The sequence below is a fragment of the Rosenbergiella epipactidis genome (genome assembly GCF_018494055.1).
Lineage (GTDB): Bacteria > Pseudomonadota > Gammaproteobacteria > Enterobacterales > Enterobacteriaceae > Rosenbergiella > Rosenbergiella epipactidis.
The window spans coordinates 1-57,023 of sequence record NZ_JABBFQ010000009.1; the positions used below are offsets into that span (position 1 = coordinate 1).

Annotated in this window: 59 protein-coding genes and 2 pseudogenes (1 of these 61 running past the window's edge); 31 read left to right on the plus strand and 30 right to left on the minus strand. The window is 45.3% G+C overall.

Annotated elements, in window-relative coordinates:
• Positions 1–121 precede the first annotated feature (121 nt).
• Positions 122–679 carry a molybdenum cofactor guanylyltransferase MobA gene (mobA, locus tag HGT71_RS12935; protein WP_214218155.1) on the minus strand — a complete coding sequence of 186 codons (558 nt, stop codon included), beginning with the start codon at positions 677–679 and terminating at the stop codon, positions 122–124.
• A 95-nt stretch (positions 680–774) separates the two neighbouring features.
• Here mobA and HGT71_RS12940 point away from each other — a divergent pair, with 95 nt between their 5' ends.
• From HGT71_RS12940 to HGT71_RS12955, 4 genes are all read left to right on the plus strand, one after another.
• Positions 775–1,761, plus strand: coding sequence for a serine/threonine protein kinase (locus HGT71_RS12940; protein ID WP_214218156.1), 987 nt, complete (start codon positions 775–777; stop codon positions 1,759–1,761).
• Positions 1,762–1,786: 25 nt separating this feature from the next.
• Positions 1,787–2,413 carry a thiol:disulfide interchange protein DsbA gene (dsbA, locus tag HGT71_RS12945; protein WP_099824896.1) on the plus strand — a complete coding sequence of 209 codons (627 nt, stop codon included), beginning with the start codon at positions 1,787–1,789 and terminating at the stop codon, positions 2,411–2,413.
• Positions 2,414–2,747: 334 nt separating this feature from the next.
• Entirely contained in the window at positions 2,748–5,525 is a 2,778-nt protein-coding gene (gene polA, locus HGT71_RS12950) for a DNA polymerase I (RefSeq protein WP_214218157.1), read from the plus strand.
• 16 nt (positions 5,526–5,541) lie between these two features.
• Positions 5,542–6,510 carry a D-cysteine desulfhydrase gene (locus HGT71_RS12955; protein ID WP_214218158.1) on the plus strand — a complete coding sequence of 323 codons (969 nt, stop codon included), beginning with the start codon at positions 5,542–5,544 and terminating at the stop codon, positions 6,508–6,510.
• On the opposite strand, the gene HGT71_RS12960 is transcribed toward HGT71_RS12955, so the two are convergent.
• From HGT71_RS12960 to HGT71_RS12980, 5 genes and pseudogenes are all read right to left on the minus strand, one after another.
• Complete coding sequence (locus HGT71_RS12960; RefSeq protein ID WP_214218159.1) at positions 6,501–7,034, minus strand: lipocalin family protein; 534 nt, start codon at positions 7,032–7,034, stop codon at positions 6,501–6,503. The two genes, HGT71_RS12955 and HGT71_RS12960, sit on opposite strands and share 10 nt — an antisense overlap.
• Before the next feature lie 24 nt (positions 7,035–7,058).
• The gene (locus HGT71_RS12965) at positions 7,059–7,712 is read right to left on the minus strand and encodes a DUF421 domain-containing protein (RefSeq protein WP_214218160.1); all 654 of its coding nucleotides are present in this window, start codon (positions 7,710–7,712) and stop codon (positions 7,059–7,061) included.
• A gap of 118 nt (positions 7,713–7,830) precedes the next feature.
• The gene (locus tag HGT71_RS12970; protein WP_048913052.1) at positions 7,831–8,412 is read right to left on the minus strand and encodes a YceI family protein; all 582 of its coding nucleotides are present in this window, start codon (positions 8,410–8,412) and stop codon (positions 7,831–7,833) included.
• A 165-nt stretch (positions 8,413–8,577) separates the two neighbouring features.
• Positions 8,578–8,952, minus strand: a pseudogene (locus HGT71_RS12975) (TonB-dependent receptor); the annotation flags it as partial.
• Positions 8,953–9,118: 166 nt separating this feature from the next.
• A complete protein-coding gene (locus tag HGT71_RS12980) occupies positions 9,119–9,724 on the minus strand; it encodes a solute carrier family 23 protein (RefSeq protein ID WP_241597659.1) in 606 nt (201 codons plus the stop codon).
• Between the two features lie 293 nt (positions 9,725–10,017).
• On the opposite strand from HGT71_RS12980, the gene HGT71_RS12985 reads away from it, so the two are divergent.
• Entirely contained in the window at positions 10,018–11,157 is a 1,140-nt protein-coding gene (locus HGT71_RS12985; RefSeq protein ID WP_214218162.1) for a porin, read from the plus strand.
• Positions 11,158–11,200: 43 nt separating this feature from the next.
• Here HGT71_RS12985 and tauD read toward each other — a convergent pair whose 3' ends face one another.
• From tauD to HGT71_RS13010, 5 genes are all read right to left on the minus strand, one after another.
• A complete protein-coding gene (gene tauD / locus HGT71_RS12990; RefSeq protein ID WP_214218163.1) occupies positions 11,201–12,037 on the minus strand; it encodes a taurine dioxygenase in 837 nt (278 codons plus the stop codon).
• A complete protein-coding gene (locus tag HGT71_RS12995; RefSeq protein WP_214218164.1) occupies positions 12,027–12,836 on the minus strand; it encodes an ABC transporter permease subunit in 810 nt (269 codons plus the stop codon). Before HGT71_RS12995 ends, tauD begins: the two co-directional genes overlap by 11 nt.
• A complete protein-coding gene (locus HGT71_RS13000) occupies positions 12,833–13,606 on the minus strand; it encodes an ATP-binding cassette domain-containing protein (RefSeq protein WP_214218165.1) in 774 nt (257 codons plus the stop codon). The genes HGT71_RS12995 and HGT71_RS13000 overlap by 4 nt, the downstream gene beginning before the upstream one ends.
• On the minus strand, positions 13,603–14,586 hold the full coding sequence (tauA, locus tag HGT71_RS13005; RefSeq protein WP_214218166.1) for a taurine ABC transporter substrate-binding protein: 984 nt from the start codon (positions 14,584–14,586) through the stop codon (positions 13,603–13,605). The genes HGT71_RS13000 and tauA overlap by 4 nt, the downstream gene beginning before the upstream one ends.
• Before the next feature lie 126 nt (positions 14,587–14,712).
• Positions 14,713–15,087 carry an RcnB family protein gene (locus tag HGT71_RS13010; RefSeq protein WP_214218167.1) on the minus strand — a complete coding sequence of 125 codons (375 nt, stop codon included), beginning with the start codon at positions 15,085–15,087 and terminating at the stop codon, positions 14,713–14,715.
• Positions 15,088–15,349: 262 nt separating this feature from the next.
• On the opposite strand from HGT71_RS13010, the gene HGT71_RS13015 reads away from it, so the two are divergent.
• Positions 15,350–16,108 (plus strand): alpha/beta fold hydrolase, encoded by a 759-nt coding sequence (locus tag HGT71_RS13015; protein ID WP_214218168.1) that lies wholly within the window; start codon positions 15,350–15,352, stop codon positions 16,106–16,108.
• A 1,030-nt stretch (positions 16,109–17,138) separates the two neighbouring features.
• Here the strand turns inward: HGT71_RS13015 and HGT71_RS13020 are convergent.
• From HGT71_RS13020 to HGT71_RS16015, 3 genes and pseudogenes are all read right to left on the minus strand, one after another.
• The gene (locus HGT71_RS13020; RefSeq protein ID WP_214218169.1) at positions 17,139–17,597 is read right to left on the minus strand and encodes a DUF943 family protein; all 459 of its coding nucleotides are present in this window, start codon (positions 17,595–17,597) and stop codon (positions 17,139–17,141) included.
• Between the two features lie 34 nt (positions 17,598–17,631).
• The gene (locus tag HGT71_RS13025; protein ID WP_214218170.1) at positions 17,632–18,087 is read right to left on the minus strand and encodes a DUF943 family protein; all 456 of its coding nucleotides are present in this window, start codon (positions 18,085–18,087) and stop codon (positions 17,632–17,634) included.
• Positions 18,084–18,913, minus strand: a pseudogene (locus HGT71_RS16015) (YPO3983 family protein). The gene HGT71_RS13025 and the pseudogene HGT71_RS16015 overlap by 4 nt, the downstream one beginning before the upstream one ends.
• Before the next feature lie 400 nt (positions 18,914–19,313).
• Here HGT71_RS16015 and HGT71_RS13035 point away from each other — a divergent pair.
• Positions 19,314–19,634 (plus strand): DUF1493 family protein, encoded by a 321-nt coding sequence (locus tag HGT71_RS13035; RefSeq protein ID WP_244986522.1) that lies wholly within the window; start codon positions 19,314–19,316, stop codon positions 19,632–19,634.
• A 705-nt stretch (positions 19,635–20,339) separates the two neighbouring features.
• Here HGT71_RS13035 and HGT71_RS13040 read toward each other — a convergent pair.
• Entirely contained in the window at positions 20,340–23,012 is a 2,673-nt protein-coding gene (locus HGT71_RS13040; RefSeq protein ID WP_214218171.1) for a TrlF family AAA-like ATPase, read from the minus strand.
• A gap of 557 nt (positions 23,013–23,569) precedes the next feature.
• Positions 23,570–24,433 (minus strand): YicC/YloC family endoribonuclease, encoded by an 864-nt coding sequence (locus tag HGT71_RS13045; protein ID WP_214218172.1) that lies wholly within the window; start codon positions 24,431–24,433, stop codon positions 23,570–23,572.
• A 138-nt stretch (positions 24,434–24,571) separates the two neighbouring features.
• Here HGT71_RS13045 and HGT71_RS13050 point away from each other — a divergent pair, with 138 nt between their 5' ends.
• The gene (locus HGT71_RS13050) at positions 24,572–24,988 is read left to right on the plus strand and encodes a DUF3574 domain-containing protein (protein ID WP_214218173.1); all 417 of its coding nucleotides are present in this window, start codon (positions 24,572–24,574) and stop codon (positions 24,986–24,988) included.
• Positions 24,989–25,020: 32 nt separating this feature from the next.
• Here HGT71_RS13050 and HGT71_RS13055 read toward each other — a convergent pair whose 3' ends face one another.
• Positions 25,021–26,205, minus strand: a complete 1,185-nt coding sequence (locus HGT71_RS13055) for a NupC/NupG family nucleoside CNT transporter (protein WP_214218174.1) — start codon at positions 26,203–26,205, stop codon at positions 25,021–25,023.
• Positions 26,206–26,354: 149 nt separating this feature from the next.
• Here HGT71_RS13055 and rph point away from each other — a divergent pair, with 149 nt between their 5' ends.
• Together rph and pyrE are read left to right on the plus strand one after the other, a co-directional pair.
• Complete coding sequence (gene rph / locus HGT71_RS13060) at positions 26,355–27,071, plus strand: ribonuclease PH (RefSeq protein ID WP_099823133.1); 717 nt, start codon at positions 26,355–26,357, stop codon at positions 27,069–27,071.
• Positions 27,072–27,118: 47 nt separating this feature from the next.
• Positions 27,119–27,760, plus strand: coding sequence for an orotate phosphoribosyltransferase (gene pyrE, locus HGT71_RS13065; protein ID WP_048913026.1), 642 nt, complete (start codon positions 27,119–27,121; stop codon positions 27,758–27,760).
• Positions 27,761–27,798: 38 nt separating this feature from the next.
• On the opposite strand, the gene slmA is transcribed toward pyrE, so the two are convergent.
• From slmA to coaBC, 3 genes are all read right to left on the minus strand, one after another.
• Positions 27,799–28,395 carry a nucleoid occlusion factor SlmA gene (slmA, locus tag HGT71_RS13070; protein WP_099823326.1) on the minus strand — a complete coding sequence of 199 codons (597 nt, stop codon included), beginning with the start codon at positions 28,393–28,395 and terminating at the stop codon, positions 27,799–27,801.
• Positions 28,396–28,476: 81 nt separating this feature from the next.
• A complete protein-coding gene (gene dut, locus HGT71_RS13075; RefSeq protein ID WP_048913025.1) occupies positions 28,477–28,932 on the minus strand; it encodes a dUTP diphosphatase in 456 nt (151 codons plus the stop codon).
• On the minus strand, positions 28,913–30,130 hold the full coding sequence (gene coaBC / locus HGT71_RS13080; RefSeq protein WP_214218175.1) for a bifunctional phosphopantothenoylcysteine decarboxylase/phosphopantothenate--cysteine ligase CoaBC: 1,218 nt from the start codon (positions 30,128–30,130) through the stop codon (positions 28,913–28,915). Before coaBC ends, dut begins: the two co-directional genes overlap by 20 nt.
• Before the next feature lie 237 nt (positions 30,131–30,367).
• On the opposite strand from coaBC, the gene radC reads away from it, so the two are divergent.
• The 4 genes from radC to mutM all read left to right on the plus strand — a co-directional run bounded on the left by radC (position 30,368) and on the right by mutM (position 32,571).
• Positions 30,368–31,021 (plus strand): RadC family protein, encoded by a 654-nt coding sequence (gene radC, locus HGT71_RS13085; protein ID WP_214218176.1) that lies wholly within the window; start codon positions 30,368–30,370, stop codon positions 31,019–31,021.
• A gap of 260 nt (positions 31,022–31,281) precedes the next feature.
• Positions 31,282–31,518, plus strand: a complete 237-nt coding sequence (rpmB, locus tag HGT71_RS13090) for a 50S ribosomal protein L28 (RefSeq protein ID WP_048913021.1) — start codon at positions 31,282–31,284, stop codon at positions 31,516–31,518.
• Positions 31,519–31,529: 11 nt separating this feature from the next.
• On the plus strand, positions 31,530–31,697 hold the full coding sequence (gene rpmG, locus HGT71_RS13095) for a 50S ribosomal protein L33 (protein ID WP_048913020.1): 168 nt from the start codon (positions 31,530–31,532) through the stop codon (positions 31,695–31,697).
• A 64-nt stretch (positions 31,698–31,761) separates the two neighbouring features.
• Positions 31,762–32,571: a bifunctional DNA-formamidopyrimidine glycosylase/DNA-(apurinic or apyrimidinic site) lyase gene (mutM, locus tag HGT71_RS13100; protein ID WP_214218177.1), complete on the plus strand. Its 810-nt coding sequence runs from the start codon at positions 31,762–31,764 to the stop codon at positions 32,569–32,571.
• Here the strand turns inward: mutM and coaD are convergent.
• Both coaD and waaA read right to left on the minus strand, forming a co-directional pair.
• A complete protein-coding gene (gene coaD, locus HGT71_RS13105) occupies positions 32,568–33,053 on the minus strand; it encodes a pantetheine-phosphate adenylyltransferase (RefSeq protein ID WP_214218178.1) in 486 nt (161 codons plus the stop codon). The two genes, mutM and coaD, sit on opposite strands and share 4 nt — an antisense overlap.
• 8 nt (positions 33,054–33,061) lie before the next feature.
• Positions 33,062–34,339, minus strand: a complete 1,278-nt coding sequence (gene waaA, locus HGT71_RS13110) for a lipid IV(A) 3-deoxy-D-manno-octulosonic acid transferase (RefSeq protein WP_214218179.1) — start codon at positions 34,337–34,339, stop codon at positions 33,062–33,064.
• A 351-nt stretch (positions 34,340–34,690) separates the two neighbouring features.
• On the opposite strand from waaA, the gene HGT71_RS13115 reads away from it, so the two are divergent.
• The 6 genes from HGT71_RS13115 (at position 34,691) to rfaL (ending at position 40,588) form a co-directional block, all read left to right on the plus strand.
• Positions 34,691–35,836: a glycosyltransferase family 4 protein gene (locus HGT71_RS13115; protein WP_214218180.1), complete on the plus strand. Its 1,146-nt coding sequence runs from the start codon at positions 34,691–34,693 to the stop codon at positions 35,834–35,836.
• Positions 35,811–36,608, plus strand: coding sequence for a lipopolysaccharide core heptose(I) kinase RfaP (gene rfaP, locus HGT71_RS13120; RefSeq protein ID WP_214218181.1), 798 nt, complete (start codon positions 35,811–35,813; stop codon positions 36,606–36,608). The genes HGT71_RS13115 and rfaP overlap by 26 nt, the downstream gene beginning before the upstream one ends.
• A 16-nt stretch (positions 36,609–36,624) precedes the next feature.
• Complete coding sequence (locus HGT71_RS13125) at positions 36,625–37,668, plus strand: glycosyltransferase (protein ID WP_214218182.1); 1,044 nt, start codon at positions 36,625–36,627, stop codon at positions 37,666–37,668.
• A 10-nt stretch (positions 37,669–37,678) separates the two neighbouring features.
• Entirely contained in the window at positions 37,679–38,395 is a 717-nt protein-coding gene (rfaY, locus tag HGT71_RS13130) for a lipopolysaccharide core heptose(II) kinase RfaY (RefSeq protein ID WP_214218183.1), read from the plus strand.
• Positions 38,396–39,196: a 3-deoxy-D-manno-oct-2-ulosonate III transferase WaaZ gene (gene waaZ / locus HGT71_RS13135; protein ID WP_214218184.1), complete on the plus strand. Its 801-nt coding sequence runs from the start codon at positions 38,396–38,398 to the stop codon at positions 39,194–39,196.
• A gap of 195 nt (positions 39,197–39,391) precedes the next feature.
• Positions 39,392–40,588 carry an O-antigen ligase RfaL gene (gene rfaL, locus HGT71_RS13140; protein ID WP_280528148.1) on the plus strand — a complete coding sequence of 399 codons (1,197 nt, stop codon included), beginning with the start codon at positions 39,392–39,394 and terminating at the stop codon, positions 40,586–40,588.
• A 40-nt stretch (positions 40,589–40,628) separates the two neighbouring features.
• Here the strand turns inward: rfaL and rfaC are convergent, their stop codons facing one another.
• From rfaC to envC, 5 genes are all read right to left on the minus strand, one after another.
• Positions 40,629–41,600 carry a lipopolysaccharide heptosyltransferase RfaC gene (rfaC, locus tag HGT71_RS13145; protein WP_214218186.1) on the minus strand — a complete coding sequence of 324 codons (972 nt, stop codon included), beginning with the start codon at positions 41,598–41,600 and terminating at the stop codon, positions 40,629–40,631.
• A complete protein-coding gene (rfaF, locus tag HGT71_RS13150) occupies positions 41,588–42,649 on the minus strand; it encodes an ADP-heptose--LPS heptosyltransferase RfaF (RefSeq protein WP_214218187.1) in 1,062 nt (353 codons plus the stop codon). The genes rfaC and rfaF overlap by 13 nt, the downstream gene beginning before the upstream one ends.
• Positions 42,650–42,668: 19 nt before the next feature.
• A complete protein-coding gene (gene rfaD / locus HGT71_RS13155; protein ID WP_214218188.1) occupies positions 42,669–43,598 on the minus strand; it encodes an ADP-glyceromanno-heptose 6-epimerase in 930 nt (309 codons plus the stop codon).
• A 109-nt stretch (positions 43,599–43,707) separates the two neighbouring features.
• Positions 43,708–44,589 carry a divergent polysaccharide deacetylase family protein gene (locus HGT71_RS13160; RefSeq protein ID WP_214218189.1) on the minus strand — a complete coding sequence of 294 codons (882 nt, stop codon included), beginning with the start codon at positions 44,587–44,589 and terminating at the stop codon, positions 43,708–43,710.
• A 1-nt stretch (position 44,590) separates the two neighbouring features.
• Positions 44,591–45,892 (minus strand): murein hydrolase activator EnvC, encoded by a 1,302-nt coding sequence (envC, locus tag HGT71_RS13165; protein ID WP_214218190.1) that lies wholly within the window; start codon positions 45,890–45,892, stop codon positions 44,591–44,593.
• 238 nt (positions 45,893–46,130) lie between these two features.
• Between envC and HGT71_RS13170 the strand changes: the two genes are divergently transcribed.
• From HGT71_RS13170 to cysE, 5 genes are read left to right on the plus strand one after another with little or no spacing between them, the layout of a single operon-like run.
• Positions 46,131–46,562, plus strand: a complete 432-nt coding sequence (locus tag HGT71_RS13170; RefSeq protein ID WP_214218191.1) for a rhodanese-like domain-containing protein — start codon at positions 46,131–46,133, stop codon at positions 46,560–46,562.
• A 17-nt stretch (positions 46,563–46,579) separates the two neighbouring features.
• A complete protein-coding gene (gene grxC, locus HGT71_RS13175; protein ID WP_048913006.1) occupies positions 46,580–46,834 on the plus strand; it encodes a glutaredoxin 3 in 255 nt (84 codons plus the stop codon).
• A 36-nt stretch (positions 46,835–46,870) separates the two neighbouring features.
• A complete protein-coding gene (gene secB / locus HGT71_RS13180; RefSeq protein WP_048913005.1) occupies positions 46,871–47,332 on the plus strand; it encodes a protein-export chaperone SecB in 462 nt (153 codons plus the stop codon).
• A gap of 5 nt (positions 47,333–47,337) precedes the next feature.
• Positions 47,338–48,348, plus strand: a complete 1,011-nt coding sequence (gene gpsA, locus HGT71_RS13185) for an NAD(P)H-dependent glycerol-3-phosphate dehydrogenase (protein ID WP_214218192.1) — start codon at positions 47,338–47,340, stop codon at positions 48,346–48,348.
• A gap of 59 nt (positions 48,349–48,407) precedes the next feature.
• Positions 48,408–49,226, plus strand: a complete 819-nt coding sequence (gene cysE, locus HGT71_RS13190; RefSeq protein ID WP_048913003.1) for a serine O-acetyltransferase — start codon at positions 48,408–48,410, stop codon at positions 49,224–49,226.
• Between the two features lie 8 nt (positions 49,227–49,234).
• Here the strand turns inward: cysE and trmL are convergent, their stop codons facing one another.
• The 3 genes from trmL to cpxR are packed head-to-tail and all read right to left on the minus strand — an operon-like array spanning position 49,235 to position 51,815.
• Positions 49,235–49,708: a tRNA (uridine(34)/cytosine(34)/5-carboxymethylaminomethyluridine(34)-2'-O)-methyltransferase TrmL gene (gene trmL / locus HGT71_RS13195; protein WP_048913002.1), complete on the minus strand. Its 474-nt coding sequence runs from the start codon at positions 49,706–49,708 to the stop codon at positions 49,235–49,237.
• Between the two features lie 35 nt (positions 49,709–49,743).
• Positions 49,744–51,120, minus strand: a complete 1,377-nt coding sequence (gene cpxA / locus HGT71_RS13200; RefSeq protein WP_214218193.1) for an envelope stress sensor histidine kinase CpxA — start codon at positions 51,118–51,120, stop codon at positions 49,744–49,746.
• A complete protein-coding gene (gene cpxR / locus HGT71_RS13205; RefSeq protein WP_048913000.1) occupies positions 51,117–51,815 on the minus strand; it encodes an envelope stress response regulator transcription factor CpxR in 699 nt (232 codons plus the stop codon). The genes cpxA and cpxR overlap by 4 nt, the downstream gene beginning before the upstream one ends.
• A gap of 151 nt (positions 51,816–51,966) precedes the next feature.
• On the opposite strand from cpxR, the gene cpxP reads away from it, so the two are divergent.
• The 6 genes from cpxP to phoU form a co-directional block, all read left to right on the plus strand.
• Positions 51,967–52,431: a cell-envelope stress modulator CpxP gene (cpxP, locus tag HGT71_RS13210; protein ID WP_214218194.1), complete on the plus strand. Its 465-nt coding sequence runs from the start codon at positions 51,967–51,969 to the stop codon at positions 52,429–52,431.
• A gap of 273 nt (positions 52,432–52,704) precedes the next feature.
• Positions 52,705–53,748 carry a phosphate ABC transporter substrate-binding protein PstS gene (gene pstS, locus HGT71_RS13215; protein WP_214218195.1) on the plus strand — a complete coding sequence of 348 codons (1,044 nt, stop codon included), beginning with the start codon at positions 52,705–52,707 and terminating at the stop codon, positions 53,746–53,748.
• A gap of 71 nt (positions 53,749–53,819) precedes the next feature.
• Positions 53,820–54,782 carry a phosphate ABC transporter permease PstC gene (gene pstC, locus HGT71_RS13220; protein ID WP_214218196.1) on the plus strand — a complete coding sequence of 321 codons (963 nt, stop codon included), beginning with the start codon at positions 53,820–53,822 and terminating at the stop codon, positions 54,780–54,782.
• Positions 54,779–55,663, plus strand: coding sequence for a phosphate ABC transporter permease PstA (pstA, locus tag HGT71_RS13225; protein ID WP_214218197.1), 885 nt, complete (start codon positions 54,779–54,781; stop codon positions 55,661–55,663). The genes pstC and pstA overlap by 4 nt, the downstream gene beginning before the upstream one ends.
• 26 nt (positions 55,664–55,689) lie before the next feature.
• Entirely contained in the window at positions 55,690–56,463 is a 774-nt protein-coding gene (gene pstB, locus HGT71_RS13230) for a phosphate ABC transporter ATP-binding protein PstB (RefSeq protein ID WP_214218273.1), read from the plus strand.
• A 50-nt stretch (positions 56,464–56,513) separates the two neighbouring features.
• Positions 56,514–57,023, plus strand: partial view of a phosphate signaling complex protein PhoU gene (phoU, locus tag HGT71_RS13235; protein WP_214218198.1) — the 5' portion only. The gene runs 210 nt beyond the window's last position; the window shows 510 of its 720 coding nt (coding positions 1–510); the start codon lies at positions 56,514–56,516; its stop codon lies off the right edge, out of view.

Here is a 57,023-nt window from a genome sequence, read left to right on the forward strand (position 1 = left end):
GTGAAACGCCGTAGCGCCGATGGTAGTGTGGGGTCTCCCCATGCGAGAGTAGGGAACTGCCAGGCATCCAATAAGTCAAAAAGGCCATCCTAACGGATGGCCTTTTTGCATTGGGTCTTTTTTATTTTAACGATGCTTCATCATTAAAATTAGCAAATAACGGAAGTTCTTCATTAAACTCCAATGTCCGTCCGTGGCGAGTAAAAAAATCAGTCACCTTCCGCTTTTCCTCTTGGTAAAGAAAATCGTGCAACATTCCCCTTAAGTCTCGATGAATTAGGCAGAAAAGAGGATGATCTCGACCATTTTGTCGTACCCAAGTGAGGGGCAAGTTATGGCGTAGAGTGAATTCGTAGAGTCGTTGCACATAATCATTGGGAAACAATGGACTGTCACAAGGGGCAACGGCAAGCCATTCTGTTTCTATTGCCTCTAGTCCCACCTCGATACCCGCTAAGGGACCAAGAAGAGTTTGCGCCTTATCTTGAATGACAGGATATCCTCTCTGTTGATAGATCGAAATATGTCGGTTGGCATTAATGGTCAAGTGGCTAACTTGTGGCGCTAAATGCTCGATTACATGGTCAATTAATGCTTTCTCGTGCCACTGCACGAGTCCCTTATCTTTCCCATTCATGCGTCGTCCCGCACCGCCTGCCAAAATAATGCCACTGATCACAGTTAACCCTTATCAATTAATCGCTCAAATAATCAGACTGCCAAGCAGGGTTGATGGTATCCTGCTGTTCAGTTTTTTACATTATTACAGAGATTATGATCCAACCGAGCTTCGATTTCCAAACACTTGATCCCGAAACCGTATTAGACGCGTTATGGAATACGGGGATACGCGTTGACTCGGGGTTAACCCCGCTCAATAGCTATGAAAACCGTGTCTGGCAATTTAGCGATGAAGACCGAAAACGTTATGTGGCTAAATTCTACCGCCCACAGCGTTGGTCGCTTGAGCAGTTACATGAAGAACATCAGTTCACGCAAGAACTCGCCGAGGCTAATCTCGCGGTCGCCGCGCCACTCAGATTTCACGGAACCACTGTACAGCAAACAGAAGGTATTGCGTTTGCCATCTTCCCCAGTTTGGGCGGGCGACAATATGAAATTGATAATTACGACCATCTTGAACAAGCGGCCCAAACGTTAGCGCGTATCCATCACGTTGGCCGGCAATATCAATTCCGTCATCGACCGTCGTTGGGTCTTGATGAGTATTTTCATCAACCCTTGGCTTTACTAAAAGAAACATCACTCATCCCTGCAGCTTTAAAAGCGGATTTCATCACCGCACTCAGCGAATTAGGAACGCAGTTAACTCGTCTGTGGCATACAGACTGGGATGTTTTACGCTTACATGGCGATTGTCATCCCGGTAATATCTTGTGGCGTGATGGACCGCTATTTGTCGATTTGGATGACGCGCGTAATGGTCCGGCCGTACAAGATCTCTGGATGTTAGTCAGCGGTGACCTGAATGAACAACGAGTGCAATGGGATATTCTGCTAGAATGTTATACAGAGCTAACCGAGTTCAACATTAATGAATTGTCACTGATTGAACCTTTACGTGCGATGCGCATGGTTTATTATCTAGCGTGGGTAGTCAGACGTTGGCAAGATCCTGCTTTTCCTAAAGCTTTTCCTTGGTTTGAAGAGGCTGATTTCTGGAGACGACAGATTGCAGAAATTCACGCGCAGACTGTGTTGTTACAATCGCCTCCCTCACTGATGATGCCTCAATTTTGAATGATAATTTGGAGATAAGTAAAAAATGAAAAAAGTATTATTTGCTCTCTTTGGGGCAATGCTTGCCTTTGGTGCTTCTGCAGCAACCTTCACAGAAGGTAAGCAGTACCAGGCGATTGAAAAGCCAGTAAATGGTGCGCCAAAAGTTGTCGAATTTTTCTCATTTTTCTGCCCACACTGCTACGACTTTGAACGGACTTATAAAATCAACCAAGCGGTTGAACAGGGGCTTCCTGCAAATGTGAAATTAACACGTTACCATGTTGATTTCTTAGGCGGCGACTACGGTCCAATCCTGACCCATGCTTGGGCAGTGGCTATGGCACTAGGTGTAGAAGATAAAGTCATGGATCCTATCTTCGATGGCCTGCAGAAGTCTCAAACCATTAAAGATCAACAAAGCTTAAAAGATGTCTTTGTCAAAGCTGCGGGGATTACTCCGGAAGCTTATGACTCGGCATGGAATAGCTTTGCTGTAAAAGCACTAGTTAGCCAGCAAGAAAAAGCCGCGACTGATTTTAATATCAATGGTGTCCCTGCACTGTTCATCAATGGGAAATACCAAATCAACAATGCTGGGCTTGATACGAGTTCACTGCCTAACTTCTCAGCGGATTATGTCAACGTCACGAAGTTTTTGCTGAATAAATAAGCGTATTACCTCTGAATACTCAGGTGTTCAGGGGTTTGCCCTGTTCCGAACAAGAAACTCGATCCTTTTATTCACAGAAGTGTAACCCGGTAATTATGTAAGGAAACATCGAAGATCTAATTTAACATTATGTTTTAAATGATTTTTATCTAGATCGATTGTATGTTTTGGTCAATTTGTAATTAACGTAATAAATAGATCCACAGAGTTATCCACAGGATCTTAGACCTGATTTTCTTTTATGTGATCATGCCAGTCACTGACATGGTCAACATTTATTCTATTCTGTGGCATGCTAACGCTTATCCACGGCCCAACTCAGAAATTAATACCTATGGCTCAAATCGCACCAAACCCGCTGATCCTAATAGATGGTTCTTCTTATCTCTACCGAGCGTTCCATGCTTTCCCGCCGCTCACTAATGCTGCGGGGGAACCGACAGGGGCCATGTATGGCGTGCTAAATATGCTGCGTAGCTTATTACTGCAATACCAGCCTAGCCATGTTGCTGTCGTATTCGATGCCAAAGGGAAAACCTTTCGTGATGAGCTGTTCGCTGAATATAAATCGCACCGCCCTCCTATGCCGGACGATTTACGCTCGCAAATCGAACCTTTGCACCAGATGGTTAAAGCGATAGGCTTACCGTTACTCGCTGTATCTGGCGTTGAAGCCGATGACGTTATCGGTACACTGGCCCGTCAAGCGGAGCAAGAAGGGCGGGATGTATTGATCAGTACTGGCGATAAAGATATGGCACAACTGGTTAGCCCCCATATCACTCTTATCAACACTATGAACAATACTGTTCTTGGCCCAGAAGAAGTTAACGAGAAATACGGTATTCCTCCAGAGCTGATAATTGATTATTTGGCATTAATGGGTGACTCGTCCGATAACATTCCTGGTGTACCCGGTGTAGGTGAAAAGACCGCTCAGGCGTTATTACAAGGATTGGGAAGTTTAAATACCATCTATGCCGATCTCGATAAAGTGGCTAGCTTAAGTTTTCGCGGAGCGAAAACCATGGGTAAAAAATTGGCCGAAAATCAAGAAATGGCCATGCTCTCCTACCAACTTGCCACAATCAAAACCGATGTTGAGTTAGCGCTCACCTGTGAGCAACTGAAGATCGGCCCGTTGGATCAAACACTTTTGCTCGACCTATTTGCCCGCTATGAATTTAAACGTTGGCTAGGGGATGTGGAAAACAATCGCTGGTTAAGTGGTAAGTCGACCTCAAAGGCCACAAATACTGCACCGGTAGAAGCGGCCCCTGTACCCGAAATCAGTTTATCTTCCGATAACTACCAAACGATTTTTGATCAGACGTTACTGGATGAGTGGCTTGTTAAGCTGAAAAATAGTGAGCTGTTTTCTTTTGATTTAGAAACGACCTCTCTGGATTCTTACTCTGCTGAAATAGTCGGTCTTTCTTTCGCCACCGCTGCAGGCGAGGCGGCTTATCTACCTGTGGCCCACGACTACTTGGATGCCCCTGAGCAACTCAACCGCGATGATGTTTTGGCTCAGTTTACGCCATTATTAGAAGACGAGAATGTGGCAAAAGTTGGTCAGAATCTAAAGTATGACCGTGGCGTACTGCTTAACTATGGCATTGAATTAAAAGGTATCCGTTTCGATACCATGCTGGAGTCTTACCTCTATAACAGTGTGGCCGGTAAACACGATATGGATAGCCTCTCACAACGTTGGTTAGGCCATAAGACGATTACCTTTGAAGAGATTGCTGGTAAAGGCAAAAAACAGCTAACGTTTAATCAAATAGCCCTGGAGCAAGCCGCTCAGTATGCAGCAGAAGATGCCGATGTTACGCTACAGCTGCATCAGAAAATTTGGCCTTTATTAGAAAATGAAGCGGGCCCTAAAAAAGTCTTCGACGAAATCGAGATGCCACTCGTGCCTGTGATCTCGAAAATCGAGCGCAATGGCGTATTAATTGAGCCGCTCATTCTTTCGGCACACTCTCAAGAGTTGGCGCAGCGCCTCGAAGAGCTAGAGAAGAAAGCGCACGAGCTGGCAGGGGAAAGCTTTAATCTCTCATCGCCTAAACAGTTACAGACGATCCTTTTTGAAAAACAGGGTATTAAGCCGACGAAAAAAACCCCGGGCGGTGCGCCGTCAACCAGTGAAGAAGTCCTGGCCGAGCTAGCGCTTGATCACCCGTTACCTAAAGTGATTCTTGAGCACCGTGGTCTCTCGAAACTGAAATCGACCTATACCGATAAGCTGCCTCTTATGATTAGCCCGATTACGGGTCGCTTACATACTTCTTATCATCAGGCTGTTACCGCAACAGGACGCCTCTCGTCGACCGATCCAAATCTTCAGAATATACCGGTGCGTAACGATGAAGGTCGGCGTATTCGCCAAGCGTTTATTGCCGCTCCTAGCCATAAAATTCTGGCAGCGGACTACTCGCAAATTGAATTACGGATTATGGCACACCTTTCACAAGATAAAGGCTTGTTAGAAGCCTTTGCCCAAGGTGAAGATATCCACCGAGCCACGGCTTCAGAAGTCTTCGGTACCCCACTGGATAAGGTGACGGGCGAACAACGCCGTAGTGCTAAAGCGATTAACTTTGGACTGATTTATGGCATGAGCTCGTTCGGACTATCGCGCCAATTAGGGATTGCCCCGGGTGAAGCGAAGAAGTATATGGACCTCTACTTCGAGCGTTACCCAGGTGTCTTGACCTATATGGAAACTACACGTCAAAGTGCGGCGGAAAAAGGGTATGTTGAAACCCTCGAAGGACGTCGGCTCTATTTACCTGACATCAAGTCGAGCAATGCGATTCGCCGCAAAGCAGCGGAGCGGGCGGCGATCAATGCGCCAATGCAGGGTACCGCAGCCGATATTATCAAACGTGCGATGATCGGGGTTGATCACTGGTTGGCGACCCAAGATCCGGACCGTATCAAGATGATCATGCAAGTACACGATGAATTGGTATTTGAAGTGCATGAAGACTTGGTCGATAGTGCGACGCAAAAAGTACGTGAAATTATGGAAAACTGCGTCACGCTAGCGGTACCTCTACAAGTGGATACCGGTCTAGGTGATAACTGGGATCAGGCGCATTAAGCGAGAAAGTGAAATAATGTTAATCGATAATTACCCGAAAATAGAGCTGGTTGGTGCGCCGACCCCCATTGAGTACCTACCGCGCCTATCCGATTATGCGGAACGCGATATTTACATTAAACGCGATGATCTGACCCCCCTAGGATTAGGGGGGAACAAGCTCCGTAAACTCGAGTTCCTCGCCGCACAAGCGCTGCAAGAAGGCGCGGATGTTTTGCTCACCGCTGGTGCGATCCAGTCTAATCATGTTAGGCAGACGGCGGCAGTGGCGGCGAAACTGGGCCTAAAATGTATGGCGATTTTAGAGAATCCTCTAGAGGACGCGCCGGAAGGTTATCAGCACAATGGCAATCGCTTATTACTCGACTTATTAGGCGTCAATGTTTTACCTGCACAGGTTGGACCCTCTCTCGCCGAACAGCTGAGCACGCAAGCCGAATTACTGCAAGCACAAGGATTCCGTCCTTATGTTGTACCGGTAGGTGGCTCGAATACTTTGGGCAGTTTGGGATACGTTGGATGTGCGCAAGAAATTATGCATCAAGTGGCGGACATTCCTGACCTTGCTGCGGTCGTCGTCGCATCAGGTAGCGGAGGCACACATGCCGGCCTGTCAGTGGGTCTGGAACACTATCTTCCACAGGTTTCCTTGGTGGGGGTGACAGTTTCGCGCAGCCAGGCGCAGCAGCAGCCGATTGTTGACGCGCTACGTCAATCTTTAGCCGAGACGCTGAACGTCAGTGTGAAACAGCCACTCGAGTTGTGGGATGACTTCTACGCACCGGGCTACGGCTATACCAATGATAGCGGTAACGATGCGCTGAATTTACTGGCCCAGCTGGAAGGGATCTTCCTTGACCCCGTTTATACAGCGAAAGCAATGGCAGGAATGTTATCGGGAATTAACAGCCACCGTTTTGCTGGTAGTGGCCCGTTACTATTTATCCACACTGGCGGTTCACCAGCGCTTTTCGCCTACTCCTGATCGGTCCACAGTAATTGGTCGATAGCAAATCCCGCCTGCTTGGCTTTCACTAACAGCGTTTGACGCGATGTAGCGGTTAAGTGAGGCTGGCGGGAGAGGATCCAGAGATAACTTCTGTCGGGCCCGCAGACTAAGGCCGTTTGGTAATCCTCGTCCAAGGCAATCACGTTATAGCTGGCATAGAAAGGCCCAAAAAATGACACTTTCAATGCTGCGCGATCATGACTTCCGGTGAAGCGGGCCTTGCCGATACTCTCAGACCACTGTCCTTTTTTAGGGTTAAAACCACGGTTTATAACGGTGATAGTGCCATCCTTTTGTAAACGGTATGTCGCGGTAACGTGGGTGAGGCCTTTTTCAAACCGATTCTCAAGCCTTGCGACCTCATACCACTTACCTTGGTACTTCTCGACATCAAATGGCGTGACGGGCTTAACCCCCGAAGGCGGCGTCATCGTTTGACAGGCCGATAAGAGTGCGAGAGAACCCAAGCCAATAAGGGGTAACAGCAGTTTATATTTCATCTCTATTGCCTTATTTTTCTGTCGTTAAATGATCGCTTTCGTTCCATTATAGAGGTGTAGGACCAACTCGCTTTTCCAAAACTCGCCGAGAAAAACATCCTCTACGGCTAAGGATTTCTCCTTAAGCTTCGCGGTGAGCCACTCCTCATCCTTTTCAATGATTTCTAAGCCGTGTTGGCGAATTTCACCGGTTTTAATCACCAATACCGAAAACATTGTCGCTTCTTTAGTGATCACGCTGAGTTGGCCGCTAGGCTCAACCTGGGCGTAACGAACCTCTTCGAACGAATTTATTCCCAAAGAGTGAAGTTGTGAGGTAAGGCTAACGATATCGAGCTTATTTCGACTTTTAAGTACGTTTTCAAGGATAAAGTTACCGTTCTTCATGATAGGAATCGGATCACCTATCGTGATGGTACGTATCGACGAGATATGCTTGCTGGCGAAATTTAACGCGCTAATTAATAACACCCCGAGCAGGAGTAAAATAACATACTGCTGCAGAGGGATCGTGTCGCTATAAATTACCCCGCCAATAATGCCCCCCAATACAAAGTTGCCGATAAAATCGATCGGGGTCATCTGTGAGAGTTGGGTCTTACCGGTGAGATTGAGGTGAGCGATGAGAACGCAGAAGCCAATCAGTAATTTGAGGAAAGTAAATTCGTAATATCCCACAAATTATCCTTACTAATTTAATCAATGGATGACACTAAGGATAATACAAATTGTCGGGTAGAGAGAAATAAGGGAGAAATTGTTCCCAATAAAAATCTTACTGGGAACGAGAAGGGGATTACTTAGCGTAGGCTTCCGTCGAAATGTTCAGGCTAATGGCATCGCTTACCGCAGGAACATACTTATCAATACCGAACGCTGAACGCTGTAACGTGCCGCTGGCATCAAACCCAACCGCTTGCTTTTTCACCATTGCGTGTTCACCGATTTTATTGAGGGTGGCATGCAGGGTAACGGGCTTAGTGACCCCTTTCAGTGTGAGATTTCCCTCAACGTCGTACTTATGTTCGCCGCGTGGGATCACCTTGGTACTCGTAAAGGTGGCTGTGGCATATTTAGTGGTATCGAAGTATTCGCTACCTTGGAACTCTTTAGTTAAGGCCGGTACATGGGTATCGATATTACTGACTGGAATCGTCACTTGTACCGATGAGGTGGCAGGGTGCTGTGGATCGAACTTAATGACCCCCGTTGCGCCTGGAATCTCCGCGGTAGGATGTGAAAAACCAAAATGGTCCCAACTGACAACGATAGAGGTGTGCGCAGCATCTAATTGGTAGTCCACTGCTGCCGCTTGTGAGGCCGCACTATACAGCGTAGTGGCGGCAACAATAGGTAAGAGAAGCGTACTGATTTTCATTATTTTTCTATCCTGTGTAGGGTGAATAATATAAGTATGGCTTATTTATCAGATAACGGATAGTTAATAGTTTTGTTCTCTTTATTCAAATAAATTGTTCAAAATTATGACAGTGGTAACAAAATAGAGCCAGAAGAGGGGTGCCTAGGCAGGCACCCGAAAGCGTTAGAAATCGTATTGCAAGGCAACGCGGTTCTGCCAAAAATCTTTCTTGTAGAGAGGGGAAGTTTGAACGCCGACAAAATCGGTCAAGCTCAGACCCTTGAGCGCTCCCCCGAAGCTATAAATACCATAAACAAGGTACTCAGACTGGCGTAAACTGCCATGACTATTGGCCGGTTTAAGATCCATCCATGAGTAGCGAGTCCCCACAGTCACTTGCTCAGTTGCGCTGTAATTCAAGCTGGTGGCCCAAGCGTTTCCATTCCCGAGATCTTGAGTACTGGTGAAGAAGGGTTGAGCGAAATAAGGGGTCACAAGAGGGTATTGATGACCGCTGGCATTATTCGCCAAGTAGTCGTAGCCAACTTTCCAATTCAGGTTACTCAGCGGGAATAAAGACCGACCATGAAAAGCTGATACCAAAGCGAAAGGGAATAGGCAACGCGGGAAGGAGGCCTGAGCTAAAATGCGGGTGAAATTTACCTAAAAGTGTGGCGAGAAGGCTGCCTGCAACAATTCCAACGATAATACTAGAGAGCTTGCACTAAGGACGACGGCTACAGTTCATCAGCACAATGATCAGGAGGGTAAAAAGCCCTAGCCCAAGATTATGTGGCGCGGCAAAGTCCGTCGCACCAAATCCGCCACCCCAATCGGTAATACTGACTTTAATCAGACTGATACCGATCAAGACAATAACGATACCGGTGACCAGTGGCGTCAATACGCGAGAAAAGGTATGGATAAATTGGCTGACAATCAGCGGAATAATTGCCGAGACTAAGGTACAGCCAAAAATCATTGCCAGAATTTGCTCCGGTGTCGCCCCCTGCTGCTTTAGCAGTAACCCCCCAGCAATAATCACGCCCAAGAAGGCAAAGCTAGTGCCTTGCAGGCAAATCATCCCCGCCCCGATATTACGAAAACGTACTGCTTGAATGACTGTTCCAACACCTGAAGCAAATAATGACATGCTGATTAAATAAGGAAGAAACTGCGTGAGGCCAAGGGAACTGCCAATAATTAAGGGGGGTGTCACAATCCCAACAATACTCGCCAACATATGCTGGACGGCGGTACAGACTGCAGGTATGAAAGGTAAACGATCGTTTAGACCATAAAGTAGCGGTTCATCATTTGTTTTTTGCATTGGCTCGCATCCACTGTTTTTTTACTTATCTCAGCAAAAACTATTCCAGTTATTTAATTGATGCGGATTAAGGGCAAAACAGGGCGTTGCGGCTGATTGCGAGGATAAGAACACTTTTAGGTAAGTAATTTTTGATTCAGTTTATTACTTTTTGAGGCTTATTAGGTCAATACGCACCATTTTGGTGCTTAAAATTTAAGACTATTCCAAGAAATTCATATTTTTGTCATAAAGCGTAAGGATAATCACCTTGCTCGATTATTGCAGTGTTTAATTACAGGATAATTATATTAATGAAAACGCGTTTATTTTCGCCCTCGATCTTGGCGTTGTGTTTACTGGGACTCCCCGCTGTCAGCCAAGCAGAAATTACTCTCTTAAAACAAGATCCTCAGGCGACTGATCCACTCAGCCGCTTAAATGTCAAAGTGGGTGGAAGTATCCGTCCTCAGTTCAATCACCAGACCGGTGGCAAAGATAAATCATACAAACGCAACGGTTTTGATGGTGGCACACGTTTTCGTTTCAGTGTGGATTACGCACTGACCCAAGATATCAACTGGGTTAACTACTACGAAGTTGGTGTTAATATTCCTAAAGTCTTTAACTGGGATAATCATCACGCTTCTGGTGCGACCAATACCACCCGCCGCCAATGGTTTACCGGCTTAAAGAGCCAGCAATATGGCCAACTGACCTTCGGACAACAGAATAGCGTTTATTACGATGCGGTCGGGGAAAAAACCGATATTTGGGATGACGATATGTTAGCTCAAGCACCGGGTAACGGGGTAAACGGTGATTATGATGGATCATACCGTTCGCGTAAGATGCTGAAATATAAAGGCCGAGTAGGGGATTTTGATGTCTATGCCTCATACCTCTTTGGCGACGATCCGTTACTGACCAGCGACAAAATGCGCTACAAACGTAAAGGCGGCGGTTCTGTCGGTATCGATTATCACATTACCAAAGACCTCTCGTGGGGAACGGCCTGGAACTACACCAAAGCCACCGTTTATGACCATGCGCATGGCCAGAGTAAAGATTATAACCAAAATATCGTCGGGACGTCCTTGGGCTGGACACCGGGTAACTGGACCATTGCCGCAGGCGGGGGATACTATCAAAACTTCCTGAAAACCAAGCTGAAAAATGCAAATAACTACTTTGCTGGTGATGCATGGGGCGTCGAATATTTTGCCGGTTATAAGTTCCCAGTTCAGCAAATGGGTGTGAAGGCGGTAATGCCTTATGTTATGGGTGACCGTCTTGAATACGTCAATGGTCGTAATTACAAGCGTATCGATAATGGCGTAGGGGTTGCATTATTTGCCTATTACGGCTTCCGTGTCGATTATGAGCACGTCTTTGCGTCAACCACCGATAAAGAAGGGGATATGAACCTCGTACGCTTCCGCTACGACTTCTAATCGCTCACCCACGCCTTCATCCTCAGCATGAAGGCGTTTCGTATTATGGACCTTTCGGCTTATCGCCTAAAATGGTGGCTCGATGCATTACCCGCCGTTGGGGGTGATAGTCATCACAGGCGTAATGTTGAGTAATACGATTATCCCAAAATACCACGTCATTCGCCTGCCAATGCCAACGAACCGAAAACTCCGGTCGCGTGCTGTGAGCGAAGAGAAGCTCCAGCAAAGCACGACTTTCTAATGCACTTAGCCCAATAATCCGCCGCGTAAATCCAGGCGTCACAAAAAGCCCTTTTTTACCGGTATCGGGATGCACACGCACCACGGGATGAATAACCGGCGGATGATCTTGACGAGCCTTTGCGACCTGTTGTTGAGCTTCCGCAGTTGTACTAAAACGCTCATCGGGAAAAGACAGTTGAATATCATGTTCGGCATCGAGACCGTCTATCAGCTGTTGAATGGGCGGTGACAGCGCATCATAGGCTGCACTGCTACTCGCCCATAATGTATCACCACCGTATTCAGGGACTTGGATGGCATTAAGGATGGAACCTAGGGGAGGCGTTTCGATAAAGGTTACATCGGTGTGCCAAAGTGCGTTATCCCGTAAATCATTGAGCGCCGTATCGAGAATTAAAATTTCGGGTTGCTGCTCGACTTTCGGGTAAATGGGGTGGATATGTAAGCGACCAAATCGCTCAGCGAGGCTAGCCTGATCGGCGGGCGTCAGGTGTTGACCACGAAAGAAAAGCACTTGGTATTTAAGGAGTAATGAATAGACCGTGCGCTGATCATCAGCGGTCAGTTGGGTCAAATCAATACCGTCAATCTTTGCGCCAAGTGCAGGGGTAAGTGGGGTCGCGTTAATCGTCATACAGGCTCCAACGGGCGAATCTTTTCTGTAATTGTCTAAGCAGGAGTTCGATAACGAGTGCTACCGCTGCAATGAGGAGGATCCCGGCCACCACCACATCGGTTGATAAAAACTGTGCGGCAGACTGCACCATAAAGCCTAAGCCACGGTTAGCGGCGATAAGCTCTGCGGCCACTAAGGTCGACCAGCCGACGCCTAAGGCAATCCTTATTCCCGTCAGCAGTTCAGGAAGAATGCTGGGTAGAATGACCCACTTCATTACCTGCCACGACGATGCACCTAAGCAGCGCACGGCTTGAACTCGGTGTGGCTCAATACGTCTTACCGCTTCCGCTGTACTGATAGTCAAAGGGGCGAAAATCGCCAAGAAGATGAGGAGGATTTTCGAGACTTCACCGATCCCTAACCAAATAACGATAAGGGGTAAATAAGCCAGTGGCGGGATAGGGCGATAAAAATCCAAGATAGGGGTGAAAACAGCCCGTACCACCGGAGTCAGCCCCATAGCAATGCCAAGAGGGATAGCGGTTACTAAGGCGATCGCTAAGGCAACCAATACCCGAAGCAGGCTGGCGGTAATATGCTGACCCAAGCTAATGTCGAGGTAACCTTGTTGCCATAATTGTTTAAATGCCAGAAACAACGCCTTGGGCGACGGAAAGAAAAGGGTATTAACCCAACCGTAGTGAGAAGCGGTAAACCATGCTGCCACGATCACCAGAACCGTAAAACTGGAGATTAGCGATAAATAACGGCTGGATGGAGATCGAGAATAGGAGGCACCACGTAGAGACTTCATGCGACCTCCAGTAATTGATCCAGTAAGGATTGTCGGTCATGAGTGAAGCGGCTATCAGCCTTGAGCGATCTGACTGTCTCACCGTCTAGAAAACGACGGGCAAAGGGGGGCTGCTGATGTGTGATAATTTGCGTAGGAGGTCCTTGTAGCAGGTATAAATCTGTAGCCAATAATAGGGCCTCATCCACACTATGGGTGATTAACAGAAAGCCCACACCCGTCTCTTTCCAAATCGTCAGTAGGAGCGCTTGCATCTTTTCTCGTGTCAGCGCATCCAGGGCCCCAAATGGCTCATCCAATAAAAGAAAGTCAGGCTTAATCGCAAGGGCGCGAGCTAGCCCCAGACGTTGTCGTTGTCCCCCAGAGAGTTGTTGAATCGGCTGCTTAGCCTGGGCAGCTAATCCGACCAACTCGAGATAGTCATGAGCAATTTTTTGACGCTGTGCCTTGGCAACACCTTGGATCTTAAGACCGATTTCGACATTGTGTTCGGTATTCAACCAAGGTAATAAGGCATCATCTTGAAAAACCACCGCCCGCTGTCCCGAAGGTCCACTAAGAGATTGATGATTGAGCGTAACCTGCCCCTCGTCTAAGGGTTGAAAGCCGGCAAATACGTTTAGTAGGGTAGATTTACCGCATCCAGAGGGGCCAAGCAGCACAACACTTTCCCCTTTATTTATCGACATCGATATCTTATCGAAGATAGGTTGCTGCGCTTCGCCGTGAGTGAAGGTTAAATGCCCTTGAATAATCTGTAGCTGGCTCATGGTTGACGACTCAACTTGACGAATTTATCGCTGATAAACGGGCGATAATCAGGTAATACGGCAGGGATACGATGCTGTTCAACCAAGAATTCGGCAGTCGCTTTGGTGGCTATTGCGCTGCCACCCTCCAGAAATGATGAGCTAAGTTGTTGCGTATAGGTGGGATAAACACTACCAGAGAGCAGGCCAGGAATATCTTGGGCGGATACCCCGACTAATTTAGCGATTTTCTGCGCATTTTCGCTGGTGGCACGGTATTGCTCAGGATGTTGAGCATAGTGATCGAAACTTTCTAATACGACATGTGCGTACTTCGCTAAGACTTCTGGGTGCTGCTCTGCGAAGTCTTTGCGCGTAACCCATACTTCAAACGTGGGGTTACCCCATTCACCCACCTGTTTTGCGTCAGTCAGTACTTTGCCATCTTTTTCTATTTGGCTGAGAGCGGGTGACCAAACAAAGGCGCCATCAATATCCCCTCTTTTCCAGGCCGCGGCGATTTCCGGAGGGTTGAGATTAACAATCTTCACGTCACCGGGTTTGTAGCCCCAGTGCTTCAATGCCGCCAGTAAGCTGTAGTGCGACGTCGAGACAAAAGGTGTGGCCAAGGTCTTACCTTTCAAATCCTGATAACTATTGATATGGCTGGCATTGCGGACAACCAAGGCTTCGGCACCGTGAATTTGAGTCGATACTAGGAAAGCGACAATCGGCAGGTTCCGCGAGGTCGCGGCAGCAAATGGGCTAGAGCCTAAATTACCGATTTGAATAGAACCGGAGGCTAATGCGGCGACAACCTCCGGTCCGCTATTGAAGCGACGCCAATCGAGTGGTTGACCAATTGTTTTTTCAAAAACACCATCGGCTTGAGCGAATTTTGACGGGTCAACGCCAGTTTGGTAGCCAATCACGATGGGAGCGGCGAGAGTGGTAAAGGGGAAGGTTGCAGCGATCAGTAAACTAGCGAGTAGGCCTTTCATAGATATTCCTTATTCGTTTTTTAGAAATCTAATCGAATAAGGGGGGGCGCCAAACTACATATTAGGCATTTAGAAAGACTAAAATTAGCTAAAGCCCCTCAGGCAGAATACCTGAGGGGTGGGGAATTATGGATGCATACCGTTAAGGGTAATTGAGGTGATGATCCCCGTGGTTGCTGCGACCAGTAGGTAATTACCGTCTACATAAGCCCAATGCTGGCCATGTGGAGGGGACGGTAGTCCACGGTCACGCCAATCATCCACGCGATAGTCAGGGCCGCGAAAATCATCGGGTACTGGGCGGCCACGATCAAAATCATGACCACGATATGAAAAATGACGTGGGCCATCATCGTGACGACGATACTCTCCATGAGAAGGGCCTCCGTCGTAGCGATCATCCGGTCCTCTGCCTGGGCCATCTGCTAAGACAGACTGGCTCACCATTAATGCTGAAAGTGATAGCAGAGAAAGTGTTTTCCAGTTAGCGAATAATTTCATAATGACTCCAAAGTAATCCTAAGCGGATTGATAACGTCAATGATGCCGAACTTCAATTGATGTTGCCTAGTGTAGGGGATGTCATGTCAGGCGATTTAGAAAAACTGATAGGATTGCTACAAAGAGTATGACAAAGCATGTCAATCTTAACGATTTCTAGGAAGATGAGAAGAAACGACACATTTTGTTGTAGAAACCTCAGGTAGAGCGTGAAAGAGCGATTACGCTTAAGAGTAAGAAAACTCACTACTCAGAGGTTAGGATGATATTAACATCAATTCAAAAAGGCGACCCACAGCAGCCCCCCTTAGTCTTTATGCATTATCTTGGCGGGTCTGCAAAGACTTGGCTGCCTGTTATTGATGCCCTCTCACAGCACTTTTATTGTATTTCATTGGATATGCCGGGTTTCGGTGACTCTGCCCACCTTTCACCAGCATCCATCGCAACGCAAGCTGAGGCTGTTAGGGCGACCTTGAAAGAATTAGGGGTAAGTCAGCCATGGCTTATCGGCCATTCCATGACCGGAAAGCTGGTTGCGGCGATGGCGCTTGAAGCGCCGACGGAGGTGGCAGGTATTATATTGACGGCTCCCTCGCCCTTATGCCCGCAACCCATGACCGATCAGCAATTTGCAATGCAATATGAGTGGCAGGCAACTCGTGAGCATGCCAGTAAATTTGTGGCAGGTTCTCACCATAAACCGTTATCACCTGAACTTGAGCAGCGTACCCTTGACGATGTATTAAGGGCGAATCCTGCAGCGTTTCCCTACTGGGCGAAAACGGCTAGCCAAGAGGATTTTACTCAACGCTTTGAAGATATAACGCTTCCAGCGCTATTACTGTTAGGCGAGGACGATGATAATGTTCCACGGCTAGAGCAGCAGCTATCCTCGACGCTTCACCCGTTTTCCCCCCACGAGTATCAGATTATGGAGGGCTGCGGCCATTTACTGCCGCTCGAGGCAACAGAACAACTGGTGGCGATAATGAGTGCATTTATTAATAAATACGCTTAATAAATGATGGCCTCCCGCAGGGGTGTTTACTGCGGGGGGAACGATATAAAGGATGAAGGTTGATATTATTAAAAATAATAAATAGGACTATTTTTGTTTTTTATTTTTTACAGCGATTATTCTTGTTCTGGGATGTGTAGGAGAAGGTTATACTCTTTTTACTGATAAAATAGGATGTGATTTTATTGGATAAAAAATGGTTAAAATCAGAAAGAGTATCGTGAAGGTGAGAAAAATAATTTATTTTTTAGTTTATTTCCTATTATTCCTTATCGGTTTTTATCTGCTCAAGTTTTCACATGTTTTTGAGATAGATAAATCAATATCAATCCTCGAATCAGCATCAAAATTTATAATAATGATCATCACTCTTGTGGCATTAACTCGATGGGGAATGAAGCTGTATAAATTTTTTATAGAATGAATAGATTACTACACTGAGGGGTTATGAAGATAATTAGCCAATTTTTTATATGGCTGGAGGTTATCTAGGTGCTAAAACGAGTGGTACCGTAATAGCTACTCTTTACGATTATATGGAAATATAAATGATGAAAGCGGCGATAATAATTTTAACTATATTACCTTTAGTCTGTCTTATGATAAGTGCTATTTTATATATCAAAAACCGTTCCAGATATCAAAAGTTAATCGATAATTTCCAGAAAGAATATGATTTTACTAATCCTTATTTATTATATTCTACTATGGGGTTCTTAGGGGCTCCATTGATTGTATATTTTTTGTTAATTTGTTGGGGAATAAAAAGATTTTCTTTCTAGATAGAGGAGATAAAGCATATAATTTCCCCCATCGAGATGGGAGTCTACAATTAATAACCGCTATTAAGCCAATTCTCTCCGTTTTTTTAATGGGTTTTTTATTCTGCCTTTTACTTGGATTTTTAGCAATCGGTATTATGCTCCGTGTCATTTGAACGTAATGTGGCATTAATATTATTCACTTCTGCACTCAAGAATTCCAATTAATGATGTATTTTATAACATTTAATTTTATATAAATTATCCTATTAATGATATTTTCTCATTTCATATTTACCATTTTCTTTTATACGATAAATCCCATTATCTCCCCAAAACTCTAGGCCCGTGTATTTTTCTTTTTTTACAAATAAGAGAGAATCCTTATCAATACAATTTTTAGGGAGATCGACATCGTTGAAACAGAGTCTATCGTAGCCATCTGTCTCTTTATACCCCTCACCAAAATTCCAAAATATTATTGTGAAAGCCCCCTCTCTATCAGGCCGAGGAATACCATACTTTTGTTTCAGAAAGTATTGGTTATTTATCCACCATTTTATTTTATTTTTATCAGAAAAGGGAAAGTTTTTAACAAGTACTGAATGAAAGTCGTGATCGTTGTGTACTGCAATGATCTCCACAGGTCGTAATATAATGGAAAAATAGTAAGTTAAAATAGCGACAAATGGAAAGAAAATTAAAATCATTATTTTCATTTTTGACATTGAAAAAATCTCTAAAATTTAAATTTACGGTTAATTAATTAGTTATCATTGTTTCGTATTCATTTAGGGTATATTCCCCACTGTCTACACTAATTATTTGTTTTCCTGTGGGTGAGTTCCATATTGTCATAATTATATTTTTCTCGATGCAGTTTAATGGCGTCTTACGACCGTCAAAACATCTTCTATCGTATTTACCTTGCTCCTTATAACCTTCTGCGAAGTCCCAAAAAACGATGGAGGAAAACGTCTTTTGATAAGGCTGGGGTAAATTATACTTTTCTTGTAATGTATTGCTGTTTTTGAGCCACCAGCTAATTTTTCCGCTATCGGTAAGTGGGAAATTATTTACTAAGATAGAGATAAAATCACCTTCTTTATACACAGCAACAACTTCTACCTTACGCAGTGAGATCCATAGGGTGAAAATAAGCAATACACTGATAGCTAAGGTGAGAAAAATAATTGCTGTTTTATTTCTTTTCCTCATGTCAACTTCCCACTAATTTCTATACTGGCTTCCATATTGGTCATAAATGGCTTGAAGCCAAATTCAGTGTATCGTTGAAGTACAAACCAAAGACGGAATAACTGAAACTGCTTGAACTGCGTTTTGAGTATATCATCGCTATCCAAACCAAAATGGTCCTGAACGTTATAATGAATAATTGCCCGGTAATGACTATTATTAATCTGCAGTGATTTCAGTGTGATATGAGTAGCCCAAGTATCATGAACACTGATCCCCATACCGTTAATACTATCTTGCAGTCTATCAAACTTAGGTAATTTTTCTTGCAGAATAACTATTCTAAGCAGATACGAAATTTCTTCGGGTATAACGCTATGGATTCTATTTTTGATAGCTTCTTCTAATCTAATACGAGTACTATTTCTCGTGTTATCCCTCAATATTTGTTCTTCTAACGCTTTATTTAGGGCACTATCACTAAAAGGCGTGCCATCACCGTGTTGCATATGCGTAATCATTTTTTCGATAAGATATTTGTAAGGCCCGTAAAAAGAAAATGCCCGGGATAACCAGCGGAATTATCGAACAGCAAAGAGATAGCATGCTGGCGGCTAACCTTTTCGCTTCGACCATATAGCTGACAGCAGAACATCGATTGTGGTTGATCCACCATCGCCCTTCGACTGAGTGAATAAGGATCGACTTTGTTAGAGACGTAATGGAGCCCGTATTGTGTAATCAACTGTTCAGCAGTTAGGTCACCATAGTGCATATCCTTAGCGCTATAGTCATCCATCCTATTCTTTGTTTGGAAAATCAGTATTGGGAAAGAGATTGAAGACATGTAGAACCATCCATAGTTCGAAAATTAAAATGTCAGTTTAACGATAATAAATACTTTAATGAGCTAAAGAGTTTAGTTGATCATAAAAATGAAAATTTCAGATTATGGATTGCTCAGTATTCTTAATAAAATTGGCAAGGTTTTTTAGCGGTCTTTTGATTTTTTGATACTAAATTAATAAGTCACTCATATCTGTCTGTTTTTATTGATATTAATGTCATGCGCGTAGAACTTCCTCGGCTTCACTTTTTTTTCGTAAGTATTTTAGTTCATAATCTCGGTGCATTTGCAGGTAGGGCTGTACCAGTACTCGCCTGAAGCATTATGGCTGCTGATGTTGCAATAATTAGTTTTAATACAGTCAACAGGTTTAATACTATCGACCGTTCGGAGGAAAAATATGGTGAATAACTATAGCGACGAGGGGATTAGAGAATTCCTCCTTGAACATCTACCAAAAGTGACAAGCTTTTTTAAAAAAGTGAATATTTCTGATGATGAAGCGTTACAGGATATTTTTGAAAGTGAAGACTTGGCAGCGCTGGTCAATGATTTATCATCTGAACTGAATATTGATTGTGAAAAGTTCAACATGCTTAGGTATTTTCCGTGGAACTCCGAATCTATTTTCGACAGGCATCCAGACAATACAGGTAAAGCACCACTATCACTCAGAATGTTTGTTGAATCGGCTAAAGCAGGTCGATGGCTTTACGATTAAGCGCCAAAAAGCACAGTGCTTTCATAAAATTACTAGCCTATTTTTTATGGTACTTATTTTATGAGACGGGACCTACGGGCTTACCCCACTTGCGGATCTGTGTGTCTGTTAATTTGGGTTTTTACGAAAACCGGAATATTGAAGAAGAGGACGTACGCAAAGAGTTATCTTTAAGTACCATCGGGCATGCCTTTGAGTACACAGTATTTATGTTTTTTATTACGTCTTTATGATGCTGGTGATAATAATAAACCGCGACAGTGCGCGGCTTATAGGGATTTAATTCGGGTGGGTGATTCTTTGTGGGGGCTTACTCAATATTCTGAATCTATGCATGGTTTTTATTTTTATGCGTATTATTTATAAGTTATTTTTTTTGGGTGGAACAGGCATTGGTACATGGGGTTTTAATAATGCTTATTTATGCTTATTCTGAAACCATGCTAGCGAAGAAAATCCTTCTCAATATGCAATTTTTTTAAAAAAGTATTTTAGCTATACTGATTACGGTTTAGGATAGATGATCACAGGAGTTTAAGTATACTTATAACATATTTTTTCTAAAAATTATTTAAGTTGATTTTTTTACCCTCAAAAAATACCAAATTGATCAATCTCCAATTGATAAGATTGAATGGAGTTTTATAATAAAGCCCATTAATCATGGGCTTAAGGATACTTGAAAGGTATAAATATTAATAATTATTAAAGTATTCCATATTTTTTCTCTCGGTTTGAAAATGCTATGTGACCACCTTCAAGTATTGAGCAAATCTGATGCCTTATCCCTATTTGCTCTTTAATATTACCGTCTTCAATTGCACCTGCTTCGTATTCAATCAGTTGACCATCATTTTTTGCTACAATGATCTGTTCAGAATCACTATTAATAACAAGGTTGGCATTATGAGTCACAATTATGACCTGTCTATATTTTTTTATCGCTCTAAATAAAGGTACTAATTGCTTCATGATAAAGTCATTGTCTAAGTCATCTTCAGGTTGGTCAAATACAAAAGGACTTCCAAAGGGGTCAGTAGCTAGTTTTAAGCTTACGTAAAATGTTCCCCTTTGCCCTACTGATAACTTGTCAATTGTCCTCCCCTTATAAGTAAACACAGCATTAACGTTCAAATATTCATTCATTTTATTAGGTGAGAAAAGATAATGCATTAAATCGTATCTTCCACCTTGATTGAAGTACTCTTGTTTCCAAAGAAATGACTCAATATTAATTCTTTCTTCAGAACCTTCAATTTTTATGAGGTCTACACCTCTTAATAATTCGAAAAAGCTGAAATCGTTTTCAATGTTGAATGTTTCTTTTAATCTTTCGCGGGTCGACTTCTCTGAAGTACTTCTAAATTTTCCTCTATTCAGGCAAGACTCTAAGCCATTATAGAATCTTTCGATATTAAAAAAAATTTCTCCCTTTATATCTATTTCAGAAAGAATATCCTGAACGATTGAATTTTGTTCTTGATTCCAGTCTGGGTTATTGTTCTTTAAAAAATCAAAAGAATTATTTATTTTTTGTTTTTCTTCCTTTAGGAAATCTTTATATTTTAGGGGTAAATTGCTTCGTTCGGAGACATAAGTATAGTAGCTATTAGTTTTGGAATGAATAGTAGCCAAACTCTCTTTTGCGTTATCAATATTAAGTTGATACTCTTTTATTTTTTGAAATAACGATGATACATCTTGATTGATACCTTGATTATTGAAATCCTCCTTAATCTTTTCATTCTCATTTTTGCAGGTGGTTATTGATTTGTTAAGGGCTTCAATATTTGACAACAGAGGAGGTGTGAAGGAATCAGTATTAATAATAAATGACTTACTTTCAAGCCCATCTAAGTGATTATATTCCTTGATTTTACTATTTATCTCATCGAAGTTTCTTATGAGGTATGATACTAGCTCTCTTGTTTTCTCATGCAATATTTGTAATTTATTTAATTTTTCTGTGTTCTTTTGATAAAGTTCAATTGAGCTTTTATTTTTGGGATTGGTAAGTGTGTCAATAAGCTTCTGATTTGTATCAATTATTTTTTCTTGATATTTTGGGGTATTTATTGAATTGTTCGAAGAGTCTTTCTGTTGCCAGTAATCTATAAATTGACGATATCTGGCGAGATTCTCTGCTATTTCTTCGGAAGTAATAGTGTCAAATGGTTTGTTTTTTAACCCAAGCATTTCCTTGATCTCATCACTCAATCTTACAGGATCTAGGGTGGCATTCATTATATCACCTTGTGAAACATGCAGATAATTATAAGGCGATTCGTTTCTCTCATCAAAAAAAAGTTCTGTCTCTTCGTCGAAACCCTTGTTTAAACTGATGGAAATCTCACTGCAATTTAGTTTTTTCAATTGGCTAGATGTAGGATCAGGCAATAATTTTATTTTAATGGCATCCAAGAAAATACTTTTCCCTGTGCCTCGGCCACCAATTATAGAAACCATGTTTTTATTTAATGGGATGACTTGTTCTTTAAATTTTAGCCCGCCATCTATAAAAATATCCCCACATATATTTATCTTACTAAAATATGGTCTTATGAGTGAATTTTCGATAAAGTCCTCACTCTGTTGAACCCTCTCAGCCGGTTCGAATAAGGTCTGCCTTAACCCTTGAAAATTAGGGTTTGCCTTGACCCAAGTATATTTACTACCCACAGTTTTAAGATCATGAGCGTCTGAACAAACGAAAACAGGTTTTAGTGGCGCATTTTCAAATCGGTCACCACGTAGAAAGAAATCGCGATCGCGTTCTCTGCCTAAAACTATATGGCCGAGTTTATCTATTTCCTTAGCAACTGCGACCGACCTACCCTCTTTACTTTCAGGTTGGAACCCACCATAGCCGTTTGGGCAAATAGCAACAAAATAATCTTTTCCTATGTTGAATGTCTGATTTAGACCATCAATTAAAGTTTTAAAATCTATGTAGGCATCATGAAGTTTTATTTTAGATTCGACTATTGATGTTTTACTGCACCAAATGGTTTTACCTTCATCAGTTTTATTAGATAACTCTATTTTTTCCAGTGCCTTATTGATTCGTTCTGTTCTTATTCTCTCGGAGAATATGATGTGAATGTTAATCCACTCACCAGATTTATTTGGTTGAGAAATTCTAAATTCGACATTTCCTAAAATAGTAATAGGGTATTCTTTTTCTCTAAACTTATCCCTTAATATTTCAAGCTCATTTTCTGCAAAAAACCAGTAATTTGTTATACCTAGAAGACTTAGATTGTTTTTAATGACTTCATCAACAAAGTTGTCTAGATGCGGATCTTTAAATTGATCATTTAAATTAGTCATGGGTGAGTGAATATGTAAATCCCACTTGTTCCAAACAGAACCAATCATTCCCTATCTCCTTCAGTTTGGGCTGAATAAAAATTATTCTAATCTTACTTAAGCGTTAAGAAGCCATCGTGGACGTTTCTAAGCTCGGAGATATAAGTTGCCTTAAAAGGTACGCAAATGCCTAATTTATGGTAATGATAAAGATGGATTTTGGAAACTACTATCAATGATAACGTTAAATTTTCATTGATAGGCTTACATTTATATGTTTTTCGAAGGTATTGAGGCAAGAAATGGGTTTATTTGGCCTTCGAATTTCATGTATTTCCTGATGCTTAACACTTCTGTTAATCACCTCAGCACGCGCTCGTTCCCCCGACACAGCTGACCTGATCTGCCGTTCCTAGGACTTGAACTAGGCTTTTATCTGCATGTCTGTTAACTTTCCCATTCGGCCTGTTTGTACTAAACCGATAACGGTAAAAGGATAATTAGTACATCAGATAGTATAAAAAAAGCGCAAAGTTTTGTGAGAAGTAATGATTTTAATTAGACAATAAAACCCGTAAGTAACGGGTTTACTATTGTTAAGACACGATGTGAAATTAAGTGAGAATTTACTCGATATTCTGAATCTGCTCACGCATCTGTTCGATCAACACTTTTAACTCAATCGCCGAAGTGGTAATGGTGGCATTGATCGATTTGGACGCAAGCGTATTCGACTCACGGTTGAACTCTTGCATCATAAAATCCAAACGGCGGCCGACGGCTTCCTTTTTCTTCAGAATATTGTAGGTTTCCTTGATGTGTGCGTCGAGACGGTCCAGCTCCTCGGCAACATCGATACGCTGTGCCAACATGATCAACTCTTGCTCCAGCCGTTGTGTATCGACCTGAATCGCAGCATCGTCCAGTTTACTGACCAGTCGCTCACGCTGCCAAACGAGCACAGCAGGCATCTCTATTCTGACGGTAGCGACTTCGTGACTGACTGCCGCTAGCCGCTGTTCGATCAGTTGCTTTAGTGCGGCACCTTCCGTTTCTCTTGCCTCAACAAATGCATTCAATGCTTGGTCAAGTCCTGCTATAAGCTGTTGATTAATGGCGTCTAAATCTTGCTCGCCCGCGCTCATCACACCTGGCCAACGGAGGATATCGACAGGATTAATCGAGCCTTCATCGGTTTGACATTTTACCCAGTTTGCGGCGTTGATCACTTGCTGCGCTAATGTTTGGTTTAAGGTTAATTCGCCTTGCGCGCCGGGGTTCGGTTCAAAACGAAGCTGGCATTCGACCTTACCTCGGGTTAAACGCTGGCGAATACGATCGCGGATAACCGGCTCCAAACTACGAAATTGCTCAGGAAGGCGAATATAGGTTTCAAGGTAACGTTGGTTAACTGAGCGTAGCTCCCAGCTGGCGTTGCCCCATTCTCCTTTCATATCGTGGCGTGCAAAAGCGGTCATACTGCGGATCATAGTGATTACTCATTTTGGTCAATTTAACGGTGAGTATAGCCGCCCAGGCGCTGTGAAAACAGCGCAGTCTGTAAGTCGATGGCTATACGGCTCATTACCCCTTAGGATAGGCGCTCGCGTATCAGAGAAGGAACAAAGATGAAAATCTCAGTCTATTCATTATTATTGACCAGTGGATTACTCCTCGCAGGCTGCCAGTCGCGACAACCGGATAGTGCATCTTGTCAGGTGGGAAGCGCCATGCAACAAACTCAGCTCTGGTTTGGTCTCAGCAAACCAGATGGACAGTCCATTTCAACGCAACAGTGGCAACACTTTGTTGACCAAGTGATCACTCCCGCTTTTCCACAGGGATTATCAGTATTGGAGGCAAGAGGGCAGTGGCTAAGAAACGACGGTGTGCGTGTCAGCGAAAATAGTCGTGGAGTATTACTGATTTATCCCGCAAGCAAAGAGAAGTCACACGCGATCGACCTTATTCGAACCCGCTATCAACAACTTTTTGCTCAAGAGTCGGTCATGCGCATCGACCAACCTGTATGTGTTGCCTTCTAGATGTTGGGCGCAACCCGTGCGCCCGCTTTAGCTTAAAGGAACAGGCTTGCGAAGGCGGCTGACAGAAGGCTCACTAATGTCGAGCTGTACACCAGCTTCCAGCCATAACGCGACACGATATTCCCCTGCTTTTCATTAAGCCCTTTCACGGCTCCAGCAACGATACCGATTGACGCAAAGTTCGCAAACGAGACTAAGAAGATCGACAGAACCCCGAGACCCTTGGTCGTAAATTCTCCAGCCATCTTCTGTAGATCAATCATTGCCACAAATTCATTCGAGACCAGTTTGGTCGCCATAATACTTCCTGCTCTTAATGCATCCTGCTTAGGGATACCGACTAACCAAGCAAGAGGAGAAAACAGGTAGCCTAGCAGCTGTTGGAAACTGTAACCGAATAGCACGGAGAATAAGGCGTTGATTGCACTAATCAAGGCGATAAAGCCAATAAGCATCGCGAGAATGATCATCGCGACTTTGAAACCAGCCAGAATATATTCCCCTAACATTTCGAAAAAGCTCTGTTTTTCGTGAAGCTTTTCTAGCGAAATCGGTGCATCGTCTTGGTGGCGCGTCGGATTAATGATCGACAAGATGATGAAGGTACTAAACATATTCAGGAGTAATGCGGTAACGACATAGCGCGCATCAATCATCGACATATAGGCGCCAACAATCGAGAGTGATACCGTCGACATGGCGGTCGCCGCCATGGTGTAGAGGCGTTTCGGTGGGATATCAGCCAGGATACCTTTATAGGCGATAAAGTTCTCAGACTGCCCCAAAATTAAGGTACTCACAGCATTAAAGGATTCAAGTTTTCCCATCCCATTCACTTTAGACAGTAAGGTACCGATAACCCGTATTAATAGTGGTAAAATCTTCCAATGCTGCAAAATACCAATCAATGCTGAAATAAAGATAATCGGGCACAACACGCCGAGGAAAACGAACGCCAGCCCTTGTTGATGAAGACCGCCAAAGACAAAATCCGTACCTTGGGCGGCAAAGCCGAGTAAGGCTTCAAAGAATCCACTCACGCCACCGACTAACGCTAATCCCGCCGATGAATGTAAGCAAAACCAGCCAATAGCGCCCTCAATGATCAGTAGTTGTAAGAGGAAGCGTATTCGAATCTGTTGACGATCATGGCTGACGAGAAACGCCAGTAGTCCAATCACGGCAAGGGCGAGGATAAAATGTAGTAAGGTCAACATAGCTCGGTTTCATTGGCGAAAGAGTAATATTTAGCCATAGCGAGTAAATTTTTTCATCTGTAATCTCGGCAATTCTTCCCACTAACAAGACACTGAGTGGTGAAATCCGTATACTGTGCAGCGTTATCCACCGTAGTCGGAGAGAATTTATGCGTCCAGCAGGCCGTAGTGCACAGCAAGTCCGTCCAGTCACGCTCACGCGTCATTACACTAAACATGCCGAAGGGTCGGTACTCGTCGAGTTCGGAGAAACGAAAGTTCTCTGTAACGCCACTGTCGAAGAAGGCGTCCCTCGCTTCTTAAAAGGACAAGGCCAAGGGTGGGTGACTGCAGAGTACGGAATGTTACCGCGCTCGACGCATAGCCGCATGCCGCGTGAAGCGGCCAAAGGTAAACAAGGTGGGCGTACGCTAGAAATTCAACGTCTTATTGCGCGCTCTCTTCGTGCCGCTGTGGACTTAAAGGCGCTAGGCGAATATACCATCACCCTCGATTGTGACGTTATCCAAGCAGATGGCGGCACGCGTACTGCTTCTATCACCGGTGCTTGCGTGGCCCTAGCAGATGCCTTAAATGCTTTAGTTGCTAAAGGTAAACTGGCTAAAAACCCAATGAAAGGGATGGTCGCGGCCATTTCTGTTGGCGTCGTAGAGGGGGAAGCCCGCTGCGATCTCGAGTATGTCGAGGATTCTGCAGCCGATACCGATATGAATGTCGTTATGCTGGAAGACGGCCGAATGATCGAAGTGCAAGGGACGGCAGAAGGTGAGCCCTTTAGCCATGAAGAGCTGCTTGCATTATTGGCGTTAGCCAAAGAGGGCATTAACGAGTTAGTGGCTGCACAGAAAGCCGCACTGGCTCAATAATATCAATCAAGCGACCCAAGAGGTCGCTTTTTTATGGGGAAAAGATAATGAAAGCGTGGCAACGTGAATTCATCGAGTTTGCTATCAGTAAGCAAGTACTGAAGTTCGGTGAGTTCACTTTAAAATCCGGACGTAAAAGCCCATACTTTTTTAACGCCGGTCTTTTTAATACTGGGCGTGATTTAGCGCAGCTTGGACGTTTCTACGCACAGGCGTTAGTCGATTCAGGAATTGATTTCGATTTACTGTTCGGACCGGCTTATAAAGGGATACCGATTGCCACCACCACTGCAGTGGCATTGGCTGACCATCACCAACGCGACTTACCTTATTGCTTCAATCGTAAGGAAGCGAAAGACCATGGCGAAGGGGGATTACTGGTAGGTAGCCCGCTCGAAGGCCGAGTGATGTTAGTCGATGATGTGATCACGGCAGGGACGGCGATTCGGGAGTCAATGGAGATCATCACGGCACACCATGCTACGTTGGCGGGTGTTTTGATCTCATTAGATCGTCAAGAACGCGGGCGTGAAGCGATTTCGGCGATTCAAGAAGTGGAGCGTGATTACCAGTGCCGAGTCATTTCGATCATTACGCTGAAAGATCTGATTAGCTATCTTGAAGAGCAACCTTCTATGGCGGAAGCCTTGGACGCGGTGAAAGCTTATCGCGAGCAGTACGGTATTTAATAGCGATAGCGGGGCGATCCCCCGCTATCCTTGTTGCGCTACTGGAGCTGCGTAGCCAATAAAGGCCAACGCTGATCGAAATTCGCAGTGGGTTTAAAGCGAAATTCTGAGCGCACATAACGAGAAAGTAGCCCTTCACAGAAAGCAATTACTTGGCTGGCGAGTAGCGTTTCATCACACTGAAAACCTTCGCCATCGCGCATTTTCTTCTCTTTCATCACTTGGCGTAATTGGACTTCAATACGTTCGAAAAGCTGGTTGATTCTACCTTGCAGACGATCTTGTTCGAACATCAATGCATGACCGGTCATGATACGTGTCAGGCCAGGATTTCTTTCCCCGAATCCCAGAATAAGCTGAACGATCAGTTTGAGGCGTAGCAAGGTGTCTTTCTCATCATTGAGAATCGAGTTGATTCGGGTAATAAGGCTATCTTCAATAAACTCGATGAGACTATCGAACATCTTAGTTTTACTAGGAAAGTGTCGATAAAGTGCAGCTTCTGATACCCCTACATTCGCGGCTAATTTCGCGGTGGTGATGCGTTGACTGCCATCACCTGACTCTAACATATGAGCCAATGCTTGTAAGATCTCTTCACGCCGGTTGCCCCGCGCGTTTTTTTTCTCTGCCATGCCTTTAACCATCCTAAAAATCCTAATGAATAACCCCAACGCTGGGGTCATCTCAGAAATAAGTTATCTAAAGGGGCTATATTACTGACGACCAGAGTGCCCGAATCCGCCTTCACCACGTTCAGTCTGTGTGAATTCTTCAACAAGAGAAAATTCAGCTTGAACCACGGGCACAAAGACTAATTGTGCAATGCGATCACCGGCCTCGATCACGAAAGGCTGCTCACTACGGTTCCATACAGACACCATCAGTTGGCCTTGATAATCAGAATCGATCAAGCCGACGAGGTTCCCTAAAACGATACCGTGTTTATGTCCTAAACCAGAGCGCGGCAAAATAACGGCCGCCAACTGTGGGTCCGCAACATGTATCGCCAGACCGGTAGGGATGAGTGTGGTACTGCCAGCATCAAGGGTTATCGATCCATCAGTACAGGCTCGTAAATCGAGACCAGCTGAGCCAGGGGTCGCGTAGGCAGGTAAAGGAAATTCTTTACCTACACGTGGGTCAAGAATCTTAATGTCGATCTTTTTCATAGAGGTTGACTATCTCGTCTAATAATTGCTGGCCAAGGAGTTGCTTGTTACACAGTGGTAACTGTTTCTCTCCCTCCTGCCAGAAAAGGTGAAGGGCATTATTATCACTATCGAAACCTTGAGTTGTCCCCGAGACATTATTGGCACAAATCAAGTCGAGGTTTTTACGTTCTCTTTTTTGTCGGGCGTATTCTTCCACATTCTGGGTTTCTGCCGCAAATCCAACCACGTAAGGTTTGGGGGTAGGGAGTGCAGCAACCCCTGCAACAATGTCAGGATTTTTAACGAGTTGCAGTGTAATTTCATCCGTATCAGCGGTCTTTTTTATTTTTTCTGCTGCAATATTGACCGCACGGTAGTCGGCGACTGCCGCACAGCCAATAAAAATATGTTGTTCGGTTATCTCTGACATTACAGCACTGTGCATCTCTTCAGCAGAGACAACGTCTCGACGCACGGCACCCGGCGGGGTCGCTAATTCAACAGGCCCACTAATAAGCGTCACTTTGGCGCCACGTGCCGCGGCAGCTCGGGCGATAGCAAAGCCCATTTTCCCTGAGCTTTTGTTACTGATATAGCGGACTGGGTCCAAAGCCTCTCGGGTCGGGCCAGCAGTAATCATAATATTAAGATGGGCGAGGTCTTGTTGCGATTGCTGCCAAGCCACTGCATGCTCAACGATGACCAAGGGATCTAACATGCGACCTGGGCCAACATCGCCACAGGCTTGGTGACCATGATCAGGCCCCCATACCATAAAATGATGCTCGTGGAGTTTAGCCAAATTATGGGAGGTCAGTGTTGAGCGATACATTTGCTGGTTCATGGCCGGAACAATAGCGATGGGTGCTGCTGTGGCCAGACAGGCGGTGGTCACAATATCGTTCGCCATCCCTTGGGCAATCCGCGCAATAAGGTCCGCGGAAGCCGGAGCGATAATAACTAAATCGGCCCATTTAGCCAGCTCGATATGTCCCATTGCGGCTTCAGCATGCGGGTCGAGTAAATCAGTCGAGACCGGATAACCACTGACTGCTTGTAGGCTTAATGCGGTAATAAAGGCTTCGGCCGCCTGGGTCATCATCACCCGTACCTCAGCACCTTGTTCACGTAACCGACGTACTAAGTCCGGTGTTTTGTAGGCGGCTATCCCTCCACTGACACCAAGAAGGATACGTTTATTCGTCAGGTTACTCATAGGGTGTTGTCCCATCGTATAAGGTCAAACGGTCAGAAAAGAAAGGGTTTGTATCATACCATAAAGCATGACCATCCCAATGTTACAGACTATCTACTTGATTATAATCAATTTATTTTTAATAAACCGATCGATGGTCAAACACTGAGAGACCGCTCTAAAATCATGATTCTACCACTGTGATTATGAACAGTAATTACCTAAATTAGCAATGATTAGGTGAGCGGAGGACGAGTCATGATTGAAAAACCGAGGGAAAAACTTTTATCAAGCGGCGCAGCAACGTTAACCAATAGCGAGTTATTGGCAATATTCTTGCGTACGGGGGGCTCAGGAATGCCTGTGCTTGAGTTTGCACATTACCTCTTATCACATTTTGGTAGCTTACAAGCGGTGATGAGTGCTAGCCAAGACCAATATGCCGCGATAAAAGGAATAGGACAGTCGAAATTAAGTCAGATATACGCTATCGCAGAACTCGGTAAACGGTTTTACCAAGAACAACTTCTCTGTAAAGAGAGTATTTCAGACCCGAGTGAGGCTTATTATTACTTGGTGAGTCAGCTTGCCCATCTAGAGCGTGAAGTGTTTCAAGTGCTTTTTTTGGATAATCGCCACCGTGTCCTTGAGGCGCAGACCATGTTTCAAGGAACGATTAATAGCGTTGAGGTGCATCCGAGAGAAGTGGTCAAGGAGGCACTACGCTATAATGCCGCGGCAATTATCTTGGCGCATAATCACCCTTCCGGTGTAGCGAAACCGAGTGAGGCCGATAAAAAAATTACTCAGCAAATTCAAAAAGCCTGTCAACTATTCAATATCTCGGTGCTCGATCACTTTATTATTGGACGAGGTGAATTTTTTTCATTTGCGCAGCATGGATGGCTATAACCTTGAAAAACCGGTTAAAAAAAAGACAATTAACCGAAAAAGTGTACTTTTTCATCGATCCTAAGAGATCTTTATCTGTTCGGGTCTTGAGCACTAGGCCGACAGGGCGTATACTACGCCACCTTTGAGAATCTCGGGTTTGGCGTTTAGGCCTGCTCAGCGGGTTCACATTGAACTCGCCTGGATAGGTTAAAAGCCTGACGAGGCGGCCAAAACCTAAGTGAAAAGCTCGAGCTGATTTTGATTTTTGGAGATATGACATGTCACGAGTCTGCCAAGTAACTGGCAAGCGTCCGGTAACGGGTAACAACCGTTCCCACGCAATGAACGCGACGAAACGCCGTTTTCTTCCGAACTTACACTCACACCGTTTCTGGGTTGAGAGTGAGAAGCGTTTTGTTACTTTGCGTGTATCTGCTAAAGGTATGCGTGTAATCGATAAGAAGGGTATTGATGCTGTGTTAGCAGACATGCGTACCCGCGGTGAGAAGTACTAAGGAACTGAATCATGGCTAAAGGTATTCGTGAGAAGATCAAGCTAGTTTCCTCTGCTGGTACAGGTCACTTCTATACCACTACGAAGAACAAGCGCACTAAGCCAGAAAAACTGGAACTTAAGAAGTTTGATCCAGTTGTTCGTGAGCACGTGCTATATAAAGAAGCTAAAATCAAATAATTTTAGTATTCTTATAAAAACCCGGCCCTATGGTCGGGTTTTTTGCTTTTAACGGGGAGTACTTATGCCTGAATTACCTGAAGTCGAAACCACTAAACGGGGTATAGCACCGCATATCGTGGGTGAGACCTTGTTACATGCTGTCGTAAGGCATCCGCAGCTTCGTTGGCCAGTGTCTGAAGAAATCTATCAGCTCAGTGATGAGACGGTCTTAAGCATAGCGCGACGGGCCAAGTACCTACTGCTTGAACTGAAGCATGGTTGGATCATCATCCATCTCGGTATGTCAGGCCGTTTGCGTATTCTAAGTGAAGAGACTCCCCCTGAAAAACATGACCATATTGATTTAGTTTTCAGTAATGGCAAAACCTTACGTTATACCGACCCTCGCCGTTTTGGCGCATGGCTATGGGAAACTGACCTTAGCCAGAGCCGGGTTCTACACCATCTTGGACCGGAACCGCTTAGCGAAGCCTTTAATGCTGAGTGGTTAATACAAAAATCGGCCACCAAAAAAACCGCGATTAAACCTTGGTTAATGGATAACAAATTGGTCGTTGGGGTCGGTAACATCTATGCCAGTGAATCGCTTTTCCAAGCCGGTATTCATCCTGATCGCCCAGCAAATGGATTAACGCATCTCGAAAGTGAAAGGTTAGTCGCGTCGATTAAGGCGGTACTACAGCGTTCGATCGAACAAGGTGGAACCACCTTGCGTGATTTTTTACAGAGTGATGGTAAACCGGGTTATTTTGCCCAACAGCTCAATGTTTATGGGCGTGCGGGCGAACCGTGTCTGCACTGTGGTACCCCGATAATGTCTGGTCGGCATGCTCAACGTAGCACCTATTGGTGCCCGAGCTGTCAGCACTAACTCGCGTTAAATTTAGCCAGTACCGCGTGTTGGATCTCTGCGCTAACAAAGTTCTCGATATTCCCTTGATGGCGCGCCACTTCTTTAACGATAGTGGAAGAGAGGAAGGCGTACTGCTCGTTCGGCGTCATGAAAATCGTTTCGAGCTGTGGGTTGAGCTGTTGGTTGGCCTGAGCTAATTGACGCTCGTAATCGAAATCGGACACTGACCGAACACCGCGAATTAAGACGGTGGCACGGTGTTGTGCGGCGAGCTGGGCTAACAAGCTATTAAATCCAATTACTTCGACATTGGGTAGGTTAGCCGTCGCCTGTTTCGCAAGTGCTACGCGTTCCTCAAGGCTGAATAACGGTTTTTTACTTGGATTTAAGGCAATGGCAACTATCAGCCGCTCAAACAGCCCTGCACTGCGCTGAATGATATCTAAATGGCCAAGCGTGAGTGGGTCAAACGTTCCTGGATAAATGGCCACAACCGACATATTCACTCCTAATGAGATTGCGCGTTAAGATAGGGTTCGACGATATGCAGTAATTGTTGAAGAGCGCCTTGATTTTGATGCAAGACATCCACTGCATGCAAGCCATAATATTTACGTAAATCACTGTCTGCGAGAAGTTGTGTCATCTCTTGGAATAATGCCGCGTGATCGGCGACAGTGATTAATCCTTGAGCTTGTTCAAGTCGTCCGCAAATATCCTTAAAGTTCCAGATATGTGGACCCATGATCACCGGAATGGCATGGGCTGAAGGTTCTAAAGGATTATGTCCGCCACGCTCCACCAAGCTGCCTCCGACAAAGGCCACATCAGCAATCCCATAAAGTAACATCAGTTCGCCCATGGTATCGCCAATCAATACCTGCGTTGTCGCACTAGGCGTTTGATTGTCACTGCGCATTAGCGGTTCAAAAGCCAATTTTTCCGCAAGTTCTTTCACCGATTGAAAACGCTCTGGATGACGAGGCACTAAAATCAGCAAAAGAGTCGGGAATTGAGAGAGTAGCTGGCGATGTGTCTCCAAAATAATACGTTCTTCGCCTTCATGGGTACTTGCCGCGATCCATACTGGGCGATGGGCGGCCCATTGTCGGCGGAGAGCGACCGCCTTAGCGGCCAGTTCAGGCGTAACGGAAATATCGAATTTCAAACTGCCCGTCACGGTGACTCGCTCGGATTTAGCCCCTAAAGCAATAAATCGCTTACCATCCTCACTATTTTGTGCCGCAATACAGCTAATTTTTTGCAAAAGCTCGGCGAGTTCTCTTCCTAGCTTTTGATAGCGTTTAGCCGAGCGTTCGGATAAACGCGCATTAGCAATGATTAAGGGGATTTGGCGACGATGTAAGGTATGGATAATATTTGGCCAAAGCTCGGTTTCCATAATGATGACTAAACGCGGCGCGGCTGTATCTAAAAAGCGATTGATCGCTGTGGGCAGATCATAGGGAAGATAAACATGCGAAACATTTTTACCAAAAGCCGACTGTGCTCGCTCTGAGCCGGTTGGCGTCATCGTCGTTACAGTAATAGGGATAGTGGGATACTGATATTGCAGGGCCCTGACTAAAGGGATTGCGGCGAGTGTCTCACCGACCGACACGGAATGCAGGACGATACCTCCAGGCACCACTTTACCTTTGCAATAACCATAACGTTCTTTCCAGCGTAGGCGGTATCCTGGCAGTTTTTTACCACGGTGCCAAAGTCTAATCCAAATCAACGGTTGGACGAGATAAAGTAAAAGGGTATAAACGGCAGTCAGCATTGTGTTATCGGTTGGCCTGAAAGATGAAATTAAGGCGTCGATATTACCAGAAAAAAAGGGTTCTCACATTATCCCTACACCTTCAGACTTATCTGTTTACGTGACTCACTCACCGCCGTACTTGACCCGTACCATCGCTCGAATAGCGCCCACTCATCGTCTTAATTAGTGTAAACTTGGCAATATTGACTGAGCTGCTTATCCATTTTCGTTCGTTTCGCGGCCAATGGGATAATCCAACATTGCGGTGACCTTCACCTTATCGGCCCTAGCCTCTCAATTAATGATATGAGGCAGCGCTTCAACGAATGAAATCGCCTATTATCAAGGCCCCTTAGTGAGGACGTTTACGTGAAAATAGCCTTTTGCTTACATAAATACTTCCCTTACGGTGGGCAGCAACGAGATTTTAAGCGTATTGCGTTAGCTTGCCAGCAACGTGGTCATCAAGTCGTTGTTTACACCTTTGAATGGCAAGGAGAAAAGTGTCCAGGATTTGAGGTGGTTTTGGTACCGAAACAAGGATCCTCTAACCATGCTCGAAATCACTTTTTTAGTCGTTGGATTGCGGATTATCGGCGGTCGCACCCTGATGATCTCTTAGTCGGTTTCAATAAAATGGCGGGCTTAGATATTTATTTCGCCGCAGATGTTTGTTATGCAGCGAAAACGGCGAAAGAAAAAGGGTTCTTATATAAACTAACCCCACGCTACCGTAGTTACTGTCAGGCGGAAAATGCCGTTTTTTCTACCGATTCGAATACAGAAATATTAGTGCTAACGCCTCAGCAAAAAACTGACTTTATTCAGTTTTATCAGACATCTAATGAACGTTTCCATTTACTGTCACCGGGCATTGATCCGCAGCTATACTCCTCGCAGCAACGGGATAATTATCGACAGGAAACTCGCCAGCGACTTGGCCTGACCAGCGACGATTTTTTCCTACTGCAAGTCGGGTCTGATTTTCGGCGTAAGGGTGTGAAACGGAGTATCGCTGCGATTGCTGCGTTACCGTCATCGATCAAGGATAAGGTAACGTTTTGGGTAGTTGGTGCAGATAATGCCGCCAGTTGTCGGCATTATGCAGAAAAACTAGGTATAGCGGCTCAGGTCCATTTTCATCAAGGAAGAGACGATATTCCCCAATTGATGGCCGCTGCTGATCTCCTCCTTCACCCTGCCCATCAGGAAGCCGCGGGTATCGTCCTGATTGAAGCCTTAGCCTCAGGGCTACCTGTTATCTGTACGGAAGTTTGCGGTAATGCACCCTACCTCTCTGCAGCCGGAAATGGCAGAGTGATCAGCGAACCTTTTGATCAAGAGACATTCAATCAAGTTCTCTCTGACGCCTTACAAGATCCACATCAGTTAGCATTATGGTCACAGGCAGGGTTGACGTACTGTGAACACCATGATGTTTATCGTTTGCCAGAGCAGGCGGCAGATATTATTGAAAAGAGAGTAAAAGATGCTGCAACTCGAACAGCCTTTTAAGCAGGCGTGGGCGCACAGTGACCCGTACGCAGAGATTTTGGCGCTGCAAGGTGAGACATTTCGGCAAGTAGAAGCGAGAAAAACCCTACGTTTTGACTTTGCTGGAGAAAGCTACTTCGTAAAATATCACAGAGGGACGGCGCTAAAAGAGGTACTCAAAAACCTAATTACGCTACGTTTACCTGTGCTAGGCGCGAAAAATGAGTGGTTGGCTATTCAGCATCTTCACAGCGTCAATGTCCCGACGATGACGTGTTATGGGTATGGTCAGCGTCATTGGAACCCATTAGAACGCGAATCGTTTATCATCACAAAAGATTTAAATCCGGCGATCAGCCTTGAAGACTATTGCGCGAATTGGGCAACTCAACCGCCTCCCTATTCTGTAAAAAGGGTGCTAATAAAACAGTTAGCGCGCACTGTTGCCGCGATGCATCGCTCGGGCCTTAATCATCGAGATTGTTATATCTGCCATTTTCTTTTGGCGTTACCTTACGATACCGAACAAAACGATCCGACACTGTCGGTCATTGACTTGCATCGCGCGCAAATATGGAAAAAAATGCCTGTACGTTGGCGGGATAAAGACCTTATCGCGCTTTACTACTCAAGCTTTCCTTTGGGACTTTCTTTACGAGATTACTGCTACTTTTTGACCGAGTATTTTTCTTGTTCTACACGAGAGGTTTTCCGTCAAGAAGCTCGTCTGATACGGCAGGCACAGAAGAAAGCGGAAAAAATCAAACAGCGTACGCTAAGAAAGAATCTATAAAGGAATGAGAGGCGCTATGACCGCTGAAAAAACGTTGTCGATTATGTCGTTACTGGCATGCGAAAAGGCAATCCAACAACAGATTACCCTTGATCCTTGTGCGGTAAAGGATGATGCCGTCCAGCTTCATGTGGGGTGGGGGGCAGACGGTGACTTTTTATTAGGCAGTGAGATCTCGATGGCTTCCGTCGCCAGTAATAACCCATCAATTCGTTTCCACTTTCATCTATTTAGTAATGATATTCCGCGTATCGATCAGCAAAAAATGGTCGAACTTGCTGAACAGTATGGTTTGAAGGTGACACTGTATACTCTGGACAACGACTACTTCGCCCAACTCCCCACCAATAGACTGTGGTCATCGGCAATTTATTACCGTTTTATCATGGCTGAGATAGTGGCTCAGACTGCTGCGACCATGCTCTATCTTGATGCGGATGTAGTTTGCCAAGGCGATATTAGCGCGTTGCTCGATCTGGACCTCGATAATCACGTTGTCGCGGCGGTCCCCGAACGTGATGCTACCTGGTGGGCACACCAAGCAGAGGTGTTAGGGTGTAAAGCGCTCGCCCAAGGCTATTTTAATTCTGGGGTGATGCTACTCAATCTCGAGGCTTGGCGATCTGAAGCCATTTACGAGCATATCTTACGGTTAGCGGCCGACCCACAACAGCAGGCCAAACTTTCGTTTTATGATCAAGATCTCCTGAATTTAGCGCTCGTAGACAAAAAAATATTTTTGAATAGCGTATATAATACTCAATACAGCCTTAATTATGAGCTTAATGAAGCGAAGCGTAAAAAATTCACTTCTTCCAGCATTTTTATGCATTTTATTGGGCCGACCAAACCTTGGCATCTTTGGGGGCAGTACCCAAGTGCCCAGGCGTTTCAACTGGCGAAAGCGCATTCTCCATGGAAAGGGGAGCCGTTACAGTTACCTCGGTCAACGTACCAATATCGGTATTGTTACAAACATCTGATTCATCAGAAACAAACACTTAAAGGATATGGATATTTTTTTAGGTATTTACTTCGTAAACTACTTTCTCGGCGATAAATAGATAGCTATGGTGACTCAATCCAAACTTGCAGGCTACACCGTTTACACGAACGGTGATGATCAATTTTTCATCAATATGTTGGATGATTTTCTTCATTCTCGCTTAACGACGTTGAAAGTATTTCGTAGTATCCCTGATACCAAAGTCAGCTTAGTCGAAAAAGACGGCAGGCTTTATGTATTGAAAGTGTTTACACCAAAAGAAAAGCGGAATGAGCGTTTTTTAAAGTCTTTCTTCCGTGGCGATTACTACCTAACGCTGTTCAAGCAGACCGCGATGCTTCGCGAAAGGCAGGTGACTTTCCCCAACGATTTTCATCTTCTTGCTGAGACCAAAATCTTCAACTTTGCGAGCCGATTCATTATGATCATCGAATATATCCCGGGTGTAGAAATGGATATTTTGGCGGCGAAAGGCGAATTGACCGAAGAGATTAAGTCTGAAGTGTTGGAAAGCGTTAAAGTTTTACATCAACATCAGGTTATTTTTGATGATGCGCACAAGCAGAACTTTATGCTATCGGACGGGCGGGTAAGAGTCATTGATTTATCGGGTAAAAACTACTCCCGTTTTCGTGCCGCTAAGGATTTTATCGACTTAGAAAGACACTTCGGGATCAGTAACTTTCATCGTGGTTTCTCTTACCAATGGGTAAAACGTAAGTCGCAATTTCGTAAAAAATTTAAGGCCTTTAAGGGACGCTTGATTGGGCGCTCAGTATAAGTGGCCACCCTCTCATTTTTTTCCCGGGCGCAACTTGCTCAGTTACGCGAACAAAGAAGGCACACAACGTGCCTTCTCTTTCTCTCCGGACCTTCGGCCTCTGAGGTCCCGCTTTCGCAGTTACGCGCCACGGATATTATCGCGGTCAATGGGTCGGCGGGCTACTTATTGGATCAGGGGATTAACCCCTTTATCTATTTGGTTACCGATGGTCGATTTGCAACGCAGCGTTTTGAAGCCTTTCAGCGGCATGTTACCGCAGCGACCTTCACGTTTATCAACCAGGAAGTCTTCGATGCCGCTCCCACCGACTTACAGCGTTGGCTAGCTGAACGCTGCTTTATTTTGAAAGAACTCTATAAAAGAGAAAAGTCGGGGCCTATAAAAAAACTCAAGTATGCGTTTTTTTGCGCGCGGCATCCGAGTGTGATGATCGATGTTCCTTTCTCAAGAAAGAAAAGAATGAAGGGATTTTCTAAGGATATTACGCTTGGCTACTGTAACTGTAAAACGGTCGCCTATGCCGCTATCCAGTTAGCCTACTCTTTAGGTTATTCTAAAATTATTTGCGCGGGTTTCGATTTAACGTCGGGTGGACAACGTTTTTATGACCGTCCAGGTGAGGCGGTAATGCCTTCAGAGATAAGCCAAGATACACAGAAAATTATTGCGGTGTTACGTTTTATGAGAGAGAAGATCAACCCGCCGCTCTTTACGCTTTCCACCACCACAGCGATTCCTTACGACATTATTCCTTTGGTCGAAAAAGTGGGTGAAGAGGTCGAATTACGCGATCAATAGGCGGCTTCACCACCTTTTGAATCGCCATAAATTTTGCTCTATAGTAAGCGGCCAGAACAGTATGGCAAGCTCACGCAGGGCAGTTCATTGGCGTGATCTCTTATAGTCATAATAATAAATAATTATTAGGCTAAGATTGAGTTAGGTAACGATATGATTAATCAGTTAAAGGTTTTTTTTAGCCGATACGTGGGAATGAAAAAATGGTGTTCCATTCTTTTTATTATGTTCGTCGGACTTTTTTTTGTTGATGGTATTACTCGATATAAGCATTTAGTTCTATATTGCGCAATCATAACGTCTGTGTTTATCATTTATTATGAAAGACAGATAGTCAAAGAACTCGTAAAGAGTCATGTATTTAAGTTTTTAGTTTTACTCTTAATCGCTGGGATATACTCTTCATCGATATCAATCGACAACTCAATGAGTTTTAAGTATTTTTTTAATACCATTGCAGAAAAGACGGTCCTCACGCCTATCGCCTTTGCTCTTGTTCTCAGTCAACTCACGCATCGCCAAATCTGCCAATCATTATTGCTCGGTTTAGGGCTAATGTTTATAATTTCAGGTGGAAAAGAGTTTTACGCTTACTATGTTGAGTATTGTCAGGGAATCTATCCTTTCTCGAATTATAATCATCGATTTATTGCTGAAGCGCTTATTTTCTCTCTACCTTGTCTTTTATTACTCTGGAAAACGAAAGGTATAAAAGCCAAAATTATTTTCGTTGTAGCAGCCTGTTTGTATGGTTTCCTGATGCTCGGCCTGTTACAGCGTGGGGCATGGCTAGCTATTTTAGTCTTCTCTCTGCTTTGGTGCGTGTTCAATCGGGAATGGAAACTTCCTTTACTGGTGACGCTTATCGTTGCAGTGTGCGGAATGGGGCTCTTTGTGAAGTTCCATGAGCGGTTGTCAGTGCTCACTTATAAATTAGAACAGACCTCAAGTAGCCATCGTTTTGGCAATGGGACGCAAGGTGCGGCTTGGGATATGATTATGCAGCATCCCGTGAAAGGCACGGGTATTGGTGATAAGGTCTATCTTAAAGCCTATGCCAATAACTTACCGCAATACCAGCAGTGGTTTTTCCGTGAGCCTATTGGGCCACATAATTTCTTCCTCTCTAACTGGTTTGCTGGTGGGGTCTTGGGGCTATTTGTAGCCGTCAGTGTGGTATTGGTCCTATTAATCACAGCATTCAAAGGCTATCGACGCTCCGAAAATCTTATCCGTTACTGTTATAGTTCGGTTTTTTTGATGGTGTTTGCCGATTTCTTTGTAAGAGGGTGGGTTGAAGAGACCTTCATTTTCCAAACGGCAATCGCCTCAGCATTTTTAATGGGAATGTTTTTAAGCCCGAGACGTATCATACAAACCAGCGCTAAATAATGAGAAGGCCTCCAGATGAGTTCAGCGGAGGCCTTAAGCATTAGATACACCCAATATTGGTAAGTTTCTCGAGCACTTCGCTGGGCTGGATTTCACTCATTTTACCAGTGGGTTGGCCCTTGATAACATATTGATTCTTACCATACCCGCCGATCAGCAATGGGTCTGTGGGACCATACAAGGTAATATTTGGACGATCTAATGCCGCGGTAAGATGACTGAGACCCGTATCGACTGAAACCACTCCTTTCGCGCCAGCAAGCTGTGTCGCGACCTCACTGAGTGAGAGCTTCGGTAACACCTCAACCTGAGGGCGGCCTTCCGCGAGTCGCATAGCACGCTGCTGCTCTAGTGGAGAACCCCAAGGTAATTTCACTTTAAGACCCTGCGCCACCACTAAGTCTATTAACGTTTGCCAAGCGCTTTCTGGCCAATGTTTATCATCACGCGTTGTCGCGTGTAAGAACACGAGATAGTGATTAGCATCCGCGGGAAGGGCGTTGATAAAATGTTGAGCAATTGCATAATCCCCTTGGCTCTCGGGTAAGGGGTAACCGAGGCTGGCTGCGAATAGCGCCCGAATTTTCTCCACCGCATGTTGTTGTTTACTCAGCCGATGACCCCGGTCGTACCAACAACTGGCAAGAGGCTCGCGGGCACTCTGCCAATCCAACCCATGTTTGATACCTAGGGCTTTACGCGTAATTAAGGCTGAGCTTTTGATCAGGCCCTGAGCATCAATCACCGCATCATAATGAACACTCTGCAGTTGCTGGGTGAAGCGCTGCCGCTCTTCTCGAATATCGCGACGAAACCAATTTTTCCGCCAGCGACGGATGGCTACCGGTATGACACGATCGACAGCCTGATGCCAAGTGGGGATTTGGCTAAAGCCCTCTTCCACGACCCAGTCGAAACGGATGGTCGGAATTTGCTTGAGTGCATCCGTTAGTGCGGGCAGCGTATGAATAACATCGCCCATGGAAGAAGTCTTGACGATTAAGACTCGCATTCATGCTCCCGGACCGTGGCTAACAGTGTTTCTAACTCCGCGAAGACCTGCGTTGGGGTAATATCGATCAGACTTTGATGGTAGCCTTGCTCCCCTTCACCCTTGCGAATTTTATGATAGCCGGTGATTAAGCGGATAATGCGGGCGCGATCAGTGAGAGGCGGTGTAAAATCTGGACTACTCGGGCCGTATAGTGCGACCAGCGGTCGCCCGAGGGCCGCTGCAACATGCATCAACCCTGAGTCATTAGTGACTACCGCATGGCATTGTGCGAGTAAGACGACAGCTTGATCAAGTTCAGTTTTACCCGCTAGATTTGTGCAGTGTGCTGCCTCATCAGGCGTTAATCGTGCGATGATTTCAGCGCCGGCTTCATTGTCTTTGGCTGAGCCAAAGAGTGCGATTTGGTAGCCTTTTGCAATCAGCTGTTTAGCGAGTTCAGCATAATGATAGTCAGGCCAACGCTTCGCTGGCCCGAATTCTGCCCCTGGACAAAAGCCGATGAGTGGACGATCAGCATGTAGGCTAAAGAGGGCCGCTGTTTCAAGTTTTTCGCGTTCTGACACAACCAGTGCTGGCCGTGCGAGCGGCTTTGGTAAGTCTGCTGCGCGAGTGACTTTATTCTGTTCGTAAGCTAAAGCGATATAGCGTTCGACCATCAGAGGAAACACTGTTTTATCTAAACGACGGTGATCGTTTAATAAGCCATAACGCATTTCACCTAGCCAGCCCGTACGGTGTTTTATTCCCGCAAACCAAGGAATAAGTGCGGATTTAAAAGAGTTGGGAAGAACGTAAGCGTGGTCGTAGTGATTATCACGTAACGCCTTACCGAGCCGGTATCGGTCGCCCAATGCCAAGCTTCCATGGCCAATCGGCATGGCTATCGCTTGATTAACCTCCGGCATTCTCGCCAGTAGTGGTCTACACCATGCAGGGGCCATGACATCAATTACCGCGTGTGGCCATTGTGCTTTCAGCGTTTGATACAGGCTTTGCGACATCATCATGTCACCGACCCATGATGGCGCAATCACTAATATTTTCATCGATAAGGCTTCCACTTTCTTAAGGTTTGTTCAACCAACGCATATAGTCGCTTACGCCTTCAGTTACGGTTTTAAAGGTTTTGGTATACCCTGCTTTTCTCAAGCGAGTCAGGTCGGCTTGAGTGTAAGCTTGATAACGACCTTTAAGCTTCTCTGGGAAAGGGATATATTCCACTTCACCTTGTTGATGATGCGCCAGTACGGCATCAGCCACGACTTGGAATGACTCAGCATGGCCTGTACCACAGTTAAAAATGCCTGAAACGCCATTTTCCCAACACCAGAGATTCACGTCAGCGACATCTTCAACATAGATAAAGTCACGTTTAAATTGTTCACTACCGGCAAAAAGTTTCGGATTTTCACCTTGGTTAATTTGATTATTAAGGTGAAAGGCGACGCTGGCCATGCTGCCTTTATGGCTTTCACGAGGACCATAAACGTTAAAATAGCGGAATCCACACACCGGTGAGTCAGCTTCAGGAAGAATGCTTCTTACATAGTGGTCGAACAGCATTTTAGAGTAGCCATAGACGTTGAGTGGCGATTCGTATTGGCGTTCTTCAATAAAATCACTGTCTCGTCCGCCATAAGTGGCTGCTGAGGATGCATACAAGAAGGGGATTTGACGCTCTAAACAAAAATGCAGTAATTCTTTAGAGTATTGGTAGTTATTGTCCATCATATACTTGCCGTCCCACTCGGTTGTTGCAGAGCATGCGCCCTCGTGGAAAACAGCTTCAATCGGCCCTAAATCATCACCGGCCACGATACTCATCAAAAATTCTTCTTTATCCATGTAATCACTGATATCAAGATCAGCGAGATTAATGAACTTAGTGCCATCTTTGAGGTTATCCACCACCAAAATATCGTTATGACCGCGATCGTTTAACGCTTTAACGATATTACTGCCGATCATGCCGGCACCACCAGTTACAATAATCATAAACCACCTTTCGATTAAGACGAAACTCGATCACTATTCGAGTTAACTACCTTAAATCATACCATCTTCACCGGAGGATGGCAGTAAGCCGCCGAATTGGCGGCCTAATTTAGAATAATGCTTTAATGTTGTTTATGAATTGGCTATCGCGTACCGACGTATAAATGATCATTACGCCTTCTGCAGGGTGAAGCTGGCGTAGAGGCTGGGTACGAGGGCAATGCGCGGTGAGTCTTGGCGGTGGCGATGCGTGGGTAACGGTGGTTGCCGCTGAACGATTGAGTAACTGACTCAATTTCACCAATTTAATATCAGCGGGCAGGGTAGGGAGAAGTTGTTGTAGAACTTTTACCGTAGTGGGATGGGGATGCCCTATGGCGATAGCCGAACCATTACGTTGGGCGAGCTTAACCGCACGTTGAAATTGGTAGCGAATATCCGCTTCATTTTGTGTGTCATCTAAGAAGACATTTCTCTTCAATACTCTCACGGATGTGCCACGTGCGGCATTGACGGCTTGGGTATTACCAATGGTCACGCTGTCGAGAAAATAGAGCTGATGATGGTTAAGCACGCTCATGACTTTTTGCATCGCAGGTAAGCTGGAGGTCATCCGGCTCCCCATATGATTATTCAACCCCACCGCATAGGGTACTTGGCGAATAGCATGCTCGATAATACTTTGCACCTGAGTAAGGCTCATTTCAGGGGTCAATGTATTCACCTCAAGGGGTTGCTTGCTCATCGGTGCCATCGGCAGATGAATCAGCACCTCATGGCCCGCTTGGTGGGCAAGGGTGGCCATCGAACGGGAATGTGGGGCATCAGGTAACACAGCGATAGAGATCGTATTAGGAAGAGCAATCACTTTATGCTCCTCCGTGGGACGGTATCCAAAGTCGTCGATAACCAGGGCTAACTGTCCGGCATAGGTTGAATAGGCGAACGTTAGGAAACCAAAAGAAATAAAGGAATGAAATAATTTTCGCACATTATCTTCCTAGCCAGCTTAATGGGTTAACTGCTTGTCCTTGGCGTCGAATTTCAAAGTAAAGTGCCGGAGCACCTTGCCCGCCGCTGCTCCCGACTAGCGCGATAGGTTGCCCGGCTCTTACCTGTTGACCAACGTTCACTAAGGCACTCTGATTATAGCCATAGAGGCTCATATCACCTTTACCGTGTTCAATCACGACGACAAGGCCGTAACCTTGTAACCAGTCGGCCATTAAGACGCGGCCATCGGCAATCGCCCGAACATCAGTGCCTTCCGCTGCACCAATAACCAATCCTTTCCAGCGTAGTTCGCCTTGTAAATTATCACCAAAACGATGAATAAGACGCCCATGGATTGGCCAAGGGTATTGGCCATTGGCCCTGCCCAAACCGCCTGTGCGGGCGATCAGTTCTTTCTCACCTTCGGTAGGACGATAGGTTGAGCCTTTAGCTTGGGCTTGCGCTTGGCGCTGTTTGACTTGTTCTGCGGCTCTCGCCTCGCGAGCTGCTCGAGCTTTAGCTTCTTGCGCGGCTCGGGCAATCTGGTTTTGTAGTCGGTTTTCGTTCTGTCGCATTTCGGCGAGGTCGGCTTGATCTCGCTGTAATGAGGCATTCAATAGTTGTAAGGTTTTTTGCCGAGCACTTTGAGCGGCCTGTAATTGATCTTGTTGCGCTTTTTGTTGGCTGAACAGCGCTTGTTGCTGCTGTTGACGCACTTCGAGCTGTGATTTTTTATCGGCCAAATCGGCACGGGTCTGTTTTAATGACTCGATGTTTTCTTGACGTGCAGTATTTAAATAACGGAAATAAGTCAGCATTCGGTCACTGCGTTGACCGTCTTCACCACTGAGTAGAAGCTCTATACCGCTATGTTGTCCCTGACGGAAAGCCGCATCAAGCTGGGCCGCAAGCACCTTTTCTTCATGAGCTTGAGAACGGATAAGCTCTTCAATAGAGTCCGTTAGCTCTTGGATATCGCTATTAATGCTATCTAGATTGAGTTGCGTCTCACGTAATTGCCGGCTGGCTTGGGCAATAAGTTTCTCTTGGCTCTTTAACTTACCCAATAATTCGTCGCGTTGCTGTTTTTGTGCTTGAACACTGCGCTCTTTGGCCGCAATATCTTGTTGAATCGATCGGAGCGCCGATTGATTATCGTCAGCATAGCCAGAAATGGGTAAGGTCAATAGGCCCGCACAGAGGAGCAGGCTGGACGTCAGCGGTAAACGGCGAAATTGCGGTGACAAAATCGTATTATGCCGAGCTGAAAAAGATAGAGTGAAACGCTTTTTTTCCGTCATAAGGCTGAGATTATTCCATGATGTTTCACAGGTTACCAGAGTAACGCTCGGGTTTTATAGTGTACAGCCTATAATAATGGCATAATCAGATAATAGGTAAGAATTCGGCAGTGTGAAAGGGCCAGTCTAAGGTTATTACAGTAGATAATTCCCATTTTGCAATGTTGTCCCGACTACGCAGTGTTACAACACTGCGCGGATACATTTATATTAGATCGTTCTCGGAGTTGTTTTTCTTATGCAAGATATTATGGAATTCGTTCACAATCACCTTATCTTAAGCCTTGCTTGGGTGGTATTACTGGTATTAGTGATTTTTACTACTTTCAAGGGCCTGTTTTCTAAAGTCAAGTTAATCGGGCGCGGCGAAGCTACCCATTTAATTAATAAAGAAAACGCTGTCGTGGTGGATGTGCGTGGGCGTGATGATTTTCGTCGTGGCCATATCTCTGGTGCGCTCCAAGTGAGCAGTGACGAAATCAAGAAAGGCAATTTTTCCGAACTCGAAAAGTACAAATCTCAGCCGGTGATTGTCGTCTGTGCAACGGGACAGAGTGCCGGAGAGGCTGCGGCACAACTTAACGCAGCAGGTTTCGAAAAAGTATCTGTATTAAAGGATGGTATTAGTGGTTGGAGTAGTGAAAACCTTCCATTGGTCCGTGGCAAATAGATTCTAAAGAGGCTTTTATGGCATCCATCGATATCTACACCAAACAAACCTGTCCTTTTTGCCATCGTGCAAAAGCATTGTTGGATCAAAAAGGTGTGAAATACCACGAAATTGCGATCGATAATGACAGCGAAAAACGGGCGGAAATGATAGATCGTAGTCAGCGTACGACAGTGCCACAAATCTTTATCGATCAGCGCCATGTTGGCGGATGCGATGATTTGTTTGCATTGGAACAGCGTGCACAACTAGACCCACTACTGAATGCCTAACGATAGGCCCTATTTTGTATTAAAGGATTGAGTACCATGTCTGAACAGAACCCAAATGAAATGACTTTCCAGATCCAGCGTGTTTACACCAAAGATATCTCTTTTGAAGCACCTAATGCCCCACAAATTTTCCAAAAAGAGTGGGAACCTGATGTAAAGTTGGACCTCGATACCGCATCGACTCAACTTTCTGAGGGGATCTATGAAGTCGTTCTTCGCGTAACCGTCACCGCTACTGTTGGTGAAGATACTGCTTTCTTATGCGAAGTTCAGCAAGCAGGTATTTTTACCATTTCGGGAATCGAAGGTTCGCAAATGGCTCACTGCTTAGGCGCATATTGCCCTAACATTCTGTTCCCTTACGCTCGCGAGTGCATCTCTGCGCTAGTCTCTCGTGGTACCTTCCCGCAACTGAACTTAGCACCTGTCAACTTTGACGCGCTTTTCATGAACTACCTTCAGCAGCAAGAAGGTGGTGAAGTCGCGCAGGATGCTTAATCACGATGCGTGAAGCAAGCGTAAGCGTTATCGGTGCCGGTTCATACGGCACCGCTCTAGCGATAACTCTGGCCCGTAACGGTTATCCTGTGACGTTATGGGGGCATAACCCACAACATATCGCGCGGTTAAGCGAACAACGTTGCAATGCCGAGTTCCTGTCCGATGTCCCTTTCCCTGATAATCTTGTCTTAACCTCCCAGCTTCATGAAGCCGTTACGCAAAGTCGTGATCTGTTAATTGTTGTCCCCAGCCATGTCTTTGGTGACGTGTTAAAGCAGATCGCCCCAATGTTACTGTCGGATACGCGTATTGTTTGGGCGACTAAAGGGTTAGAAGTTGAGACGGGGCGTTTACTCGAAGACGTTGCCCGCGAAATTTTAGGTCCTGATATTCCTCTGGCAGTCATTTCCGGGCCGACCTTTGCCAAAGAGCTTGCTGCCGGTATGCCCACCGCGATTGCTTTAGCATCGAAGAATGCGCAATTTGCGAACGACTTACAAACTAAGCTGCACTGCGGTAAAAGTTTTCGGGTTTACAGTAATAATGATATGACCGGTGTGCAATTGGGCGGTGCGGTGAAAAACGTCATCGCCATCGGAGCGGGCATGTCAGATGGTATGGGCTTTGGTGCCAATGCCCGCACAGCGTTGATCACCCGTGGATTAGCGGAGATGTCTCGTTTAGGCTTGGCATTAGGTGCGCAAGCGGAGACCTTCACTGGCATGGCCGGTTTAGGCGATCTAGTATTAACCTGCACAGATAACCAATCACGTAACCGCCGTTTTGGAATGCTGTTAGGGCAAGGAACGTCGGTTGAAGAAGCGCAAGAAACGATTAGTCAGGTTGTAGAAGGCTATCGTAACACTAAAGAAGTTTACCTCCTTGCGGCCAGTGTGGGGGTAGAAATGCCAATCGTTGAGCAAATCTACCAAGTGCTTTATTGTGGTAAACCCACTCAAGATGCAGCCATCGCTCTGTTGGGACGAGAACGTAAAGACGAATCACGTCAGTAAGTCAGCTTACTTTATTTAATTATTACGCCCGTTTGGGCGTTTTTTATCAGGAGCATGTCATGTCTTCGGAAGAGCTTGAGCAAATTTGGGAAGCGATTCTCGCTGAAGCACGTGAGCTGGCATCCGGCGAACCCATGCTTGCCAGCTTTTTCCACGCCACGCTACTAAAGCACGACAACTTAGGCAGTGCTTTAAGCTACATGTTGGCGAATAAGTTGGCGAATGCCAATATGCCCGCCATTGCGATTCGCGACATAGTAGAAGAAGCTTATCACCAAGATCCCGGTATGATCATGTCTGCGGTTCGCGATATTATGGCGGTGAGTCAGCGTGACCCCGCAGTGGATAAATATTCGACCCCTTTACTCTATCTTAAAGGCTTCCATGCGCTGCAAGCTTACCGTATTGGTCATTGGTTATGGCGCGAAGGCCGGCGTTCACTTGCCGTCTATCTACAGAACGAAATTTCTGTTTCTTTTGGCGTCGATATCCACCCGGCGGCAAAAATTGGCTGTGGCATAATGCTCGATCATGCAACCGGTATCGTGATTGGCGAAACGGCGGTCGTCAGTGACGATGTCTCTATATTGCAGTCTGTTACGCTGGGCGGGACCGGCAAAACTTCCGGCGATCGTCATCCCAAAATCCGCGAGGGAGTAATGATTGGCGCTGGCGCGAAAGTGTTAGGCAATATTGAGATTGGTGAAGGGGCAAAAATTGGGGCCGGATCGGTCGTATTGATGGCTGTCCCACCCCATACCACCGTGGCCGGAATTCCTGCAAGAATTGTAGGCCGTCCGACCAGCCAAAGGCCCTCAATGGAAATGGATCAACATTTCACTGGGGCAATGGGGTTTGAATACGGTGATGGGATATAACGCTGCGTTTATTCTCGTAACAGTGCGCCAGCATAGCCCAATTGACGCCAAGCTTCGAACACCACCACCGCGACTGAGTTTGAAAGATTCATACTGCGGCTATTCTCTACCATAGGTATACGGATCTTTTGCTGGGGCGGCAAGCTGTCGAGTATTGTTGCCGGTAGACCACGGCTTTCCGGGCCAAACATCAGGTAGTCACCGGCCTGCCAGCTCACTGCACTGTGGGCAGGGGTGCCTTTAGTCGTCAGTGCAAAGAGTCTTTCGGGCTGTTCAGTCGCGAGAAAAGCCTCGTAATTAGCATGTTTTTTTACGGCAGTAAATTCGTGATAATCCAGTCCCGCACGGCGCAGGCGTTTATCGTCCCAAGTAAAACCTAAAGGTTCGATAATATGCAGGGAAAATCCTGTATTTGCACAGAGGCGAATAATATTCCCGGTATTGGGTGGAATTTCTGGTTCGAATAAAACGATATTAATCATGGCGGCTCCCTTTTCGAGAGCCGCAGCATAGCAAATTATTGTTTCGCTGAGTATAACGGAAGCCAGATAGTTAACCGTAAGCCGCCGAGTGGGCTATCTTCAGCTTTGACATGCCCGTGATGCTGTTGAATAACCGTGTCGACAATCGCTAAGCCGAGTCCCGTTCCGCCGGAGGCACGGTCACGCGCTTCATCCGTTCGATAGAAAGGACGGAAGATTTGTTCACGATCGTGTGGGTCGACCCCAGGGCCATCATCATCAACATGTAAGGTTAAGCCCGTTCTATCCACAGAGAAGCTGATACTGATGGCTGAGTGAGAATAACGCAGGGCATTACGGATAATATTTTCGACCGCACTTTCTAAAGCGTGTGGATTACCATACAGAGGCCAAGCGCCAGGTGGATAAGGGATGTCCATTTTCTTACCCATTTGCTCCGCTTCGAAGCGTGCATCGTCAATAACATCTTTCCATAATTGGTTGGCTCTTAACACTTCACTAATTAAAGCATTTTTATGCTGAGTGCGTGAAAGGTCGAGCAGATCGTTAATCATTCCGTCTAAGCGCTGCGCCTCAGTTTCAATACGCTCCAATTCTTTACTTTCGCCAGCACGGCGACGTAACAATGCCGTCGAGAGTTGTAAACGAGTGAGAGGAGTACGCAATTCATGGCTAATATCAGACAGTAAGCGATGCTGCCCTTTGATAAGACGTTCAAGCGCACTGACCATCTGATTGAAGCTGGCCCCCGCCGCTAAGAACTCTTGGGGACCGGATTCCAGCTCAGGATGCTGGCGCAGGTTGCCGCTGGCCACTTCATCGGCAGCATATTTGAGCTTACGTGCAGGTTTGGCGAGGCTCCATGCCAGCCACAGCAATAAGGGCGTACTGATTAACATGGTGACGAGAAGGAGTAACCAAGGGCGGTCAAACAGTAGGTTCACGAAGTCGAGCTGTGAACTACTGGCTGGACGGATCATGTACAATTGATAATTATCTTCCCCATCCTCAATAGAGAATGGGCCAGCCATCTCTTGTCGACCATATTTTTTCTTTTGAGGGTGATCGGCGTTGTCTGACTGCCCGATAAAATTCCGAATAATTTGCATTTCATTATGGCGTGCACCGATAACCCGTCCCTCAGAGGTAACAAGTAAGAGGTGCTGACCCGGTGGGGCCCATTTATCGATTGCTCGATAGAGACGTCGCCACCACATCAGGTCATTGGGAGGATCTTGTCGTAGCTCGGCTTCAATATGTTGCTCAACCATTGCTCCCTCGCGATATTCGCTTGGGAGTAGAGAGGTGATTTGCCGTGAGTCGAGCTTAGGCACCATGAGGACAAGCATCAGCACGAGCGCCAAGGTTAACCAGAAAATCGCAAAGATACGGGTAGTCAGACTGGCAATCATGTTGCAGAGACCATTAGGTAGCCACGGCCACGAAGGGTTTTAAACCAAGGATGCCCATCACGACGTTCAGGAAGCTTTCTGCGTAGATTAGAGATATGCATATCGATCGCGCGGTCAAAAGGCGTCAAGCGTTTACCCAGTACCTCTTGGCTAAGGTGCTCGCGAGAGACAACTTGACCGAGATGTTGAGCTAATAGATAGAGTAAAGTGAATTCGGTTCCCGTCAGTTCCAGAGATTCATTATCGAAACTGGCCTCTTGGCGTCCAGGATTCAGACGTAATTCATCGACCTTGAGGGTAGGGGAATTACTTTCTTGAACTTGTTGCTGCTCGCTCCAATTTGAACGACGTAATATGGCACGGATCCGCGCAACTAATTCACGGTCATTAAAAGGTTTCGGCAGGTAATCATCGGCACCAAGTTCTAATCCAAGCACGCGGTCCAGCTCGCTCCCTCTCGCTGTCAGCATAATGACTGGCGTTTGATGTTGTTGGCGGAGTTCTTTTAATGTATCAAGACCATTTTTCTTAGGCATCATGACATCTAAAAGTAATAGGTCGATGCTGCTGTCCATCAAGGATAACGCTTGCTCGCCATCACCCGCGACGGTTACATCAAAACCTTCCATTTCTAGTAATTCTTTTAACAGTGAAGTTAGTTCACGGTCATCATCAACGAGTAAAATTTTATTCATGATCTTTCCTCTTCGGCAGCAAAAATACCTTGTTCCATGGTAACGTGTTTATCACTTTACTTAGTTTTACACCCCCTGACGGATGTTTGCAGCAACTCGCTTAGACTACCCCCCAATGCTTCAAACAACAACTGCTACGAGGAACAGTGAAATGCGTCATCTTTGTGCTCTCGCGATATCCTCTTTATTTATGGTTTCTACGGGGTACGCCCAAAACGTCGAAACGGCACGTAAAGATCAGATTGACCAGCCTTGCACAACAAATGATAGCCTGACACAACGTATCCAATCACATATGTTCGATGGTATCGAACTGAGTGAGTCGCAGCGTCAAAGAATGCGGGACCTGACCGATCAATTTCGTTTTCGCCACTCCACTACGGATATCGGCGATTTGAAGGCGATGCAGAAATTAACATTGTCCCCTGATTTTGATGAGACAGCTGTTCGCAATCAAGCGCAAAAAATTGCAGACGAGCAAGTTAAGTTCCAAGTTGAAATGGCCCATGTACGTAATCAAATCTACGGATTATTAACGTCAAGCCAGAAAAAGCAAGTCCAGCAGAATTATGAATATCGTATAGATAAATTATGCGATATCAAAGAATTACAGTGAGCATGCCGTGTTGACTGTAAGGTAGTACCAGTAGTATGTCATACCTTTTTCCTTGCCATAGACACCATCCCTGTCTTCCCCCTCAGTCATGAGGGGTTTTTTTTATCCTCACTATCTTCGCTAGCGGCTGTATCTTGCCTACGCCTACACTCTTACCAATAACCTTCGTTGTCATATTTCTGTCATAAAACTGACATCTGCGTGTCATTGAATTGACCTAATTTAACGGGAACACACCTTTGGTTGTAATTGAATCGGTCTTTTGGAGAGAGTATGAAATTCAAGCGTAAGATGGCGACTCACCTCACAGCAGTTACCTTAGCAATGACTACCGTTTCGGCCTTCGCCGCAACTGATCTTACTGGCGCTGGTGGTACTTTCCCTGCACCGGTATATTCTCGTTGGGCAGCAGATTACTATAAAGCCAATGGGAGTAAAGTGAACTATCAAGGGATCGGCTCATCAGGCGGGGTAAAACAAATCATCGCTAAGACCGTTGACTTTGGTGCGTCTGATGCGCCAATGAGCGCAGCTGACTTAGAAAAAAATGGTCTGTTCCAATTTCCTACCGTTATTGGTGGCGTCGTCCTTGCCGTAAACTTACCGGGTATTAAATCTGGGCAACTGATTTTGGATGGCAAAACAACAGGTGATATCTATTTAGGGAAAATCACTCGCTGGAATGACCCTGCCATCGTAGCTTTAAACCCTGGCTTAACCCTACCGGCAACGAATATTAATGTTGTTCGCCGTGCCGATGGCTCAGGAACCTCTTTTGTATTCACCAGCTACTTGGCGAAAGTTAACCAAGAATGGAATAGTAAAATTGGTAAAGGAAACACGGTTAATTGGCCGGTTGGTCTAGGCGGTAAGGGTAACGATGGCGTAGCAGCCTTTGTACAGCGTCTGCCAGGCTCGATTGGTTATGTTGAATGTGCCTACGCCAAACAAAATAACCTTACCTATACCAAATTGGTTGATGCCTCAGGAAAAGCCATTGCGCCGAATGAGCAATCGTTCAGCGATGCTGCAAAAGGGGCAAATTGGCAGCAGAGCTTTGCACAAGACCTGACCTACCAAGCGGGTGATAATGCTTGGCCAATCTCGTCAACCACCTATGTTCTCGTCTACAAAAAACCGACTAATGTGGATAAAGCTAAAGCTGTTTTACAGTTTTTCGATTATGGTTATCAACAGGGTGCGAAAACCGCTAATAGCCTAGATTACGCAGCACTCCCTGCATCGGTCGTGACACTTGTCCGTGATGCATGGAAAAAGACTATTACGACTGAGGAAGGTAAAGCAATTTATCCTTAATTCTCGCCGCGCGTCACTTATTTATTTTCAGGGCAGCTTGCTGCCCTGTCATCTATCTACTCGAGAATGTTATGGTACAACATCGGTCGTCCTTTAAGGCACCCAGCAAATACGGCGATGTGATCTTCAGCCTTTTGGTAAAAGTCGTCGCCTTAATTGTCCTCCTTATGCTAGGTGGCATAATTGTTTCCCTGATGATTTCATCATGGCCGAGTATCCATCAGTTTGGTTTCTCGTTCTTAGGGACCAAAACATGGGATGCACCGAACGAACAATTCGGCGCACTGGTGCCTATCTACGGCACATTGGTCACTTCAGCGATAGCATTGCTGATTGCGGTTCCGGTCAGTTTTGGGATTGCATTATTTCTGACTGAACTCTCACCAGCTTGGTTAAGACGTCCACTTGGTACAGCCATTGAGCTCTTAGCGGCAATACCCAGTATTGTCTATGGGATGTGGGGGTTATTTGTATTTGCACCGCTATTTGCCGAATATTTTCAAACACCGGTTGGCGACTTATTATCCAGTGTACCGATTTTGGGGAGTTTATTCTCCGGTCCGGCATTTGGTATTGGGATATTGGCCGCAGGAATTATTTTGGCCGTAATGATCATTCCTTACATTGCTTCCGTGATGCGTGACGTATTTGAACAGACGCCGGTCATGATGAAAGAGTCCGCTTATGGCATCGGCTGTACAACTTGGGAAGTCATTTGGCGCATCGTGTTACCTTTCACCAAAAATGGAGTTATCGGTGGCGTGATGTTAGGCCTTGGCCGCGCATTGGGTGAGACAATGGCCGTTACCTTTATTATTGGTAACACCTATCAGCTCGATAGTGCCTCGCTCTACATGCCAGGCAATAGTATTACCTCAGCTTTAGCGAACGAATTTGCCGAAGCAGGATCGGGCTTACATATTTCAGCCTTAATGGAGCTTGGCTTAATTCTTTTCGTTATTACCTTTATTGTATTAGCGATCTCGCGTCTTATGGTTATGCGTCTTGCTAAAAAAGAAGGGGCACGCGGATGAGTGATTACTTACCAAGTTATACCGCTCAAGAAATCACCGAGCGTACTAAGTGTCAGACAAGACGCCGGGTAAAAAACTATATTGCCTTAACCTTATCACTCTTAACCATGGCATTTGGCTTGTTCTGGTTGCTATGGATTTTATGGACCACCGTCAGTAAAGGTATTGATGGCTTATCCTGGGATCTATTTACCCAAGATACACCGCCGCCAAACACCGATGGGGGAGGCTTAGCGAACGCCTTGGCGGGGAGTGGTCTACTCATTCTGTGGTCAACGGTGTTAGGGACACCTTTAGGGATCCTCGCGGGTATTTATCTTGCGGAATACGGTCGTAAGAGTTGGTTGGCGGAAGTCATTCGCTTTATTAACGATATTTTACTCTCGGCTCCATCGATAGTGATCGGATTATTCGTTTACACCCTTGTGGTGAGTCGTATGCAGCACTTCTCCGGTTGGGCAGGTGTCTTTGCATTAGCGCTATTACAAATCCCGATCGTGATTCGTACGACAGAAAATATGATCAAACTGGTGCCCGATAGTTTACGTGAAGCCGCTTACGCATTAGGTACACCAAAGTGGCGGATGATTCTTTCCATCACCTTAAAAGCTTCACTTTCCGGGATTATGACCGGTGTATTACTGGCGATAGCTCGTATTGCTGGGGAAACAGCTCCGCTGCTTTTCACCGCACTATCGAATCAGTTCTGGAGTACCGATATGAGCCAGCCATTGGCGAACTTACCGGTGACTATTTTTAAATTTGCCATGAGTCCTTTTGCACAGTGGCAAAGCTTGGCTTGGGCGGGGGTATTGGTGATTACCTTATGTGTACTCGTCCTCAATATTTTAGCGCGCATGATTTTCGTCAAGCGTAAGTGATAAGAGAAAGAGAGATAATGATGACGATGGCGAAAGTAAACCCAGCCGCAAGTAAAATAGAAGTGCGTGATTTAAACTTTTACTACGGAAAATTTCATGCACTGAAAAATATTAATTTAGAAATTGCTCGTAATAAGGTGACCTCCTTTATCGGTCCATCAGGATGTGGCAAATCGACGCTTTTAAGAACCTTCAACAAAATGTTCCAGCTTTATCCCGAGCAGCGAGCAGAGGGGGAAATCTTACTGGATGGCGAAAATATCTTACAATCATCACAAGATATTGCGTTATTGCGAGCGAAAATCGGTATGGTTTTCCAGAAACCGACACCCTTTCCTATGTCGATTTACGATAACATCGCATTCGGCGTACGTTTATTTGAGAAGCTTTCTCGTGCCGAGATGGACGAACGTGTGCAGTGGGCATTAACTAAAGCCGCGTTATGGACAGAGACTAAAGATAAACTCCACCAGAGCGGTTACAGTCTCTCGGGCGGCCAGCAACAACGTCTGTGTATTGCCAGAGGCATTGCCATTCGGCCTGAAATCCTGCTACTTGATGAGCCTTGTTCGGCATTGGATCCTATCTCAACCGGTAGGATTGAAGAACTGATCACTGAGTTAAAACAAGATTACACCTTGGTGATTGTCACGCATAACATGCAGCAAGCAGCACGTTGCTCTGACCATACTGCCTTTATGTATTTGGGTGAGTTGGTTGAGTTTAGTGATACAGACACGCTGTTTACGACACCGGCTAAAAAACAAACTGAAGATTACATTACTGGGCGCTATGGCTGATACAGAGAGCATAAACCTTAATTAATCTATTTCAGTGTGTGGAGAGTGATATGGATACTTTAAATCTTAATAAGCATATTTCGGCCCAATTCAATGCCGAACTTGAGCATATCCGTACTCAAGTTATGATTATGGGTGGGTTGGTCGAACAGCAGCTAACGGATGCGATTACCGCATTACACAATATGGATAGCGAGTTAGCGCGCAGAGTCATTGCCGATGACCAAAAAGTGAATCGTATGGAAGTGGAGATCGATGAACATTGTGTCAAAATCATTGCGAAAAGACAGCCTACAGCCAGTGATTTACGGTTAGTGATGGCTATTACTAAAACGATATCTGAACTTGAACGTATTGGTGATGTAGCAGAAAAAATTAGTCGTACAGCATTGGAGAAATTTAGCCAACAACATCAACCGCTATTGATTAGTCTTGAGTCCTTTGGGCAGCACTCTGTTGAAATGCTGCATGAGGTACTGGATGCATTCGCCCGGATGGACCTAGAGGCGGCGATTGAGATTTACCGTGCGGATAAGAAGTTAGACCAAGAGTACGAAGGG

Bases quoted from the DNA above. Each gene is read 5' to 3' on its own strand.
- HGT71_RS12980 (WP_241597659.1), bottom strand. From the start codon at position 9,724: ATGCAAAAAACAAATGATGAACCGCTACTTTATGGTCTAAACGATCGT.
- HGT71_RS13010 (WP_214218167.1), bottom strand. From the start codon at position 15,087: ATGAAATTATTCGCTAACTGGAAAACACTTTCTCTGCTATCACTTTCA.
- HGT71_RS13055 (WP_214218174.1), bottom strand. From the start codon at position 26,205: ATGTTGACCTTACTACATTTTATCCTCGCCCTTGCCGTGATTGGACTA.
- pyrE (WP_048913026.1), top strand. From the start codon at position 27,119: ATGAAAGCGTGGCAACGTGAATTCATCGAGTTTGCTATCAGTAAGCAA.
- coaBC (WP_214218175.1), bottom strand. From the start codon at position 30,130: ATGAGTAACCTGACGAATAAACGTATCCTTCTTGGTGTCAGTGGAGGG.
- rfaD (WP_214218188.1), bottom strand. From the start codon at position 43,598: ATGATTATTGTAACTGGTGGTGCCGGCATGATCGGCAGTAATATCGTT.
- HGT71_RS13040 (WP_214218171.1), bottom strand. From the start codon at position 23,012: ATGATTGGTTCTGTTTGGAACAAGTGGGATTTACATATTCACTCACCC.
- mutM (WP_214218177.1), top strand. From the start codon at position 31,762: ATGCCTGAATTACCTGAAGTCGAAACCACTAAACGGGGTATAGCACCG.
- HGT71_RS12940 (WP_214218156.1), top strand. From the start codon at position 775: ATGATCCAACCGAGCTTCGATTTCCAAACACTTGATCCCGAAACCGTA.
- coaD (WP_214218178.1), bottom strand. From the start codon at position 33,053: ATGTCGGTTGTGGCCATTTATCCAGGAACGTTTGACCCACTCACGCTT.
- grxC (WP_048913006.1), top strand. From the start codon at position 46,580: ATGGCATCCATCGATATCTACACCAAACAAACCTGTCCTTTTTGCCAT.
- waaA (WP_214218179.1), bottom strand. From the start codon at position 34,339: ATGCTGACTGCCGTTTATACCCTTTTACTTTATCTCGTCCAACCGTTG.
- pstC (WP_214218196.1), top strand. From the start codon at position 53,820: ATGGTACAACATCGGTCGTCCTTTAAGGCACCCAGCAAATACGGCGAT.
- rpmG (WP_048913020.1), top strand. From the start codon at position 31,530: ATGGCTAAAGGTATTCGTGAGAAGATCAAGCTAGTTTCCTCTGCTGGT.
- rph (WP_099823133.1), top strand. From the start codon at position 26,355: ATGCGTCCAGCAGGCCGTAGTGCACAGCAAGTCCGTCCAGTCACGCTC.
- cpxR (WP_048913000.1), bottom strand. From the start codon at position 51,815: ATGAATAAAATTTTACTCGTTGATGATGACCGTGAACTAACTTCACTG.
- HGT71_RS13050 (WP_214218173.1), top strand. From the start codon at position 24,572: ATGAAAATCTCAGTCTATTCATTATTATTGACCAGTGGATTACTCCTC.
- tauA (WP_214218166.1), bottom strand. From the start codon at position 14,586: ATGAAAGGCCTACTCGCTAGTTTACTGATCGCTGCAACCTTCCCCTTT.
- HGT71_RS13020 (WP_214218169.1), bottom strand. From the start codon at position 17,597: ATGTCAAAAATGAAAATAATGATTTTAATTTTCTTTCCATTTGTCGCT.
- HGT71_RS13000 (WP_214218165.1), bottom strand. From the start codon at position 13,606: ATGAGCCAGCTACAGATTATTCAAGGGCATTTAACCTTCACTCACGGC.
- rfaC (WP_214218186.1), bottom strand. From the start codon at position 41,600: ATGCGAGTCTTAATCGTCAAGACTTCTTCCATGGGCGATGTTATTCAT.
- cpxP (WP_214218194.1), top strand. From the start codon at position 51,967: ATGCGTCATCTTTGTGCTCTCGCGATATCCTCTTTATTTATGGTTTCT.
- envC (WP_214218190.1), bottom strand. From the start codon at position 45,892: ATGACGGAAAAAAAGCGTTTCACTCTATCTTTTTCAGCTCGGCATAAT.
- rfaP (WP_214218181.1), top strand. From the start codon at position 35,811: ATGCTGCAACTCGAACAGCCTTTTAAGCAGGCGTGGGCGCACAGTGAC.
- rpmB (WP_048913021.1), top strand. From the start codon at position 31,282: ATGTCACGAGTCTGCCAAGTAACTGGCAAGCGTCCGGTAACGGGTAAC.
- HGT71_RS12970 (WP_048913052.1), bottom strand. From the start codon at position 8,412: ATGAAAATCAGTACGCTTCTCTTACCTATTGTTGCCGCCACTACGCTG.
- dut (WP_048913025.1), bottom strand. From the start codon at position 28,932: ATGAAAAAGATCGACATTAAGATTCTTGACCCACGTGTAGGTAAAGAA.
- secB (WP_048913005.1), top strand. From the start codon at position 46,871: ATGTCTGAACAGAACCCAAATGAAATGACTTTCCAGATCCAGCGTGTT.
- rfaL (WP_280528148.1), top strand. From the start codon at position 39,392: ATGAAAAAATGGTGTTCCATTCTTTTTATTATGTTCGTCGGACTTTTT.
- trmL (WP_048913002.1), bottom strand. From the start codon at position 49,708: ATGATTAATATCGTTTTATTCGAACCAGAAATTCCACCCAATACCGGG.
- polA (WP_214218157.1), top strand. From the start codon at position 2,748: ATGGCTCAAATCGCACCAAACCCGCTGATCCTAATAGATGGTTCTTCT.
- tauD (WP_214218163.1), bottom strand. From the start codon at position 12,037: ATGACGATTAACGCGACCCCACTTACCCCTGCACTTGGCGCAAAGATT.
- HGT71_RS13170 (WP_214218191.1), top strand. From the start codon at position 46,131: ATGCAAGATATTATGGAATTCGTTCACAATCACCTTATCTTAAGCCTT.
- pstB (WP_214218273.1), top strand. From the start codon at position 55,690: ATGGCGAAAGTAAACCCAGCCGCAAGTAAAATAGAAGTGCGTGATTTA.
- HGT71_RS13125 (WP_214218182.1), top strand. From the start codon at position 36,625: ATGACCGCTGAAAAAACGTTGTCGATTATGTCGTTACTGGCATGCGAA.
- rfaY (WP_214218183.1), top strand. From the start codon at position 37,679: ATGGTGACTCAATCCAAACTTGCAGGCTACACCGTTTACACGAACGGT.
- pstA (WP_214218197.1), top strand. From the start codon at position 54,779: ATGAGTGATTACTTACCAAGTTATACCGCTCAAGAAATCACCGAGCGT.
- HGT71_RS12960 (WP_214218159.1), bottom strand. From the start codon at position 7,034: ATGAAATATAAACTGCTGTTACCCCTTATTGGCTTGGGTTCTCTCGCA.
- cysE (WP_048913003.1), top strand. From the start codon at position 48,408: ATGTCTTCGGAAGAGCTTGAGCAAATTTGGGAAGCGATTCTCGCTGAA.
- radC (WP_214218176.1), top strand. From the start codon at position 30,368: ATGATTGAAAAACCGAGGGAAAAACTTTTATCAAGCGGCGCAGCAACG.
- rfaF (WP_214218187.1), bottom strand. From the start codon at position 42,649: ATGAAAATATTAGTGATTGCGCCATCATGGGTCGGTGACATGATGATG.
- HGT71_RS13035 (WP_244986522.1), top strand. From the start codon at position 19,314: ATGGTGAATAACTATAGCGACGAGGGGATTAGAGAATTCCTCCTTGAA.
- HGT71_RS12995 (WP_214218164.1), bottom strand. From the start codon at position 12,836: ATGAAGTCTCTACGTGGTGCCTCCTATTCTCGATCTCCATCCAGCCGT.
- HGT71_RS12955 (WP_214218158.1), top strand. From the start codon at position 5,542: ATGTTAATCGATAATTACCCGAAAATAGAGCTGGTTGGTGCGCCGACC.
- slmA (WP_099823326.1), bottom strand. From the start codon at position 28,395: ATGGCAGAGAAAAAAAACGCGCGGGGCAACCGGCGTGAAGAGATCTTA.
- HGT71_RS13045 (WP_214218172.1), bottom strand. From the start codon at position 24,433: ATGATCCGCAGTATGACCGCTTTTGCACGCCACGATATGAAAGGAGAA.
- HGT71_RS13025 (WP_214218170.1), bottom strand. From the start codon at position 18,087: ATGAGGAAAAGAAATAAAACAGCAATTATTTTTCTCACCTTAGCTATC.
- pstS (WP_214218195.1), top strand. From the start codon at position 52,705: ATGAAATTCAAGCGTAAGATGGCGACTCACCTCACAGCAGTTACCTTA.
- dsbA (WP_099824896.1), top strand. From the start codon at position 1,787: ATGAAAAAAGTATTATTTGCTCTCTTTGGGGCAATGCTTGCCTTTGGT.
- HGT71_RS13015 (WP_214218168.1), top strand. From the start codon at position 15,350: ATGATATTAACATCAATTCAAAAAGGCGACCCACAGCAGCCCCCCTTA.
- gpsA (WP_214218192.1), top strand. From the start codon at position 47,338: ATGCGTGAAGCAAGCGTAAGCGTTATCGGTGCCGGTTCATACGGCACC.
- HGT71_RS12985 (WP_214218162.1), top strand. From the start codon at position 10,018: ATGAAAACGCGTTTATTTTCGCCCTCGATCTTGGCGTTGTGTTTACTG.
- cpxA (WP_214218193.1), bottom strand. From the start codon at position 51,120: ATGATTGCCAGTCTGACTACCCGTATCTTTGCGATTTTCTGGTTAACC.